The organism is Robiginitalea marina, assembly GCF_024006985.1.
GTDB classification, from domain to species: Bacteria; Bacteroidota; Bacteroidia; order Flavobacteriales; family Flavobacteriaceae; genus Robiginitalea; species Robiginitalea marina.
This window is the reverse complement of the sequence record NZ_JAMXIB010000001.1, coordinates 229469-287139: the sequence shown is the minus strand read 5'-3', so window position 1 is coordinate 287139 and position 57671 is coordinate 229469. Positions and strand designations below refer to the sequence as shown.

Below are 57671 nucleotides of genomic sequence, written 5' to 3'. Positions count from 1 at the left end.
GCCAGCGGAGGAAGGCCCGCCCCCCGGGGAGGAAGGCGGGGCCCTTTTGATGGTACGCGAGGGGGTACTTAAGAACCCCGATGTCGATGCCATTTTCGGGCTTCACATCAATTCGCAGACCCCGGCGGGTGTGATCCGGTATAAGTCAGGAGGTACGATGGCTGCCGCCCAGAGCTTTACCATCCATGTAAAGGGGAAACAAAGCCACGGCTCCCAGCCCTGGTCAGGGGTGGACCCGATCCTGATCAGCGCCAAGATCATCGACGGGCTGCAGACCATCATCAGCCGGGAGGCCAACCTCACCAATGAAGCTGCAGTAATAACGGTTGGCAAGATCAAAAGCGGGGTGCGTTTCAACATTATCCCGGAGAGCGCCGAAATGCTCGGGACCATCCGAACTTTGGATTATGGGATGAAGGACCTGATCAATCGCCGTATGATGGAAATGGTACCTGCTATCGCCAGGGCCTATGGGGGCGAAGCCACCATTGAGATCAACGATGCCACGGACATCACCTTTAACAACCCGGATTTGGTCAGTCAAATGGTCCCCACCCTGAACCGGGTGGCCGGGGACGCCAATATCCAAACACAGAAAGCCGTTACCGGGGCAGAGGATTTCTCCTACTACCAAAGGGAAGTTCCGGGGTTCTTTTTCTTCCTGGGCGGGATGACCCCGGGCAATGAGGAGCCCTTCCCCCACCATACCCCCGATTTCAGGATAGACGAAAGCGGCCTGGTGCTGGGGGTAAAGGCCCTGACCGAACTCAGCCTCGATTACCTGAGCCAGGACCAGTCCCCTGCCGGCTCCAAATAGCGACTGACCCGGCCACCCTGCATTCAGAGGGGCCGGGGCCGTTCAGGGCAGTGGCTATTTATATTGGAAAGGAATGTATCTTTGCCCGAAAATCTTTTGAGGTTTATGAAAAGGAATGCCCCGATCCGCGTTTTATTGCTACTGGCCCCCTGCATGTTTCTTTTGGGGACCTTTACCACCCAGGCACAACGGCGTGCCGATTTGATCCAACAAATTGATACCCTTCAGGCGAAGGTCCGTTCCCTGCAAACCTCGCTCTCCGAGTCACAGGCGAGGGAAAAAGCCAGCCTGGCCAAAGCGGCGTCCTACGAGACGCAGGTCAATGAGCTCAAGGATGCCAACGCAACCCTGCTCCAGAACCTTGGAAATTTTGCCGACGTTTCCAATAAGAATTCCCAGGCCCTCAACCAGGCCCTGGCCTCCCTGAATTCCAGGGAACGACAGCTGAAGGGGATACAGGAAACCATGGGGAAGCACGATTCCACGATTATCGCATTGCTTACAGACGCGAAAAGGCTCCTTGGTGAAAGTGCCCGCCTGAAGGTGGCCTCCGGAAGCCTGGTTATTTCTGCAGGCCTTACCGAACTTTTCGGAAGTGATACGGCCAAACAGCTTACGGAAGGTGGTGGCGCATGGGTGGCCAGGGTGGCGGAACTCGCGCGGTTGCATCCGGAAATGGGCCTGACCGTCGAAGGACTTTCTATGGTAGGTGACCTCGATTTGGCGGCAGAGCAGGCTACCGCAGTAATGAATGCCCTCAACACCTCCCTTGCCCTCCCCGCGACCCCGGTTTTTTCGAGGGGGCGCGACGGGAATTTCAGCGAGGGGGTCGACATCCTGGTCCACCCCAACTACCGGCAATTTTATCAGACGGTGCGGCAGGAGTTGAAGAATTGAGGCAGGTTTGTGGCTGCAGGAATACTTTTTGACGTTTTCCTTCGTTTTTTCCTACAAACCCGATAAATCCCCTTAATGATGAGTGGAGTCGATATCCTTCAACTGTTTGCATACCTCCTCCCGGCCGTGGTTACCGGGGCTGTGGCCTTCTATTTTTTCAGGTTGCACACTAACAATGAAGAAGGCCGACGCAGGTACCTCCTCCATAAAGACAGCCAGAAGAATTCCCTGCCCATTCGCCTTCAGGCTTATGAACGGATGGCCCTTTTCCTGGAACGCATCACCATCCCCAGCCTGGTCGTGAGGGTGGCCCCCAAGACGGCCGATAAAACAGAATATGAGAACCAGTTGATCCGCAACATCGAAAATGAATTTGAGCATAACCTCTCCCAGCAGATTTATATGACTGATGAATGCTGGAACGTGATTAAGGCTGCAAAAAACACTACCATTCAGGTAATCCGAAAAACCGCTATGGGCCAGCAAACCGACAGCGCAGATAAGCTCAGGGAACTATTGCTGAATGAATCCATGGAACGGAATTCCCCTTCGGCCACGGCGCTATCATACGTAAAAAAGGAGATCAGCAATCTCTGGTAGAAGCCCTAAACGGGCCCCACATCGTTACTTTCCTCACTGCGGCCCGAGGCATAGACAAAACCGCTTTTCCACCACTTGCGCATCTGTTCCTGGTCGAAGACCAGGGAATTGGTGGTAAGGATGGTGGGGGTATAATAAAAATTGATCAGGGCGTCGCGGTGGCTGGCCGTAAACTTCCCGATCTTGATATTCTGCTCCTCAATCCTGTCGAGCATAAAGCCGAACATGTTGGTCAACAGTGAGAAGGGGTTCCTCGAAGGCATCCGGTTTAAATGGGTGACCTCCGTATGGAGGATGATGGCGTCCACCACCCTGGCCCCGCGCTGGATGGCTTCCTCTATGGGCACCATACACCCCAGCCCCCCGTCGGCATACTCACAGCCGTACTTGCGCACCAGGCTCATGAACGGGATGTAGTTACAGGAAATCCAGATCCACTCGCAAAACTCCTCATAGTCAAAATCTTTGATGGACTTGTATTCGACCTGGTTCAGGGAAAGGTTCGACACGGTAACCACGATCTCCACGGGCTGCTCCTTCAGGGTTTGGAATTCCGCCGGGGTTAGCGATTTTTTAATTAGTTTCAACAGGTTGTGGCTTTCCCCAAAGGTCTTGCTCCCCTTTGAGAAATTTTTCAAGACGTTCCAGTGGTTAATGCCGATGGTGGCTATTCCGTGTTTCTTTTCAATGGTAAACGGACAGTTGCTGAAAATGCTGTCCTGGTTCACTGAAGTATAAACGCGGTTTATTTTTTCAACCTTGCCAAGGGCGAGATGGGAGATCAGCAAACTCCCGGTGGAGGTGCCCAAAAACAGGTCATAGGTGATTTCCTTTTGCTGGATCAAATATTGGGCCACCCCACCTGCAAAGGCGCCCTTACTTCCTCCTCCCGAGATTACCAGTGCCCTCATAACGAATCAATTTTTTGGTGGACGTAACGATAGCGGTCCCTGGGGAAGGGTTCCGCCAGGTCCCTCCAGAAAGCAGCCTCAGGCCCTTGCTCCAACAGGGCATCCAAAAGGCGTCGCGCAAATTTCCTGAACTGCCAGCTGTGGTGTTCCGTGGCCTCTATGAGATCCCGCAGGTTTTCCCGGTTTAGCGCCCCGACCTCCTGGAGTATTGAAAACGCCTTCTCCCTTGTTTCCCAGGAATAGGCAGGCGAAGTAGTCCCTCTAAGGCTATCCAGATATGCCTCTTTTTCCCCTTTCCCTGCGTATCCTTCCGTAAGTGCCGCCAGGATCCACCAGTATTGCTGTATCCCCTTCTGCGACAGGCTCCCGTTGCCGGAAACCCGGTCCAGGTATTTAATTCTCCTGTCGGGAACTGCCACCCACAGCCGAAACAGGGAAGCTTCCCGGAGCTCATAACTCGGGGCATCCAGCCAACCTTCCACCATTGGGATCATCCAATCCTCAAGGGTTTTTGTCGTCATCAGAAATGCCTTCTGCACCGGCAGGGAGCCCTCCCGGCACACCCTTTCCAGGAAGGCAGGGGTAAGTTCGACCCTGAAGCTGCTGAGTAGTTGCGCCCGGTATTCGGGGACGTTATACTGCTGCCATGCCTCGGCTATTGTGGATTCACGAACAACGTTTCCCGCCTTTTGCGCTTCCAGCAGCCCCAGGTACGCCTTTACCGATGGGGAATGGCGTTTAAGGTAATCCATCGCCGGTCCGGCGGGAAACCCGGTATCCTCCAACCAGGTTTCCCGGAACCCTGCCAGGGAAATCCCGGAGGCATCTTCAACGGCCTTAAGGAAGTCCTCTACCCGGGCATTGGAATAGGCATGGGCCATCAGGAAGTTTTTCACCCCCTGGCGAAAGGCCGCTTCCCCTACCTCTTCCCTGAGCAGGAAGAGGGCCCAGGCACCCTTTTCATAGAAGGTAAGGCTGCTTGCGCCCGGATCCAGCAGGGATTCCCCCCTGCCGGCCTCATCCATGGTTTCCAGGGCCCGGGCCGTGTCAAAAAGTTTCCAGTAAATATGATCCTCCCCGAGCAAATGGCGCTCCGCCTGGTAGGCATAAAAGGTGGCAAAGCCCTCATGGAGCCAGTGCTCTGAGGCATCGGTTTCCGTCACCAGGTTTCCGAACCACTGGTGGGCCAGTTCATGGGCGTTCACAGTTATGTAGTTTTCATCGTTATATCCCAGGGAATCCACCAGGTACCGGTCTGAAAAGAAAGTGGCCCCGGCATTTTCCATCCCGGCATACAGGAAATCGCGTACCGGTACCTGCCGGTAGACGCCCCAGGGGAAGGGGTATCCGATTTCCCGTTCCAGGAAATCGAAGAGTTCGGAGGAATAGCGATACGTGTATTCGGCCCTGTGCACTTCCCCTTCCGGGTAATAGAGCTGCAGGGGGACCCCGGAGGCCGATTGCTGTTCCAGGAAATTGAAACGCCCGATGGCGAATGCCAGCAGGTAACTGCTCATCGGGGCCGTGCCTTGGTAATCCCAGCGGGAGGTTTCCCCGATCTCTGTTTTTGCTGCCAGCAGACCCCCGGCAATGGCGCTGAAATTGGAATCGAACTGAAGGGAAAGGTCGAATTCCACCTTTTCGGAAAGGGCATCCACCACCGGCACCCAGTGGCTGGTATCTTTCCCCTGTCCCTGGGTCCAGATCTGCTCATTTCCCACAACATCGTCCTTCCAGCCAATGAAATAGACCGTTTGCAATGGCCTGGCGGTATATTCGATCTGCAGTTCGTGGTTACCAGGGATATGCGTGCCGGCAATGGCGATTTTACCGGGCAACGCCCTGTAGGCCACTGGCATTCCATCGAGTGCCACCCTGTGAAATACCATGTTATGGGCGTCCAGCACAATAGTGTCTGCAGGTTTTGATACCTGCAGCTGGTAGGTAACCTGGCCCGTAACCGTTTCTTCCATGGGGTCGGGCGCGATGAGGATATGGGCGCTGACCAGGTCCACGGCGGGCTGCTGCGCCAAACCCGGGACCATCATGAGCAGGACCAGCAGAAAGGTCCATCGCGGCACTATGTGGGCTGGTTTCGCCATAAGGTGTTTCAAATTTAGCATTTTGCCGGGTTGCACTTCTATACCGGAAGGCTTAATTTAGACCGATGCATCCCAACCCGCTCCATACCCCTGTGACGTATCTGAAAGGCGTGGGTCCCGGAAGGGCTTCGCTTTTGGGCCGTGAACTGGGGATTGAGACCTATCAGGACCTGCTCTACCTTTTCCCCAACCGGTATATTGACAAAACGCGGTTTCATAAAATCCGGGAATTGCAGCGAAACAGCGCGGACGTTCAGGTGGTGGGCAAGATCATCCACCTGAAGACCGTGGAACAGAAAAGGGGGAAGCGCCTGGTGGCAACCTTTGTGGACGATACCGGGGAAATGGAGCTGGTCTGGTTCAGAAGCCACCAATGGTTCAGGGATCGCCTCAAGCTGAACGCGCCTTATGTTATTTTCGGCCGGGTAAACTGGTTTAATGGCCGGTTTTCCATGCCACACCCTGAAATTACCCCGGTAGAGGTGTTCCGGCAACAGAGAAGGATTGCCATGCAGCCCGTTTATCCCTCCACGGAAAAACTTGGACAGCAGGGCGTCACCAACCGGGTTGTGGCCCAATGGATGCAACAATTGCTGTCGGAGGTCGGGGAAGTCATTCCGGAAACCCTGCCGGCCGGCCTGCGGGAGGAACTTCATCTTCCAATCAAAAAAGAGGCACTGTTGCAGGCACACTTCCCCGATTCGACCGAGCAACTGGCCAGGGCGCAATTCCGCCTGAAGTTTGAAGAGCTTTTTTACATCCAGTTGGCGCTTCTTACCAAGAAGATGCAACGAAAAAGCAGGATCAAGGGCCTTCCCTTCGAAAAGGTAGGGGAAGCCTTTACCGGGTTTTACCAGCACCACCTCCCTTTTGAGCTTACCCAGGCCCAGAAACGGGTGCTCAGGGAAATACGCGCCGACCTGGGCAGTTACGCCCAGATGAACCGCCTGCTCCAGGGGGATGTGGGCTCCGGCAAGACCATTGTGGCTGTTATGGCTATCCTGCTGGCTATCGATAACGGATACCAGGCCTGCCTGATTGCCCCTACCGAAATCCTGGCCCAACAACACTTTCAATCGGTGCGGGAGTTACTGGAACCCATGGGGTTGGAAGTAGCCCTGCTCACCGGGTCGGTAAAGGCCAGGCAGCGCGCCCCTGTGTATGAAAAACTGCGCTCCGGGGAGCTTCCCGTCCTGGTGGGAACCCATGCCGTACTGGAAGACAAGGTGCGTTTTGCCAACCTCGGCCTGGCGATTATCGACGAGCAGCACCGTTTCGGGGTTGCCCAGCGGGCCCGGATGTGGAAAAAAAACCAGACCCCGCCTCATGTGCTGGTGATGACTGCCACCCCCATTCCCCGAACCCTGGCCATGAGCCTGTATGGCGACCTCGACGTAAGCGTCATCGACGAACTCCCCCCCGGTAGAAAGCCCATACGTACCCTTCACCGTACGGATGCTGACCGCCTGAGGGTGTTTGGCTTCCTGAGGGAACAAATTGCCCTTGGACGGCAGGTTTATGTGGTCTACCCCCTGATACAGGAATCTGAAGCTTTGGACTACAAAGACCTGATGGACGGCTATGAGAGCATTACCCGGGAATTCCCTGCCCCCCGGTACCAGGTTTCAATTGTACATGGGAAAATGAAGCCCGAGGCCAAAGATTTCGAAATGCAGCGCTTTGTCGGGGGACAAACCCAGATCATGGTGGCCACCACAGTGATCGAGGTGGGGGTAAATGTGCCCAACGCCACGGTGATGGTCATCGAGAGTGCCGAACGTTTCGGGCTGTCGCAGCTCCATCAACTCAGGGGGCGGGTGGGCCGCGGGGCCGACCAGAGCTATTGCATCCTGATGAGCGGCAACAAGCTTTCCGGGGAAGCGAAAACCCGCCTGCAAACGATGGTGGACACCAATGACGGGTTTGAGATCGCCGAGGCGGACCTGAGGCTCAGGGGCCCCGGGGACCTCATGGGGACCCAGCAAAGCGGATTGTTGGCCCTGAAAATAGCCGATGTGGTCAAAGACCAGGATATCCTGAGGTCGGCGCGCTTTTACGCCCAGCAATTGCTTAGGAAAGACCCGGGCCTGGAATTGGAGGAACACCGCATGGTGCGCGAGAAAATGGCACGGATGGACGTCTTCAGGACGATCTGGGATTACATCAGCTAAAAGCCCGGGGCTTTCTGCCTGTATTGTATGTAATACGCGTACACTCACTGTTTCCAAAGGGATTCTCCGGGATATTTGAACAGGAAATCGGGGTGCCGGTGGGCATCACCCCCTGGATGCACCCCCTTTGGACATCGTAATTTTGAATGGCTTGCATTTCCTCAAAGCCAGCGTGTCCCTATTTTTACCGCCTGAGAATCTGAAATCCTTAAAGCATACCATGCCATGAGCAAAACCCTGTTTGACAAAGTCTGGGATTCCCATGTCGTACACCGGATTGAGAACGGCCCCGACGTATTGTTCATAGACCGCCATCTGGTTCATGAGGTCACCAGTCCGGTTGCATTCCTGGGGTTGAAGAACCGCGGAATCCCCGTACTTTATCCCGAGAGAACCTTTGCCACGGCGGACCACAATACCCCCACCCGCAACCAGCACCTTCCCGTTAAGGACCCCCTTTCGGCCAACCAGTTGAAGGCCCTGGAAGAGAATGCACACCGCCATGGCATCCCCTACTGGGGGCTTGGCCATGAGAAAAACGGCATTGTGCATGTGATCGGGCCCGAAAATGGGATTACGGTGCCCGGGGCCACCATTGTATGCGGCGATTCCCATACCTCCACCCATGGCGCCTTTGGAGCCATAGCCTTTGGCATCGGGACCTCGGAGGTGGAAATGGTGCTTGCCACCCAATGCATTATGCAGCCGAAGCCCAAAAGCATGCGGATCACCATAGACGGCGTCCTTAGCGAAGGGGTCACCCCAAAGGATGTGGCGCTTTTTATCATCTCGCGCCTGTCGACCTCCGGGGCTACTGGGTATTTCGTGGAATACGCCGGGGAGGTCTTCCGGAACATGTCGATGGAAGGGCGGATGACGGTGTGCAACCTGAGCATTGAAATGGGTGCCCGCGGCGGGATGATCGCCCCTGATGACAAGACGTTTGATTATGTTAAGGGCCGGGAATATGCGCCGAAAGGGGCCGCATGGGACCGGGCGATGGCCTACTGGAAAACCCTTCATTCGGAACCGGGGGCCACTTTTGACCGGGAGGTGTCGTTTGACGGGGACGAAATTGAACCGATGATCACCTACGGGACAAACCCCGGGATGGGGATGGGAATTTCCGGGGCTATCCCCAGGGCAGAAAGCCTGGAGGGCGGGGTGGCCACGTACAAAAAATCCCTGGCGTATATGGATTTCCAGGAAGGGGAAGCCATGCTGGGGAAAAAGATCGATTTTGTTTTTTTGGGAAGCTGCACCAATGGGAGGATTGAAGACTTCCGCGCTTTCGCCAGGGTAGTCAAGGGGAGGAAAAAGGCCCCCCATGTAACGGCCTGGCTGGTCCCCGGGTCGCACAAGGTTGAAGCGGCCATCCGGGAGGAAGGAATTCTCGATATCCTGGAAAAGGCGGGGTTTGAACTCCGGGAACCGGGGTGTTCCGCCTGTCTGGCCATGAATGATGACAAGATCCCGGCAGGGAAGTACGCCGTAAGCACTTCGAACCGAAATTTTGAAGGACGGCAGGGCCCGGGCGCCCGTACCCTCCTGGCCAGTCCCCTGGTGGCCGCGGCTGCCGCAGTTACCGGAAAAGTTACCGACCCCAGGGAGCTCCTGGTCTCCGAATTGGTTTAACTCAAGAAATGTCAAAGAAATGGCTTACGATAAATTTACCGTGCTGAAAAGCACTGCCGTCCCGCTTCCGATTGAAAACGTGGATACCGACCAGATTATCCCGGCGAGGTTCCTCAAGGCCACTGAAAGGGAGGGGTTTGGGGAAAACCTCTTTCGCGACTGGAGGTATAACCCCGACGGTAGCCCGAAGGAACACTTTGTTTTAAACAACCCGCGCTACCAGGGGCAAATTTTGGTGGGCGGCAAGAATTTCGGGTCAGGGTCTTCCCGCGAACATGCCGCCTGGGCCATATACGATTATGGTTTCCGGTGTGTGGTCTCCAGTTTTTTTGCGGATATTTTTCGAAACAATTGCCTGAATATCGGGGTTTTGCCCGTACAGGTCAGTGCCGGTTTTTTGGAGAACATTTTCCAGGCGATTGAAGCCGACCCTGGGGCCGTGCTGGAAGTAGACCTGCCTAACCAGCGCATTACCCTTACGGATTCCGGCCTTTCCGAATCCTTTGAGATCAACGGGTACAAAAAGCAAAATATGCTGAACGGCTTCGACGACATCGATTACCTGCTCAATATGAAAGCCGAAATTGAAACCTTTGCCACACGCCTACCCCATTAAGGTGCCTGCACCGTATCCCCCAATCACAAGCCCATGGAACGCAGGCGCATAGAAATCATGGATACCACCCTCAGGGATGGGGAACAAACCTCGGGGGTAACCTTTACCGGTCCTGAAAAACTGACCCTGGCCAGGTTGCTCCTTGAGGAACTGCAGGTGGACCGGATCGAAGTGGCTTCTGCACGGGTGTCGGAAGGGGAATTCGATTCCGTGCGCCAGATTACCCAATGGGCCTCCGAAGCCGGGCTTCTTTCCCGGGTAGAGGTCCTCAGCTTTGTCGACGGAGGGGCTTCCCTGGAATGGATGGAGGCTACCGGCGCCCGGGTGCAAAACCTGCTCACAAAGGGTTCCCTGAACCATTTGACCCACCAGCTCAAAAAAACGCCTGATGCCCATTTCCGTGAGGTGGAAGCCGTGCTCCGGATGGCAGCAAAGGCCGGGATGGAATCGAACGTATACCTTGAAGACTGGAGCAACGGGATGCGGAATTCCAGGGAATATGTTTATGAATTCCTCGAATTCCTTCAGGGCATGCCGGTGAAACGCATCCTGCTTCCCGATACCCTGGGAATCCTTACCCCCTCGGAAACGGGCCGTTTCCTTTCAGAAATCAGGACCCGCTATCCCCTGGCGCATCTCGATTTCCACGGGCATAACGATTACGACCTGAGCGTGGCCAACGTGCTTGAGGCGGTGCGCGCCGGGGTAGACGGCTTACACCTTACGGTCAACGGCATGGGAGAACGGGCAGGGAATGCCCCCCTGGCCAGTGTGGTGGCTGTGATCAACGATTTCCTTCCCGAGGTGGAAATCGGGGTCAGGGAGGCCGCTTTGTATCAGGTGAGCAAACTGGTATCGACCTTTACGGGTATCGGGATCCCCGCGAACAAACCGATTGTGGGCGACAACGTCTTCACCCAAACCGCCGGGATCCATGCCGACGGGGACAACAAAAAGAACCTCTATTTTAACGATTTGCTCCCCGAAAGGTTCGGGCGCAAACGCAAGTATGCCCTGGGTAAGACTTCAGGCAAGGCCAACATCCAGAAAAACCTCCAGGAACTGGGACTGACCCTTACTGAGGAGGAACTGAAAAAAGTCACGGCGCGCATCATCGAACTGGGCGATAAAAAGGAAAAAGTGACCCGGGAAGACCTTCCTTATATCATCTCTGACGTGCTTGGCAGCGGGGCCTTTCCCCAAAAGGTCTTCATCCGTTCTTATGTGCTTACCCATGCCAAGGGCCTGCAACCTTCCACAACGGTGGCCCTGGAGATCGATGGAAAGCATTATGAGGAGAATGCGCGGGGCGACGGGCAGTTCGATGCCTTTATGAATGCGCTCAGGCGGGTATACCAACACCTCAAAAAGCCCCTGCCTTCCCTGGTGGATTACGCAGTGCGCATTCCCCCGGGTTCGAGTTCTGATGCCTTGTGTGAAACCCTGATTACCTGGCGCAGCGGGGAAAAGGAATTCATTACCCGCGGGCTGGATTCCGACCAGACCGTATCTGCCATCAAGGCCACCGAGAAAATGTTGAATATTACCGCTTAGGTTCCCTACAACAGGTAATCGGTGCTGATGAAGTTGGAAAGCTTGGTTTCCAGGAGTTTTTCGACGGTTTCCGTGTTCAGTGGGTTGTCCTTAAAGGCGACAAAGGTCCTGATGGAAAATGACCGCAGGGCGTCGTGTACGCTCAGGGTGGACTGGGCAGAATCTTTGCGCCCCGTAAAGGGATAGACGTCGGGGCCGCGCTGACAGGAGCTGTTCAGGTTTACGCGGCAAACGAGGTTGGCCAGGGTATCGATAAGGGGGGCCAGGGTGTACACATCTTTCCCAAAAAGGCTTACCTGCTGCCCGTAATTGCTGGACGCCATATCATCGAGGGGTTCGTCGATTTCACGGAAAGACACGACCGGGATTACCGGCCCGAACTGTTCTTCCTGGTAGACGCGCATGTCACGGGTGACCGGGTATAGCACGGCCGGCCAAATAAAATTCTCGGTGCGTTGCCCTCCTTTTGCGTTCATGATCTTCGCCCCCCTGGCAAGGGCATCATCTATGAGCTCCTGGATATAGTCGGGCTTTCCGGGTTCCGGCAGGGGGGTTAGTTTTACCCCCTCGTCCCAGGGATTGCCGAATTTAAGAGCGTCCACAGCTTCGCTGAAGGCTGATAGGAATTTCTCCCGCACGTCTTCATGGACGTAGACGATCTTCAGGGCGGTACACCGCTGGCCATTGAAGGAAAGTGTCCCGGCAAGGCACTCCTGAAGGGTCAGGTCAAGGTCTGCATCGGGCATAATAATGGCCGGGTTCTTTGCCTCCAGGCCCAGGACCAACCGCAACCGGTTGCTCTTCGGGTGCTGTTCCTGCAACGCATTGGCGGAAAGGCTGTTGCCAATAAGGGCCAGGACGTCTACTTTTCCGGTTTTCATAATCGGCCCGGCCACGGCCCTCCCCCGTCCGAATAAAATGTTTACCACCCCTTTGGGAAAGCTGTTGCGGAAAGCTTCCAACAAGGGGGTAATCAGTAAAACCCCGTGTTTGGCGGGCTTGAAGATGGTGGTATTCCCCATGATAATAGCCGGGATCAGCAGGGCAAACGTCTCGTTCAGCGGGTAATTGTAAGGCCCAAGGCAAAGCACCACCCCAAGGGGCCCCCGGCGGATATGGGCATACACCCCTTCCGCTTTTTTAAACCGGGCGCAATCGCGGTCGAGTTGCTTGTATTCCTCCAGGGTATCGCGGATGTATTCCACGGTGCGGTCAAACTCCTTCTCGGAATCCGGCAGGGACTTCCCGATTTCCCACATCAGCAGGCGTACCACCGGTTCCCTTTGGGTAATCATCTGTTTCAGGAATTTTTCCATACAGGCGATCCGGTCCCTGACCTTCATCGTGGGCCATACCCCTTTTCCCTTGTCGTAGGCGTTCAGGGCAGCCTCAAGGGCTTCATGGGCCGCTTCTTCCCCCATATCGGGGATACTCCCCAACAGGGTGGGCTGGTACGACGGAGTTGTGGAAATGGAGGAATAGACTTCGGTAACCGGTCCCCCCCAGGATTTGAGGGTTCCCCCAACCAAATAATGACGCTGTGCAACAGGCTCGGGCAACTGGTATTTCTCGGGGACAGGGGGAAGGTTCTTCATGCTTTGCTTCGCTTTAAAACTAGAGTATGGGTTTCATGGCGGTCATGGATGCCCTGAGGCGGGCCCCGACGGTTTCTACCGGATGGTTCCGGATAGCATTGTTTACCGCTATCAGGCGGGCATTGTCCACCCCGGTGCCCCGGCCCTCCCCGTAGACCTTGCCGATGACCTCTGAGCTGACTTCTTTCATAAATCCGGCCAGCAGGGGTTTACAGGCGTGGTCGAAAAGGTAGCAACCATATTCTGCTGTGTCGGAAATGACCCGGTTCATCTCATAAAGCTTTTTCCGGGCAATCGTATTGGCGATCAGGGGTGTTTCGTGGAGGGACTCGTAATAAGCCGACTCCCCGATAATCCCCGATTCGGTCATGGACTCGTAGGCGAGTTCCACCCCGGCCCTGACAAAAGCAACCAGCAGCACCCCGCGGTCATAGTATTCCTGTTCGCTGATCGGGTCGGGGCTGGCCTCTGTCTTTTCAAACCGGGTTTCGGCGGTGGCAGCCCTCCAGCGCAACAGGTCGGCATCCCCGTTGGCCCAGTCTTCCATCATGGTGCCTGAAAAATGTCCGCTCATGATGTCGTCCATATGCTTTCTGAAAAGCGGGCGCATCAGGTCCTTGAGCTGCTCCGAAAGTTCAAAGGCCTTTATTTTAGCCGGGTTTGACAGGCGGTCCATCATATTGGTGATCCCCCCGTATTTCAGGCCCTCCGTGATGGCCTCCCACCCGTACTGGATCAATTTTGCGGCATATCCGGGGGTTATGCCCTCCTCCAACATCTTATCGAAACACAATATGGAACCCGTTTGGAGCAGGCCGCAGAGGATGGTTTGCTCCCCCATCAGGTCCGACTTTACTTCGGCAACAAAGGATGACTCCAGCACCCCGGCCCGGTGCCCGCCGGTGGCGGCTGCGTACGCCTTCGCGAGGGCAAGGCCCTTGCCCTCAGGGTCGTTTTCGGGGTGTACGGCAATCAGGGTCGGCACACCGAAGCCCCGCTTATATTCCTCCCGTACTTCAGACCCGGGGCTTTTGGGAGCCACCATAATTACGGTCAGGTCTTTGCGGATTTGAGTCCCCTCTTCCACGATATTGAAACCATGGGAATAGGAAAGGGTCGCCCCTTTCTTCATAAGGGGCATTACCGCACCGACCACAGCGGTATGCTGTTTGTCGGGAGTGAGGTTAATCACCAGGTCAGCCCGGGGAACCAGGGTTTCATAGGTACCCACCTCGAAACCGTTTTCAGTGGCATTCATAAAGGAGGCCCTTTTCCCACTTATCGCCTCAGGCCGAAGGGCATAGGAAATATCCAGGCCTGAATCCCTCATATTCAACCCCTGGTTCAGGCCCTGGGCCCCACAACCAATAATCACGATCTTCTTGCCCTTCAATGCGGATACCCCGTCTGAAAATTCCGAAGCCTCCATAAAACGGCACTTGCCGAGCTGCTCCAGTTTTTCCCGTAAGGAAAGGGTGTTGAAGTAATTTGCCATGTTCTGAATCTTTTATATTAAGGTTAGTTTTCAGTTTCTGAGTGCTGGAACTTCGCCAGCAGGGGGGTGATCTGCATCTCTGCCTTGCTCACGGCGATCCTTCCGGAACGCACAAATTGCATAATCCCGAAGGGTTCCAATTCGTGGTACATTTCGTCGATTTCGTGGCGGCGCCCGGTTTTGGCCAGTACGAAAAACTCCCTGCTCACGGTAACGATCTGACTATGGCTTTCTTTGATGATGTTCTGAATCTGGCGCTCGTCAAAAAGCAGGTGGGAAGCGATCTTGAACAGTGCTGTTTCCTGGAAGATGGTCTCCTCATCGGTATGGTAAAATGCCTTGATCACCTCGATCTGTTTTTCAATCTGCGTGACGATCTTTCGGGTCCATGATTCCGTAGTGTTAACCACTATAGTGAATTTTGAAACCCCTTCAATTTCTGATTTAGAAACATTTAAGCTCTCTATATTGATGTGTCGCTTCAGGAATATTCCCGAGATGCGGTTCAGCAGCCCCACATTATTTTCGGAATACACCGAGATGGTAAACAATTTATTTTCCATACCTCAAACTGGTATTAGTTTCCCGCTTGAACCGGGTTTTGAATCTATTTATTTCAGGCGGATGTCAGATACGGAAGCCCCCGAGGGAATCATGGGAAACACGTTGTCTTCCTTTTCCACCCGTACCTCCAGGAAATACGCTTCCTTAGAGGAAATCATCTCCTGCACGGCTTCAGCCAGTTCTTCCCGCTTATCGACCCGACGGGCTTTCAGGTAATACCCCTCTGCGATTTTTACAAAATCAGGGTTCACCATTACGGTAGACGCATAGCGGCTATCAAAGAAGAGCTCCTGCCACTGGCGCACCATCCCCAGGAAGTCGTTGTTCAATACCACGATTTTCACGGGTAATTTATTCTGGAAAATAGTGGCCAGTTCCTGAATGGTCATCTGGTAGCCGCCATCTCCGATCACCGCCACCACTTCGCGGTCCATGGCCCCCATTTTAGCGCCTATGGCCGCAGGAAGGGCAAAGCCCATTGTTCCCAGGCCTCCTGAGGTGATATTACTTTTGGTGTCCCGGAATTTGGCATACCGGCAGGTCACCATCTGGTGCTGCCCCACGTCCGTTACGATCACGGCGCGGTGACCTGTGGCCCGGTTGATTTCGGTTACCACTTCGCCCATGGTCAGCCCGGGCTTTGTCGGATGGATATCCCCTTCAATAACCGCCTGGTATTCTTCCTGGTATTTTTTGTGGAACTCCCCCACCCATTCTTCGTGGGAGTTTTCCCGGATCAGGGGCAGCAGCAGGCCGAGCGTTTCCCGGGCATTCCCCAGGACGGCCACGTCGGCATGTACATTTTTGTTTACCTCTGCGGGATCTATTTCAAAGTGGATGACCTTTGCCTGTTTGGCATAGGTTTCGAGGTTGCCGGTTACCCGGTCGTCAAATCGCATCCCGATGGCGACAAGGACATCGCATTCATTGGTCAGCACATTGGGCCCGTAGTTTCCATGCATGCCCACCATGCCCACATTCAGTGGGTGGTCCGAATCCATGGCGGAAAGCCCAAGGATGGTCCATGCCGCAGGGATCCCGGCTTTTTCCACCAGGGCCTTCAATTCTGCCTCAGCCTTCCCCAGGATCACCCCCTGGCCGTACACGATATAAGGCTTTTTGGCCTGGTTGATCAGGGTGGCAGCCGCCCTGATCGCTTCCATATCAGGCTTCGGCACCGGGTTATAGCTCCGGACCCCCCTGCAGGGTTGGTACTGGAAATCCAGCTCATCGAACTGGGCGTTTTTCGTAATGTCAACCAAAACGGGGCCGGGCCTGCCCGAACGGGCAATAAAAAAGGCCTTGGCCATGATTTCGGGGATTTCCGAAGCTTTGGTTATCTGGTAATTCCACTTCGTGATTGGGGTGGAGATCCCAATGATGTCTGTTTCCTGAAAGGCATCCGAACCGAGCAGGTGCCGAGAGACCTGTCCCGTAATGCAGACCACCGGGGTAGAATCGATCTGGGCATCGGCCAGGCCAGTGACCAGGTTTGTCGCCCCCGGCCCGGAGGTTGCCATGGCCACCCCTACCCTGCCACTGACCCGGGCATAGCCCTGGGCAGCATGGGCAGCGGCCTGTTCATGGCGGGTCAGCACGTGGCGCAGGCGGTCCTGAAACTTATAGAGTTCATCATAAACAGGCATTATGGCTCCTCCCGGGTACCCGTAAATCAGGTCAACCCCTTCTGCGAGGAGGCATTGGATTATGGCCTCGGCCCCACTGATCCGCATAGGGGATGCAGCGACCTGTCCTTGTTCTTTGGTTTTTACATGTTCCATGACTGACTGCCTTGCTTGTTGCTTAAAATTCATCCGTAACACATCCCTGTGAAGCGGAAGAGACGGTTTTGGCATATTTATAGAGGGAGCCCCGCCCGACTTTCAGGGCCGGAGGATTCCATTTTTCCCTGCGTTGTTGCAGCGCTTCGGGGGAAAGCGCTACCGAAAGGGTGTTTTTTTCTGCATCGATGGTGATAATATCCCCGTCCTGTACCAGGGCAATAACGCCCCCATCCTGGGCCTCAGGGGTCACATGGCCCACTACAAAGCCATGGGTACCGCCGGAAAACCGGCCATCGGTGATCAGGGCAACCTCCTTGCCCAGGCCAGCCCCCATAATGGCGCTGGTGGGTTTCAACATTTCCGGCATACCGGGCCCGCCTTTCGGGCCTTCATAGCGTATGACCACCACCTCGCCGGGCCGCACTTTTCCTTCCCCGATACCGGTGTTGGCGTCGAATTCACTTTCAAAGACTCGGGCAGGTCCTTCGAACCTCAGGCCTTCCTTCCCGGTGATTTTGGCCACTGCACCTTCTGAAGCCAGGTTTCCATACAGGATCCTCAGGTGGCCCGTGGGTTTAATGGGGGCATCCAACGGGTGGATCACCTTTTGCCCACTGGCCAGGCCAGGCACCGATTTCAGATTTTCTTCCAGGGTCTTGCCGGTTACCGTCATGCAATCGCCGTGGAGCATGTCGTGTTCCAGCATGAATTTCAGCACCGCCGGGATGCCCCCTACCCTGTGGACGTCCTCCATGAGGTATTTCCCGCTGGGTTTTAAATCGGCCAGGAAAGGGGTCTTGTCGCTGATTCGCTGGAAGTCATCGAGGGTAAATTCGATTCCCGCGGTGCGGGCAATGGCGAGAAAATGGAGTACTGCATTGGTGGAACCTCCCAGGAGCACGATCAGGCGCACTGCATTTTCCAGGGATTTGCGGGTGATGATATCCAGGGGTTTCAGGTCCAGTTCCAGAAGGTTGCGCAGGGCCTTTCCGGCTGCGATGGCATCAGCCTGCTTTTCCGGGCCCACCGCCGGGTTCGAGGAACTGTACGGGAGCGACATCCCCAGGGCTTCTATGGAAGAAGCCATAGTATTGGCCGTATACATCCCCCCGCAGGCACCTGCCCCGGGGCAGGCGTTTCGGATGACATCCCTGAACTGCTTTTCATCGATGCTGCCCGCCACTTTCTGACCCCAGGCTTCAAAGGCGGAAACCACATCGAGTTTTTGGTCCTTAAGGCACCCGGAGGCAATGGTGCCCCCGTAGAGCATTACAGACGGCCTGTTCAGCCGGATCATGGCCATCAGGGCGCCCGGCATATTTTTATCACAGCCCACCACGGTTACCAGCCCATCGTAATTCATGGCCTGCACCACAGTTTCCATGGAATCGGCAATAACATCCCTTGATGGCAGGGAGTACCGCATTCCGCTGGTCCCCATGGAAATTCCGTCACTGACGCCTATAGTATTAAAAATAAGGCCTACCAGGCCTTCCTCCAGGGTACCCTGCTTGACGAATTTAGCCAGGTCATTCAGGTGCATGTTACAGGGGTTCCCTTCATACCCTGTGCTGGCGACGCCCACCAGGGGTTTGTCAAAATCTTCCTCCGACATCCCGATGGCATAAAGCATGGCCTGTGCAGCCGGTTGGGTGGGGTCCTGGGTAATGGCTTTACTATACTTGTTAAGAGGCATTCGATTAAGGGTCTTTTTCTGGATTCGTTTTAGTTTGGATGCTACCAAAGATAAGGCTTTGGCAGGGGGAGGGTTTTCGATCAGTAGCCTGAAAAGAGGGTCATTTAAAGGCAAAAAAGACTATCTGTCTGTAATTCAGCCACATGCCTCATTAAAAATACCATATCCAATTCAAGACTTTGCCGGGCGTATCGCACCTTATTTCCGCTTGTCCGAACCGCCCCGGGGGGCATTGACGGGAAGTGTTGCCGGTTATGTATCTTGCAAGTCCAAAAATACCCCTAATGGAAAAAACAGTCAGTGAAGCGATTGCCTACCGCAGGTCGGTTCGGGTGTACCGGGAAGACCCCATTGATGCTGCCGTGGTGCGCAGGTGCCTCGAGAATGCCGTCCTGGCCCCCAACAGCAGCAACCTGCAATTATGGGAATTTGTTCATATTACCTCCACTGAAACGCTTAAATCCGTGGCTTCATGCTGCTTTAACCAAAACGCCGCCAAAACCGCCCGGCAAATCGTAGTGGTGGTGTGCCGCAGGGATCTCTGGAGGCGCAGGGCTGGGGCAAACCTGGAATTCCTGAAAACACAATTTGAAAGCGCGGCGTCAGAGGCGTCTCCACGCCGTAAAGCCTTCGCCCTGAATTATTACCGCAAGCTCATCCCGACGCTATACCTGGAATTTTTCGGGATCCTTGGGGCGATCCGGTACCTTTTTTTCAGCCTGTTGGGGCTCTTTAGGCCGGTTTACAGGCAGGTACGCCTTTCAGACCTGAGGATCGTCGCCCATAAAAGCGCAGCCCTGGCAGCCGAAAACTTCATGATTTCCATGGCTGCCGTTGGGTTCGACACCTGCCCGATGGAAGGCTTTGATTCCCTGCGTCTGCGGAAGCTTCTTGACCTTCCGTCCGGGGCCGAAATCAACATGGTAATCGGTTGCGGGATCCGCGAAGAAAATGGGGTGTATGGCCCCCGATTCCGCCTCCCTTTCGGGGAAGTCTACCGACAGGTCTGAATCAGGCCCAGAGGAACCGTATCGCATCGCCTGATTTCTTTTGCCCCATCAGGTCGAGGGAATCGGGATCGAGTTGCAGAATCCGAGGATACCCGCCCGTAGTCTGCCCATCCCTCAGCAACACCAGTAGTTTGCCTGCAGGGGTCAGTTGTACGGTCCCCGGTAAGGTGGCTGAAGTAATCATGCTGGTGCCTATCCCCTCCATGGCCGGTCCGAGCTGGCAGGCCATCCGGTCGTGTTCTTTGGCCAGGTGGTATTCCGTTTCGAATAAGCAGGCCTTCTGGGAGGGGTTCAACAGGTCAAATTCCGGACCCGGCCAGACCCGCACCTCCTTTTGCCCATAAGAATCCGCAGCATTCAACTTGAGCAGCCTGGGCGTAAAATCTTCACAGGGAGCATAGGGAAGCTCCGAATCCCTGGCCAGGAATTTATGTCGGGTCACCGGAGGAAAGTAAGACCGGCTCCCCAACCTCACTTCGGGGAGGAACCCCCCTTTTACGGCCAGGTACGCCCTGAGGCCGCGCAGTACCGGGCCGCATTTCAGATGGGAACCGGCAGGGACCTGGTAAACCCGGTTCATTTCCACAGGCTCCCCGTTTAATTCGGCTTCGAGGTGGGCGCCACTAACTACCAGGAAGGTAGGGGTGGTAAATTCCACTTCCGGCCCTTTCATGGTCACTTCAAGTGCAGCAGCTCCGGGTTCATTCTCCAACAGGGCATTAGCCCTCCGCAATGCGCCCTGGTCCATGGCACCCGATACCGGAACCCCGTATTGCCGATAGTGGTAGCGCCCCAGGTCCTGGAGGGTGGTATAGAATCCGGGTTGTATGATCTTAAGCATTTCCCTCCCCTTCCCTGAAATTGTAAATCCCTATTTCTCCCTCTATTTTGTGCAGTTCATATTCCGCAGGGCTAACCGCCCGGAAACGCACCTGGTCCCCCGGGGAGATAAAACACGGGGGCTGCGCCTCCGGATTAAAGAGGGGAACCGGGCAATTTCCAATAAGGTGCCAACCCCCCGGGGATTCCTGCGGGTAAATCCCGGTTTGGCGGTCGGCCAGCCCCACCGCGCCGGCCGGTACCCGCAGGCGGGGGTGGTCGCGCCTCGGGAGCCTCAGGGTTTCCGGGACGCCCCCAAGGTAGAGGAACCCGGGGAGGAAGCCAATGCCGAAAACGCGGTAAGGCTGGGCTGTATGGCTGCGTACAAGGTCCGGTTCCGTGGTATTGAGGATGCGGGCAACTTCTTCCAGGTCGGGGGCAAAAGGGGGATCATAGCAAACGGGGAGTTCCCAGCACCGCGCAGATAGGGTACCCGGACCTGGATAGTCATGGTACCAGGCCGGCAGATTTCGGGTTACCCTTTCTAGGTCCTTTTCCTTCCCATAGCTTATCAGGGTAAGGGAATGATACACCGGTATGAATTCCCATTCGGATTCAGGCAGGTGGTTGTCGCGCAGATAGCGCATAAACCCAAGGACATCCATAAGGGTTTCTTCGGACACCCCTGCCGGCCATTCCAGCAAAAGGGCCTCACGGCCAAAGGGTTTGATATGGAAGGGAGCCTCGCTCATCTGCTGACCATTATTTCTGCATCGGGCAGGTTATTTGCGAGAAAGGTAAGGATTTCAACGGCATTCGGGGTATCGCCATGAAGGCAATAGGTGTCGGCCTGCAGGGAGATATACGAACCATCTGCGCAGAGAACCCGGTGGTTGCCCGCCATCTCCTTCAACCGGGAAAATATTTGCCGGGGGTCGCCGAGCACAGCCCCTTCCCTATTTCGGGCCACCAGGCTCCCATCGGCCTCGTAGGCGCGGTCGAGAAAGGCTTCTTCCCACACCCGGAACCCATGGCCCCGGGCCAGGGTAGCCAGGGTGGCGTTACAGGGCACAAAGAGAATGGCCTTTTCCCTGTACCCCTCCAGGGCCTCCAGATAGCTTTCGGCCAGGCTTCCCCCCGGGGCCAGGTCGTTATACAGGGCGCCGTGGGCCTTAATGTGGTGTAGTCGGGTATTCAGGGTCCCAAGGACATCCGCCAGGGAAGCTACCTGCGCCCGGATGCTTTCCCGAAACTCGATGTCGGCCATTTTCACGGAACGCCGCCCAAAATGCTCCCGGTCGGGATAAGACGGATGGGCCCCGATCCGGACCCCGTGGGCAAGGGCCAGGCGCGCCGTATCTTTCATACTGCGATGGTCCCCGGCATGACCCCCGCAGGCGATGTTGCAGGAAGATATCAGGGGAAACAGGAGGGGTTCATTTCCCACCCCCTCCCCTACGTCACAATTCAGGTCAATGGTTGTCATGATCGGGCTTAAAAGAGTATGATTTTAAGGATGCTCCAGATGCCGAGTCCCGTTACGAGCACCAGGATGGCCAGGGCCGCGGCATTTTGCAGGAGGTTGTTCCTCAGGTCCCCCATAAGGACCACCCGGTTTACGGCCCACCAAAGGAAAATAGCGATAACGGGCAACAGGATTCCGTTGGCAACCTGCGCAAAAAAGATTACCTCGAGGGGTCTGAAATCCCAGCTGAGCGCCAGGATGCCGCTCAGCAGGACGAAAATCCAGACGGCCCGGAACCGGGCCTGCTTCCTGCCTTCGGGCCATCCGAAACACTGACGTGCGACATAGGCAGCCGCCAGGGGGGCCGTTATGGCAGAGGTAATCCCCGCCGCAAAAAGGCCGATGCCGAGGCCAAAGCGCGCTGTGGCCCCGTAAAGGGGTTCGAGTCCCCTGGAGAGGTCTTCCAGGGTTTGGACCCCGGGAGCTCCGCTCCCGGCTGCCGTTACCACTATCGCCATCGAGACCAGCCCCCCGGCTGCAACGGAAAGGAGGATATCGCGTCGCATGGTACCCATCTCCCGGGTTGATTTCCATTTTTCACTCACCAGGGAGGTATAAAGAAACAAGTTGTACGGGACTACCGTGGTGCCAATTAGGGCCACCACGGTCAGGAGGTTCCCTGAGTCCGCCCGCGGCAGGAAGAGGCCGCTCAGCAGTTCGGTCAGATCCGGTCGGGTCAGTATGGCCGTTACCAGGAAGGAAAGGCTCATCAGGAGTACAAGGATCGTAAAGACCCGTTCCAGCAGGCGCGAATTCCCGTACCAAAGCAGTCCGAAGGCCAGCAGGCCCGAAAGCCACGGGTAAAGGCCCTGTCCGTCATGGCCCGTAAGGCCCTGCAAGCCCAGGACGGCCCCGGAAATATTCCCCGCTTCATAGGCGGCATTTCCCACCACAATAGCCGAGAGGATTACCCCCAGCATTGCAGCCTTCAGCCAGCGGTTCGGGAGGCTCTGCCTGATGACCCCCGGGATTCCATCCCCGGTGGTCAGCCCCAGCCTTCCTGCCATTTCCTGAAGCACCCAGGTGGCAAAGACGGAAAGCAGCAGCGCCCACAACAACCCGTACCGCCAGTCTACCCCGGCCCTGATACAGGTGGTGACCGTACCGGGGCCTACGAAGGCCGCTGCTATGAGCATCCCCGGTCCTGTTTTTTTGAACATGGATATCCCAGCGTAATCGGTGAAGGGTAAAGATACGCATTCCGGCTGCTTTTGTGAAGGCGCCCTTCGCGATCACAGGAAGGCATTTCATCTAAAATATCGGGTTTCCTGACCGCTGAGGGTGCCATACGTCGAAAACTTCAAAATAAAATACGGGCTGTACGGTTATTATTTTTCCCGAAACCTAAATTCTTACCCGGACTATGACATGCCTGGAGTGCAATAAAAAACTCAGTTACCTTGACCATCGCGCGTCGATGGACCTTTTTCAGGCTGAATTGTGTGCCGCGCACCGAAGCCGCCTGGAACTCCTCATCCGCAAGGGACAAATCCCCGCCGAAGCCGTAATGCTTTACTATGGACTCAGGGAAGCAGGGATACGACCCATGCTGGCCTGGTGGGATGGTAAAAAAACTGTGGACCTCGCCCTTTCCAGGGTGAAACTCAACATTGAAATAGACCGGGGGCTAGAAGCCATGACCCATGAACAGGCCATGCACGAACTCGAACAGACCATGCATTCGTTCCGAAACGGGTTTACCACCATCCGGATCCCGCATTTTTTGATCCGCAACCACCTTCGGGAGACCGTGGTCAACGTCCTGGGAATCATGGAAGGGTTGAAAGCCAACATTAAGGTGGTCTGACCCCAAAACAATACCTATGGCTGCTGAACTTGAATATACCAATCGCTCGTACCAGTTGTGCCGCTGGATTTTACTGCTCCTGGCATTGTCCGGGGCAATGGCCCTTCTGAACCTGGGACCCTTTCTCTACCGGTGGCTTTTGGGCCTGCCCATAGTGCTTTCCGGGATGCTTGGGTTGGCCGGCACCTATTATGTTTTAAAGGGCATTCACGAGCCCCTGACCGAACGGAAGGTCATTGCCCTGACGGTTAACCTGGCCATGGCTGTTCTGGTGATCGCGATCCTGGTCAGCAATACGGCCTATGGCTGAAGGGCAACATACCGCGTGACCTCCCCCTGACATTTTCCGGATAGCCTTCTGATATGAGATTAATTCGTACCTTTTGAGCCAAAGGACACGGATTATGAACACTACTGACCGACGCCACTGGCTGAAAACCATCGCCCTTGGGGGCGGCTTTACGTTAATGGGCGGTATGCCCGGCCTGGCACAAATGGCAGCGCCCAAAAGGCCCCTCGCCGAAGGCCCCGTAAAGCTAAATTCAAATGAGAACCCGTTTGGGCCCTCTGAAAGCGTCCGCAGGGTCCTCCAGGAAAACTTTCACCTCGGGTGTCGGTACCCTTTCCAGTACATCAAAGCCCTGGTGAGCGATATTGCCAGGAAAGAGGAGGTCCCGGAAGACCACGTGGTAATAACCGGAGGGTCCACGGAAGGCCTTAATGCGGCAGGCCTGGTCTATGGCCTCGGGGGCGGGGAAATAATCGCTGCCGACCCGACGTTTCAGGCCCTTTTGAGTTATGCGGAATATTTTGGCGGGTATGTACACAGGGTCCCCCTCGACGAAGGACTTTCCCATGATTTAAACGCTATGGAACAAAGGATCACCGGTAAGACCCGCCTGGTTTTCCTTTGCAATCCCAATAACCCTTCCGGTACCCTGCTGGACCCCGGGCAGTTGAAAGATTTTTGCGCTTCCACGGCCTCCCGGGCTGTGGTTTTCAGCGATGAGGCGTATTATGATTACATCACGGAACCCGATTACCCCTCTATGGTGGGCCTGGTGCGGCAGGGCTACAATGTGATTGTGTCCAAAACCTTTTCCAAAGTTTACGGCCTGGCCGGGATGCGCATCGGATATCTTATCGCCAGACCCGATATCGCCCTGCGCCTGCGGGAAGCCCTGATGGCCAACACCAACGTCCTGGCCATCCTCGCCGCCCGGGAAGCCCTTAAAGACACCGATTTTTACAAGTTCAGCCTTACCCAGAATGAAAAATGCAAACAGTGGATATATAACGAACTGGATGCCATGGGCATTCCCTATCTCCGCTCGCACACCAATTTTGTGTTCTTCAAAAGCGGGATGCCTATAGGCACCCTGCTGGAAAGGATGGGTGCCGAAGGGGTTCAGATTGGCCGCCCCTTCCCTCCCCTGCTCGATTGGGCCCGTATCAGCACCGGTACTCTCGAAGAAGTACAGGCCTTTACCGGCGCCCTGAAAAAAGTACTGGCCTAAATTGTTATCACAGAAGTAGCAGGGAACATTTCCCTTCACACGACCGATTCCCTATGAAAAAAATCCTTTCTGCCCTGTTGCTCGTGGCTGTTGTTGTTGCAGGCATCCTGGTGTTCAACACCCTTACCCTGTTTTCCCGTCAGGTGGAACCGGAAACCTTGCAGGCTGTGTCAATCCCCGATAGGGTCTATGAAAACCTTTCGGGGGCTATTCAGTTTCCAACCGTATCCATAAGTGAAGACGCCATCCCCGATTCTGCTGCTTTCCATGGGTTCCATGAGTTCCTCCGGAAGACCTTCCCCCTGGTGCATGAGAAACTCACCCTTGAAAAAATCAATGAATACAGCCTGTTGTATACATGGAACGGGACGGATGCTTCCCAAAAGCCCGTCATCCTGATGTCGCACCAGGATGTGGTCCCGGTAGACGGGCCCACCCTGGCGGAATGGGAGGCGGGCCCTTTCGAAGGTAAAATTACCGATACCCACATTATAGGGCGTGGCACCCTGGATGACAAGGGGTCTTTAATGGCCGTGCTGGAGAGTGTGGAAATGCTCCTCCGGGAAAACCATACCCCGACCCGGACGCTGTATCTGGCCTTTGGCCATGATGAAGAAGTAGGGGGCAGCAATGGGGCGGGGGCGATTGCAGCCCATCTAAAGGCCAAAGGGGTAGATGCCGCAATGGCTTTGGATGAAGGTGGATTCCTGGCTGAGGGGATGATTCCTGGCATTGAGAAACCCGTGGCCATGGTGAACCTGGCGGAAAAAGGGTTTGCCTCTTTCCGGCTGATCGTTCGCACCAACGGAGGGCACAGTTCCCAGCCGCCCAAAGAAAATACAATTGGCATGCTCGCCCGGGCGATTGTGGATTTGGAAAACAACCAGCTTCCCTATAAGCTGGTGGAGCCCATCAACTACCAGTTTGAGTATATGGGGGCGGAACTCCCCTTTTTCAAAAAAATGGCCTTTGCGAATCCTTGGCTCTTTAAAAAGCCCATATTGGAAGCCCTGAATGCACACACCACTACCGCCCCCACCATTATCGAAGGGGGGGTGAAGAATAATGTGATCCCTACGATGGCAGAAGCCACGATCAATTTCCGGATCCTGCCAGGGGAAACGATTGAATCTGTTCAGGAACATATCCAGGCCACGGTAGGCAGCAAAATACAGGTGGAACCCGTCGGGTTCCTGGCCAATCCTTCACAGGTTTCCGGGATCGATTCCGAAGCCTTCAAAAACCTTGAACTTACCATCCGGTCTGTCTTCCCCGATGCCATCGTGGTTCCCGGGCTGGTTGGGGGCGGCACCGATGCGCGCTACTTCTATGACCTGGCCGATGAAGTGTACCGGTTTTACCCCATCCGGATCAACCAGGAGAGCTTTACCCGCTTTCATGGGATTGACGAAAAAATCAGCAAGGAAAACTACAGGGAGCTTATTGAATTTACCTATCACCTGATCCGGAAATTCAGCTGACCTTTGCCTGCCCGGGAGCAATGGCACCCCTTTTTGGGCACGTGATGTAGCTTCCTGTGGATTTCAGGGCCGAAAGAATAAATCCATGAAGACTCCTGAGGGTTCCCCCCCACCGCTTTCCCATCCCGGCCACTCGGCCAAGCCCCCCTGGTACTTCCTGGTTTTGCTTATCCTGGCCGGGGAATCGGCATTCATCCTGCCTTTTGTGCTCTCGCGCGTCTTCAGGCCAACGGTACTGGACACTTTCGGGCTCGACAACACCCAATTGGGCCTATGCTTTTCTGTATATGGGGTCGTAGCCCTGGTTTCTTATTTTTTCGGGGGACCCCTGGCTGACAAATACCCCCCCAGGAAGTTAATCGCAGTAGCCCTTTGGATGACCGCCCTGGGGGGACTGGCCTATGCGACCTTCCCGGCGTATCCGGTATTAAGAGTGCTCTATGGCTACTGGGGGTTTACGACCATTTTCATTTTCTGGGCCCCTATGATCAAAGCCACCCGGGTATGGGGAGGCGCCACATCCCAGGGAAAGGCCTTCGGCTTTTTGGATGGTGGGCGCGGGCTGGTGGGGGCACTCTTTGGCACCCTGGGAGTCCTGGTCTTCTCATGGTTCCTGGGCAGTGAAACAACAGCCACCCTGGTGGCGGAACGCAGGGAGGCCTTCCGGTATGTGATTTTGGTCAGCGCTGCCCTGGTGGCCCTTGTGGGCGTGTTGGTCTGGTTGTTTATGAAAATGGACCGCAACCTGGAGCGGGAAATCATCCTGGAACGCATCAGCATGGCGCAGATCAGGGATGTTGCGCGTTTGCCCGCGGTTTGGTTGCTGATGATCATAATCCTGTGCGCTTATGTGGGCTATAAAATCACCGATGTGTTTTCGCTCTATGCCCAGGATGTGATGCGCTACGACCAGGTCCAGTCGGCCCAGGTGGGAACCTTCCTGCTTTTCATGCGCCCCGTGGTGGGGGTTTTGATCGGGGTTGTCGCCGATCGCTCAAGGACCACCTTCTGGCTGGTAGTGAGCTTTCTGGTTTCCATCCTCGGGGCCCTGCTTTTTGCCACGGGAATCATCACGGATTCGGCTACGGTACTGTTCTTCCTTTCCATCCTTATCGTGGCCACGGGGGTTTATGCGGCCCGCGCCCTGTACTTTGCCGTGATGGAACGGGGAAAGATCCCCCTGGTCCTCACCGGTACGGCGGTTGGCCTGATTTCACTGATCGGATATACCCCGGATATCTTTGCCGGGCCAGCCATGGGGTTCCTGCTGGACCAATCCCCCGGCGAAACTGGTCACCAGCATGTTTTTTGGATGCTGGCCGCTTTTTCCTGCATCGGGTGCCTTGCGGCCTGGCGGTACTTCAAGCTTTATGGCCGCCCGCGATGACTTTTTATTGAAAAAAATGTACGCGCGGCCCGCTTTCCCTATGGATCCAAAGTGCTGATCTCCGCCATAAGGTGCTCACTAAAGGCTTTTGGGGATTCGGAGTAGATTTCCCCGACAATCTCATATAAATCGGGAATGACGGTCGTGGAGCGTTTGGAATTCGAATTCAGTAGCACACAGATCCCAAGGTCGGCCTCCGGGAAAATCGCAATTTCATTTCTGAAACTGTTCACGCTCCCCCCATGGTGCCAGATCGTTTTTTCCAGCTCTGAAGCCCCTTCCTTAAATTTGTGGATCCTCCAGCCAAAACCGTAGTGCGAAGATAGGTGCCCGGGCCAGCGTTGGTAATATTTGCCCTTTCCGGGAATTTCAACAACAGGGGTGAAAGCTTCCTCAATGGCCCTCCGCGGCATCACCTCGGGATTATATCCGAGTAAAAACCGCATCCACCGGGCCATATCGGCTGCGCTGGCATTAATACCCCCGGCTGGAATGGCATTGTAATAATTGTCTACCAGTTTTTTGGGCTTCCAGCCGCGCCCGCTCCGGTAATGGGGAAGGGCCACATTCTCCTGCGCCAACAGGGCCTCGTGGTCCATGTTGGTGGCGCACATCTCCAGGGGGTAAAACAACCTGCTTTTGAACGCTTCGGCCACATCTTGCCCGGAAACCTTTTGGATAATCGCCCCCGATAATGCAAACAGGGCATTCTGGTAGCTGTACAGTTCCCCGGGAGCACTTATGGGTTGGACCTCCTTAAACCGGGAGGCAATTTCCGTTATCGAAAGGCCGGCCTCCACCAGATTTGTGTAGCTATGGTACGGGGCGCCTGCGGTATGCGAGAGCAGATGGGCCAGGGTGATCCGATGGCTATTGCCCCGGTCCCCCAATGTGAACCCGGGGATATAGTCCGTAACCTTGTCCTCCCAGTCGAAGCCCCCTTCATACTTTATGCTGGCTGCCAAAATCCCGGTAAACCCCTTTGAAAGGGACCCGAGCCTGAAAATGGTTTCTCCATCCACTGGATCGGCCTTCCGGGCATTTCGCCTGCCAAACCCATCGGAGACCAGGATTTCCCCTTCTTTGACAATGCTTACCCCTGCGCCCACGATATCGCCGGTGGCAATGGCTTTTTCAAAATAGGCCTCCAGGGATTTGCGCAGGGTTTCTTTCCTGAGTGCGGCGGTCTTGGATGCCTCCCGTACACGGACCTGCCTGCCGGGCTGGTCTGTTGCGACTTCCCATGGCGAATCTTCGGGTGACACCGCATGGTTCGTCCCCAGGGCTAGCGCAAAAAGCGCGGCAATCAGAAGTGTAAGGGTAATGAATATCCTGAAACGCTGCATAGGTCTTGAACGGCTTGCCCACTATGCGGACAACCTGGTAAGTTTTGGGAATTACTACATTGTATAACACCATAAAGCTACAATTATTATATGCCTTACCGTGACAGGACGTGTTAAAATGAACCCGGGGTGCCTGTTCCTGTGCCCCTTTGCCCATAGTGAGTAATTGATGTCCGGGAAAATACCCTGGCAACGGGAAACGCTTTGAATTCATGTATACCGGACTGCCCGTTTGTTATAAGCAGGTTTAAGGGGCCCCATAGGGCCTCATTGCCCCAGCCACCCTTCCCGGTCCAGGGACCGGTACTGGATGGCCTCCGACAGGTGTGCCTCCCGGATTTCGGCACTGCCTTCGAGGTCGGCAATGGTGCGGGCCAGTTTCAGTATCCGGTCGTAAGCCCGGGCCGAGAGGTCCAGACGGTCCATGGCCTCCTTCAGGAGCTTTAGCGGCCCGGCTTCCAGGCGGCAATACCTGCGGATCAGGCGGGTTCCCATCTGTGCATTGCAATGCAGCTCGGGGTAGGCCCGAAAGCGGTTTAACTGGCGGTTCCTGGCTTCCACCACCCGTTGCCTGATGTCTGAGCTCTTTTCCCCTTTGTGGTGTGAGGCTATCTGCTCAAAGGGCACCGGGCTTACCTCCATGTGGATGTCAATCCGGTCCAGTAAGGGGCCGGAAATGCGGTTCAGGTATCGCTGCATTTCCAATGGGGTATTGGTAAACCCCTTTTCCCCCGGGGAATTGAAGTACCCGGACGGGCTTGGGTTCATGCTGGCGACCAACATAAAACTGCTGGGGTAGGTAATCGTAAAGCGGGCTCTGGAAATAGTGACCTGCCGGTCTTCCAAAGGTTGGCGCATGACTTCCAGGACATGCCTTTTGAATTCGGGAAGCTCGTCCAGGAATAAAATGCCGTTATGAGCCAGGGAAATTTCCCCGGGCTGGGGATAGGAACCCCCTCCGACCAGGGCAACATCTGAAATCGTATGGTGCGGGCTGCGAAAGGGACGTTGCCTGATCAGTCCCGTTTTGGTATCCCCGCCGACAACACTGTGGATTTTGGTGGTTTCGAGGGATTCCTCGAGGGTCATGGGCGGAAGGATTCCGGGAAGCCGCTTCGCCAGCATGGTTTTTCCCGAGCCCGGGGGGCCGATAAGGATAATGTTGTGGCCTCCGGAGGCTGCGATCTCCATGCACCGCTTAACGGTTTCCTGGCCCCTGACTTCGCTGAAATCGGGCAGGTCTGCTTCGGGGATCCCAGCGGATTCCCCCATTGTAAAATGGGCCAGGGGCAGGTCCCCGAGGCCGGAAAAAAACAATATAACCTCTGCCAGGCTGCTTGCCGCCCGCACTTCGATCCCCTCGACCACGGCGGCTTCCTCCGCATTTTCCATTGGAAGTATCATCCCTTTAAACCCCGATCCCCGTGCGCAGAGGGCAATCGGCAGTGCCCCTTTAATTGGATGCAGGGTCCCATCCAGTGATAATTCGCCCATAATGAGGAAATCCGAAAGCGCCCCGGCCTTAAGCTGCCCGGAGGCCACCAGGATTCCGAGGGCCAGCGGGAGGTCATAGGCCGTGCCCTCCTTGCGCAGGTCGGCCGGGGCCATATTGATGGTGATTTTCTTGCCGGGAATGTGGTGTCCGTTGTTCAGCAGGGCGGCAGCGATACGGTAATTGCTTTCCCTTATGGCATTATCGGGCAGGCCTACCAGGTGGTACCCCACCCCTTTATCGATGTTTACCTCCAGGGTTACCAGGATAGCCTCGATGCCAAAAACAGCTCCCCCAAAGACTTTTGCGAGCATTGTCCATAGAATTTACCGCCCGAAAATACACCCAGGCCCTGAAGGGGCCTTGCAGGGGAAGGCGGTTTGCGGAGACGAATCGGTGCGCAGGGGGCTTCCTGCCTCGAAATGCCTATTCCCCCGGGCGGAAAACAAGTATGGATTTGGCCTGGGCCTCAATCTCCGCTTTTTCCAGGAGCATCTTCCGGAATTTGCCTTGCAGGTACATCTCTGCCTGGTCGTTGTAATGCGGGCTGAAGGGGTTTCCCGACTGGCCTGTGGGGAGGATGCTCATGCTTTCCCCTATGTTGGAAAAATCGATGATCCTGCGGGTCGACGGCCCGGCACTTACCTTGTAGTATCCGGTGGAGTCATAGGGGAACATCAGGTTGTTGATGACTTCCCTGGTCCCGTTTACCGGAAACGGCCCCACATTGAAATAGGACCTCAGGGACTCCACCCTCCCGAAGGGATGGTTGAATTCCAAAGTGTGAACGTCCTTCCAGCCCCAATCGCCTTCATAGCCACCAAAGTCCGATTGTATTGAAGCCACGGCCTTCTGAAAAGCCTGCCTGACGATGCGTTGCTTGTCTTCCACCACTTCGGGCGTCCCGATATCGTCCCACCAAACCGATTCGGCCTTTCGGGCCATAGGGGAAATCAGGCGCTTGACCAGGTGCGTGCTCAGCAGGGATTCAAACCCGTCCGCGCCCAGTTCATCGCGGAAGGTTCCCCTTAGGAATTCATACACCCACCTGTGGAAAAGTACGCTTTCCTTACTGTCCAGGTCCGCTGTACCATCCCATTGGCCCAGGGCTTCGAGCATGCGTTTGGCCTCCCCGTCAAGGTCAGCTTCAGGTATTTCCGCAGCCAGTTCCCTCACAATTTCCGGATTCACGGGCGAAGTGACGTCCGTGATCATTTCCATGGCAGCTTTGAGGTCCCAGTCATTCCTGGGTTCGAGCAACGCCTCGATTCGCCTCGCCCGGTTCTCCGGCAGGTAGTACCCGGGAATGTTCCCGTACTGTATGGTATCTGCCTGGTTGTTGGCCGAATATACGTACCCCCAGGGAGGGTTAATGGCGCGCGGGTTATTTCGGAAGGGCACCGGTGCAGGGGGCTCCACCGTGGCGCCATCGAGGAACAACTTGGTCGACAGGCTGTCCGGATGCATGGAAATCCGGGCAGCGCCCCACCAGGCTACATTGCCCTCGGCATCCCCGTACATGACATTCAGCCCGGGGGCATGGATCTTTTCAACCGCCTTTTCAAAATCGCCTATTTCCCGGGAGTGGCTAATTCCGTAGAGGGCTTCCAGGACTTCGTTCTCGCCTTGGGTATAGACCCAGGACATACTAACCGGCCCGGTTTCCTTTATTGTTTTCAGGGCATCGTTGAGTACGGGCCCCCGGTCGGTTTTCCGGTACCGGAACCTTACCGGGTTTGCATCTTTTACGACAATCTTTTTTTCGATTTCCTCAAAGGTGCCCCAACCCCCGGGCCTGCGGTAACGGGAACTGTCCTGCGGATCAGTGGTTTCGGTATAAAAATCGATATCGTCATTCTCAAACATGGTAAGCCCATAGGCGATATTGCGGTCATGTCCCAACAGCGGATACGGGACCCCTGCCAGGTAGTACCCGTATTTCTCATACCCAGGGGTGACGATATGGGCCTCGTACCATACGGAAGGCTGTGCAAATCCGATATGGGGGTCGTTGGCCAAAATGACCTTGCCGCTTTTGGTTTTAGACGGGCCAAGCACCCAGGAGTTGCTGCCCTCGAGGGCCGGAACGGGGGTCTTACGGAGAAGCTCCCTGATTTCAGCGGTTAGCCGATGGGAAGAATCCGCAGGGAAACGGGAGTCGAAAGTGCGAATCATCGTCGTGTTGGAAGGCGAGTTCCCAAGCAGTTCCGCTACGTATTCCATGCCCAACCGATCGTGTACCTCCATAAGGAATGGGTCTGTTTTATGGGCCATGGCAAAGCTGAACGCCATGTACCCCACCGTATTGTACACGTCTTCCAGCGAAAAAGGGGTTTTGTCAATCCCGGTAAAATAAAACTCTATCGGGGTCGATCCCTCCTCGATGTATTGGTTGATCCCATCCAGGTACGCCTGGGCAAGTGCCACTGCAGGTGAAGCCGGATTTATTTTTGCCAGGATATCCCGGGTAGCCTCGTCAATCCCCAGGCCAAGAAACAATTTGTCATTCTCCACCGCATCGGGCCCGAAAACCTCTGACAACCTGCCAGGCGCGATCCGCCGAAGCAATTCCATCTGCCAGAGCCGGTCCTGGGCGTGCACGTACCCCAGGGCCTTGAAGGCGTCCGCTTCGTTTTCGGCATAAATATGGGGGATGCCATAGGAATCGAAATAGACCGTCACCGAATCTTTCAACTCCGGCATCGGCCTTTCCCCTTCATACTCGGGCTTAAGGTGTTGTACAAAGAAAAACCCGGCCACGAAAACCAGGAACAGGAGCAGGGCCAGGACGGCCAGGATGCGTTTGAGTCGTTTCAAGGGTGTCGGTATCTGGAAATGCCCCTAAAGATAATCCCTTTATCGAATAGAAAACAACCCGTGTACTCAGAATACGGAGCGGACCATTTTCAGCCCATCGGATTCGACCAGCCCGGGATTCGATTTAAAACGTTCAAGGCCTTTGAGAAGCCAGGATTCATAGGTGGCGGCATCTGTGTTTTGTATGGCAGGCCCAAGGACTTCCAGGCCGGGCGACAACAACACGTAATAAGGTTGGGAAACCGCGCTGAAATTGGCATTCTGGAAGGTACTCCAGAAATCCCCGGTGGTTTCGATCCGTTTTCGCTTTCCTGAAGGGAATTCAAAGGTAAACTGTTCCCCTTCGGGGAGCGGGGTGCGGTCATCTACATAGAGCGAGATAAGCACAAATTCGTCGCGCAGCAGGCGGAAGATTTCAGGGTCGCTCCAGACCTGTTCTTCCATTTTCCGGCAATTCACGCAGGCCCACCCGGTGAAATCGAGCAGGATGGGTTTTCCGGTCGACCGGGCAAGTTGCAGCCCCTGCTCGAAATCCTTCTGGCAATCGAGGCCCAGGGGGCAGTCCACATCGTTTTGCCCCAGGCTGTAAAAGTCCGGGGGTGGGAACCCGCTGAGGAGTTTGAGGGGTGCCCCGGTAACCATCCCGTAAGCAAGATAGGCTGAAAAGGCCAAGAGCAGCACACTCCCCCCGACCCTCCAGGGGGTGATTTTCGTCCTGGCCCCGGAGGGCTTAAAGCGGAACCGCCCCAGCAGGTAGGCCGTCAGCAAAAGGGCGAGAACAATCCAGAGGCCGAGGAAGACCTCCCGTTTGAGCAGGCCCCAGTTTCCGACCAGGTCGGCATTGGAGAGGAACTTCAGGGCCAGGGCCAGTTCCAGGAAGCCCAGGACGACCTTTACGGTTTCCATCCACCCCCCCGAACTCGGCAATTTTTGCAGCCATGAGGGAAACAGGGCGAACAGGGCAAAGGGCAGCGCCAGGGCAAGCCCGAAACCCAACATCCCATAAGTGAGGTTATAGGCCACATCCCCCTCAGCCAGGGCAGTGCTTCCCAATAGCCCCCCAAGGATTGGCCCCGTGCAGGAAAAGGAGACGATAGCCAGGGTCAGGGCCATAAAGAAAATGCCAATGCCCCCTCCTATCCGGCTCGAAGCCGAGTCGGCCCCGGAAGCCCATGAAGACGGGAGGGTTAGCTCGTAGTAGCCGAAAAAAGAAAAGGCAAACACTGCGAAAACCAAAAAGAAAAACAAATTCAGCCAGATGTTGGTGGCCATGGAATTCAGCAGCTGGGAATCTACCGAATCAAAAAGGTGGAACGGGAGGCTGAGCAGGAAATAGATCAGTACGATGGAAAACCCATAGAACATGGCATTGCCTATACCCCGTGAACGGCTTCCCGACTGTTTGGTAAAAAAGGAAACAGTGAGCGGGATCATCGGAAAAACACAGGGGGTGAGCAGGGCTACCAGCCCACCGAGAAAGCCCAGTCCGAAAATCACCCACCCCCCCCGGGGTTCCTGCATTGAAGCGGCATTCCCCTCCCCGTCCAGCCTTTCGGGGTTCCTCAGGTCCAGGACCAGGCCTTGCCCCAGGGTGACGGACCGCTCATCCACTTCCAGCTGCTCCCCGAGGAAGGGCGTTCCGGCAAGGGAAAAAAGGAAGGTGTGTTCCCCTCCGATGCAAACTTCCTCACAGACCTGGTAGAACACATCGACCTGTATGCCGGCCAGGTTCGGGTTCAGAACCAGGACCTCCTGGGTAAAGCGGGCATTCCCGGTGAAAAAGGTTTCCTCCACCTCGAAAATATCGCTGTAGGCTGTTTGGGAGGCACTTTCGGAAACCGGCCCCAGGACCTCATATCCCTCTCCGGCACCGACAAACAGGAACTCGGTAGGTAATGCTCCCCCGTCGGCGGTATGCTGGGAATACAGGTGCCACCCCTCGGCAATGGAAGCTTCCATTACAAGGGTATAAGTACTGTCGGAAACCCGAATCAGGTCCTGCGACCAGGTGACCACCGGGGTATTGCCTACCTGGCCCGACACGGGCAGGCAAATCAAAATAGAACTTATGACTAAGAGAAGTCTTGCGAATCGAGCCACTGGATCTTTAGAATTTCTGTTGTTGTTTCCCTGACTTTAAACCGGTCGTCGGCACGCCTTCCAACGATCCAAACCACTTCATCGCCGCTGCAAAGGAGCCATTGCGCCTCCTTTTCGTAGCGGTTGAACTTATGGTCTTTGAAGTATTTGGAGATTTTCTGTTTCCCTTTCATGCCGAGGGGATAAAAATAGTCTCCCTTCTTCCACCTGCGCAGGTGCAATCCATTGTTTAACGCATTTTTATCTAAATATAGTACGTTGGAAGCGGGTTCCCCCATTTCCCCGACCACCGAAATCTTTAGCGGTACCTGTTCATGCACGCCCGCGCCCCCATGGTCCAACATAATGGGCCCATGCACATCCTCCCCGAGCGGCCGGAGCAAAAATGCGTCCCGGTCTTTCAACAGCCCATGGGTCGGGGAAAGGATTTCCCTGCCACTGGCGGAATGCAGCAGTCGCTCCAGGGCTTCCCAGTCCGTAAAGCCAAACGGCTGAAAAAGCTCATGCAGGTAAGCCCGCCTCGGATGGAGGGCTCTCAGTTCCTCCAGGGCGATGCGCACCAGATTTCCCTCGTTTCGGAAAAGCCGTTCGCGCACCTCCCCGATATGGTTGTCGACAAGGGCCTTACTCCCTTTCAGGAAATCGAGGGACCTGCTGAAATTTTCAGCAAAGCGTGAATCCGCTTCCCTTAGGGCCGGGATCACCCTGTGGCGCAGGCGGTTTCGAAGGTAATAGTCCTGTAAATTGGAGCTATCCTCCCGCCAGGCGATCTGGTTCTTTGTGGCATAAGACCGGATGGAGTCCCTTGGAAAGGCCAGAAGCGGCCTCCGTAGCCCGGGGGCAGTATCCGGGATCCCGCTAAGTCCCCTCAGTCCGCTGCCCCTGGTGAGGTTGATCAAAAAAGTTTCCAGCTGGTCGTCGGCCTGGTGTGCGGTCACGGTAAAAGCCAGTTGCCGTTCGCGGAGAAGGTCCCGGAACCACCCATAGCGGAGGTCCCTGGCCGCCTGTTGAACATTTAGTTTATTTTGGGTAAGGTATGCATTTGTATCAAAGCATTTTACGTGAACCCTACGGTGGATATTTTTTCCCAGATCTTCTACGAATTCCTGGTCCAGGTCACTCTCTTTACCCCTGAGCTGAAAATTGGCGTGGGCCAGTTCGAACCGGAGCTCCAGGGAAGCGCAAAGGTGCGAGAGGACCACGCTATCCAACCCTCCGCTACAAGCCAGCAGGAAGGGGTTTTCCCGTAGTTCGGGAAAGTATTTGGCAATATGGGTCTCAAACTGCTGGTACACCCCGCAAAGGTAGGTACAAAATTGTTTACGGGCCCGGTTCAGGGGCTGGCCACCCCATCGGGAACCGGGGGAAACTGCATCCTCATCCACTCTCCGATCGCCTCAAAATACACCTTGCGGTCAGGGTCGTGGTGGAGTTCATGGTACCCGCCTTCAATAAGCACCAGACTGGCCATGGCCGATTGTCCCTGAAATGCCCGGCTTCCCTCCGGGTCGATAATGGGGTCGGCCGTGCCATGAAGCAGCAGGGCAGGCACCGAAAGGGCTGCCGCATGGTCCAGGGCCCACTCCCCTGCGGCGATCACCGGAAAGGAGTACCTGGGGCTAACGCGGTCATGGACCAAAGGGTCTTCCCGATATGTCTTTACTTCAGACGGGTCGCGTGAAATGCCTGCCGGATCCAGGCCCGCAGCCACCGTAACCCCTGGCGCCACTTTTTCCAGGAGCTTTCCCAGTTGCCATTTCCAGGCCGGCGGCTGGAAAGCCAGCCTGAGGTATGGGCTGCTGGCGATGATCCCCCCGGGGTCAACCAGCTCTCGGAGTACAGTATTCAGGACCAGGTTCCCTCCCATGCTGTGGCCGAAAAGGACCACAGGCAAGCCGGGCATCCGTGCCCGGACGGTTTGAAAACCCCGGGTGACCAACGCCAGCAACTGTTCATACCCCTGGCAATGTCCCCTGCGCCCCCCGGATTTCCCGTGTCCGACCAGGTCAAAGGCGAAAACGCCCCAGTTGAGATCATTAAAAAAGGGTACGACCCCGTCCAGGTAACGGCCCGAATGTTCCCCGAATCCATGGACCAGGACAATCATTCCATTCGGGGCCGGAGGCAGGGCCCAAAACCCATGGATGGGAACCCCCTCCCATACCCCTGTAAAATCTTCTTTGGCAACCTTATCCATTGGTATTCTGGCTTTAAAACCGTTCGCGGGCAGGTGTAGGCCCTAGTCCAGCGCTGAAAGGAAAGCGTTTAGGGCACTTTGGTGCTTTTGGCGCAATTCCGGGCCGGTTATCCCGGATTCCGGGTCAAAATTTTCATAGTACGAGGGCAGGGAGAAGGTCGAAACAATAGTTGCCCCGAATCTCGGCAACATTTGCTCCACCACCGCCAGGGAACCTGAGGCACCCCGTTTCCCTCCTGAGGCGGACATCAGCAAAACCGGGGTATCTGCCATGAAATTGCGATCGGCCCTCGACAACCAGTCGAGGATGTTCTTGAAGAAGGCCGAGGGGTTTCCATTGTGTTCGTTCACGGAAAGGATCAGGCCCCTGCATTCCCGAAGGTCCTCAAGGAGTTCCTTTATGGCCCCGGGAATACCCTGCTCCTTCTCAAGGTCCTCGCTGTACATGGGATAGGAATGGCGGGCGAGTTCCATCAGTTTTACAGTTCCCTCCGGGGCGAGGCCGGCTGTATACTTCACCAGTTGGTAATTGATGGACGTGGAGGAATTGCTTCCTGCCGTTGCGAGAATAGGAGACATAAGCATTCGGTTTCCTGCGAAAATACCGGATTTACGTATCTCCTGATCATTTTTTGTCTAATTTTGCGCCCTGAAACATCCAAACACCCTGTTTTCGAAGTATATAGGGCATGCATAATATGGGAACCCGGGAAAAACGCCTTTTTTTTATAGATGCCATGAGGGCATGGGCCATCCTGATGATGCTCCAGGGTCACTTCATTGACGCCCTGCTCGACCCCGTTTTCAGTGACCCGGCCAATGGCGCCTTTGCCCTTTGGAGCTATTTCCGCGGGATTACCGCCCCGGTTTTCTTCACGGTTTCCGGGTTTATATTTACCTACCTTCTCCTTGGGTCCCCGAACCAGGGGCTCGATAACCCACGGATCCGAAAAGGGATCAAACGGGGGTTGCAACTCATCCTGATCGGATACCTGTTGCGGACCAACCTCTTCGGCCTGTTCAAAGGGGAATTCTATCCCACTTCTTACCAGGTGGATGTATTACACTGCATAGGAATTTCCCTCCTGTTTATCGTAGGGGTTTATGCCCTTACCAAAGCGAGGGGATACAGGGGTATGGGTGGCCTCCTCCTGGGCTTTGGGGTACTCCTTTTCCTGTTTGAACCCCTTTACAAATCCTGGGACTATTCGATGCTGCCCCTCCCCCTGGCCAACTATTTCACCCGGGCCAATGGCTCGGTGTTTACGATATTTCCGTGGGTGGGTTATGCATTCATAGGCGGGTTTCTCTCCATGGCCTTCCGCGCGTTAAGGGAAGACCGGTATCGCTACCTCAAAAGCATCGGGGCCTCCCTGGCGGCAGGCGCCCTGCTCGTCTGGGCCTCCTCTCCCGTATTCATTTGGGCAGGTTCCCTTTCCGGGATACCCCTGTTTGACCAGGTCGCCTCAAACAACTACCTTTTTATCCGCCTGGGGAATGTTTTTGTGGTCTTTGCCGTATTTATGGCGCTCAGGGGGCTGTTGCAGCGGGAAGTATTCCTTAAGATCGGGCAAAATACCCTGGCCATTTACGTGATCCATTTTATGGTGCTCTATGGCAGCCTTTTGGGGATTGGCCTGTACAGGTTCCTCCACCACAGCCTTTCCCCGTCCAGTGCCATTCCCGGTGCCCTGGCCTTTATGGCGATAAGCACTATGCTGGCCCTTTGGTACGATCGGAACGAAGGCCTGATAAAGGCCAAAGCTACCGGGGTGGCCCTCTTATTGAAAACTACGGGAGAACAGGCCCTGTTACAGGCCTTCCGCCTGGTAAGGGTACAGGTGTTGCGCCTGTTGCGTTTCCTGAAAGGGGCCCAGGAACGGATTTAACCCGGAAGCCAACAGCTATTCCTTAACGCGATTCAGGTGTGCAGGGGCCGGTCACCGGTGGCTGCCAATGCCGCTTCTTTCACCGCCTCCGCATAGGTGGGGTGGGCATGGCTCATGCGGGCAATATCTTCCGCAGAAGCACGGAACTCCATAGCCGTTACGGCTTCGGCGATCAGGTCCGCCACCCGGGCGCCAATCATATGGACCCCAAGTACTTCGTCGGTTTGCTGGTCAGCCAGGATCTTTACAAAACCATCCGTATCCATACTGGCGCGGGAGCGCCCCAGGGCACGCATGGGAAATTGGCCTGTTTTATAGGCGACCCCTTCTTCCCTGAGCTGTTCTTCGGTTTTTCCCACTGAGGCCACTTCGGGCCAGGTATAGACTACCCCCGGGATCAGGTTGTAGTCGAGGTGGGGCTTTTGGCCTGCCAGAATCTCGGCCACCATCACGCCTTCCTCTTCGGCCTTATGCGCCAGCATCTGGCCCCGGACCACATCGCCGATAGCATAGATGTTGGGGATGCTGGTCTGCAAGTGGTCATTGACCACTACCTGTCCACGGTCATTAAGGGTCACTCCCGCGGCTTCCGCGTTGAGCCCTTCCGTATAAGGCCGCCTTCCCACGGAAACCAGGCAATAATCCCCTTCCAGGGAAACTTCCGCCTCTTTCTTGTCCAGGGCTTTCACGGTGACTTTCCTGCCCTTGCGGGTTACGGCGGTTACCTTGTGTGAGAGGTAAAACTTCATGCCCTGCTTTTTCAAAACCTTCATGAGTTCACGCGAGAGGCCGGCATCCATGCCCGGGATGATGCGGTCCATGTATTCCACCACGCTTACCTCCGCGCCCAGGCGCAGGTATACCTGGCCAAGCTCCAGCCCTATGACCCCTCCGCCTATGATGACCATGTGCTTCGGGACCTTCCCCAGGCTGAGGGCCTCCGTGGAAGTAATCACCCGCTCTTTGTCGAGGGAGATAAAGGGCAGGGAAGCGGGTTTAGACCCCGTGGCAATAATGGTGTTTTTGGCTTCGATTTCGGTTTCGGTTTCCCCCTTTATCACAAGGTGGGTGGCATCCCTGAAACTTCCAAGGCCGTGGTAGACATCTACCTTGTTTTTTTCCATCAAAAAATCGATTCCCCTGGTGGTTTGGTCCACTACCCCCTGCTTGCGCTCAATCATCTTTTTCAGGTTCACCTTTATCTCCCCGGGGATATCGATACCATGGGCTTCAAAATGGGTTATGGCATCGTGGTAATGGTGGCTGGAATCCAGCAGGGCTTTGGAGGGGATACAGCCTACATTGAGGCAGGTCCCGCCCAGGGAGCTGTATTTTTCAATCAATGCAGTTTTCATCCCCAACTGGGCGCAGCGAATGGCAGCTACATATCCTCCAGGACCAGAGCCAATGATGGCTACATCATATGTTTTCATAAGGTGGGTTTAAGGGTTGGGCAATTATCATCATTCCCGCGGGTAAAAGTACGAATGTTTTTTCTTTGGCCGCACTGGTCGCCCCGGGCGACCCCGGGTATTCTCCTTACAGGGGCAGGCGCGTGGTGTGCTTTACCGTATTGATCACAAAGGAGCTCTGGGTACTCCCGATATACGGGATCGCCGTTAGCTTCGCCACCATGAATTCGCGGTATTCCTGCATGTCCCTCACACAAATCTCCAGCAGGTAGTCAAATTCCCCCCCCAGGTGGTGGGCGGTAACCACCTCGTCCAGTTTTTGTACTTCCTTTTCAAAGGACAGCACATGGGGTTTGATATGCTGGTTGAGTTTTACCTGGCAGAAAACCCGGAAATTCCTGTGCACTTTTCCGGGATCCAGCAAGGCTACATACCTGGAAATGAACCCTGTTCGCTCAAGCCTCCTGATGCGTTCGTATACGGCGGTCGGGGAAAGCCCAAGTTTAACGGAAAGGGCCTTGGTCGTCAGCTTCGCGTTTTCCTGGAGGAAGTTCAGCAGCTGTTTGTCTGTCGCGTCCATAGCATTGCAATATTATCGTGTTAAGCCCGATTTGATATACCTGTTTAGATATTTCATCTAAATATATAGTATATATAGATATTTTTTCTATATTATCGTTATATGATTGACATTTTGTAATGTTTCTGATAGTTTTACAGATAAAACAACCTTAATCATGGACTATAACGCATCCGATGCCATCCAGGACCTTCAATACTTCGGGGAATTTGGCGGGGTAAACCCCTCGATCTCCGACTCCTCTACCTACACCTTCCTTTCGGCAAAGACCATGTTTGACACCTTTGAGGGAAATACGGAGGGCTGCTACCTGTACAGCCGGCACTCCTCCCCTTCTAACCTCTACCTCGGGGAAGCCCTTGCTGCGCTTGAAGGGACGGAGGCAGCCAACGTTACCGCAAGTGGCATGGGCGCCATCACGGCGGTGATCCTGCAACTTTGTTCCAGCGGGGACCACCTGATCAGCAGCCGGACCATATACGGAGGCACCTATGCCTTCCTTAAAAACTTCCTGAAGCGCTTCCGCATTGAGGTCAGTTTTGTGGACATCACTAACCTGGAAGCTGTCAGGGCCGCCCTCCGGCCAAATACCAAAATGATATACTGCGAGGCCGTCAGCAACCCGCTGCTGGAAGTGGCCGATATCGGGGGCCTCGCGCAGATTGCCAACAGCCGCCAGATCCCCCTGGCAGTCGACAATACTTTCACCCCCCTTTCCATTGCCCCAGCCCGGCTCGGGGCGCATATCGTGATCCACAGCCTCACCAAATTCATCAATGGGACCAGCGATACTGTGGCCGGGGCCATTTGCGGCAGCAGGGATTTTTGCCTGGCCCTGAAAGATGTGAACGATGGCGCAGGCATACTCCTGGGGAGCACCCTGGACAGCCTTCGCGCCGCGTCCATCCTTAAGAATATGAGGACCCTACACCTGAGAATGTCAAAGCACAGTGAGAATGCGCACTACCTGGCCGAGCGGTTTGAAGCCGACGGGCTTCGGGTAGTCTACCCCGGGCTGGCCTCACACCCGGGCCATGCATTGATGACCAGACAGATGGTCAGTCAGTATGGCTACGGGGGCATCCTTACCCTCGACGCGCATTCCCTGGAGAAGGCCAATTCCCTGATGGAACAGATGCAAAAGGAAAACCTGGGGTATCTGGCCGTGAGTTTAGGGTTTTACAAAACCCTGTTCAGTGCTCCCGGGACCTCTACGTCATCGGAAATCCCTGAAACTGAACAAAAGGCCATGGGCCTGAGCGACGGGTTGATCCGTTTTTCCATAGGGCTCGACCACGATATTGAACGCACCTACCTGCGCATGAAATCGTGTATGGAGCGCCTTGATATCGTGCCGGTTAAGGAAATGAGGGCCTGATCCCCCACTTCCGGAAGGGTTGCATGGGAGCGATCATTGTTGTATTATTACCCGCTAAAGCGACCAATCGACACCCTACCAACCTATGGCAAAATCCACCAAACAGCATTACCGGGAAAACGAACATATTGTAGAAAACAAAGAACTTTCCCTTTGGGAAGCCCTGATCCCCGTGATCGCCCTGGTGGGGATGCTCGCCTATAATGTGTATGTCTTCGGAGACGATGCCATAAGCGGGTCCAACCAGTTCATCCTCCTGATGGGGGGGGCAGTGGCCGCGGTGGTTGGGTTCTACAATAAGGTAAGTTTCAAGCAGATGCTGGCTGAGGTGGCCGAAAACATAAAATCCACCACGGGAGCCCTGCTGATCCTTCTCATGGTGGGTGCCCTGGCCGGGACCTGGCTGATCAGCGGGATCATCCCGGCGATGATTTATTACGGGCTGCAAATCCTGAACCCAACTATTTTTCTGGCGGCCTGTGTGGTGATCAGCGCCATTATCTCCATAGCCACGGGAAGCAGCTGGACCACGTCAGCCACTGTGGGCATTGCCCTGGTCGGCATTGGGGATGCCCTCGACATTTCCCTGGGGATGACGGCAGGGGCAATCCTCTCCGGCGCCTATTTTGGCGATAAGATGTCCCCCCTGAGCGACACCACCAACCTGGCCCCTGCCATGGCCGGGGGCGAACTCTTCAGCCACATCCGGTACATGGCCCTCACCACCACCCCGACCATTTTAATAACCCTTGTGGTCTTTGTTATTCTCGGGTTTTCGATCGATACCTCAGGGGAGGCCGATACCCAGGGTATCCTGGATTCCATCAAAAGCGCCTTCAACATCAGCGGCTGGCTGTTCATCGTGCCCCTGGTGGTCATCCTCATGATCGTCAGAAAAACGCCACCCCTGGTGGCGCTGTTGGTGGGCACCCTGCTCGGCGGGGTTTTTGCCCTGATCTTCCAGCCCGGGGTAGTTGCCGGCATTACGGGGGCTTCCCAGCTCGATTTCCAGTCGGGATATAAAGGCATCCTGAATGCCATCACCGTGAATACTTCCATTGAAACCGACAACCCTGCCCTGAATGAACTGTTTACCGCCAAGGGGATGAAGGGGATGCTGGGGACCATCTGGCTGATTGTCTGTGCCATGGTCTTCGGGGGAATTATGGACGGCATCGGGGCCCTTTCGCGCATTACCCAGGGGCTACTCTCCATGGCCAGGTCCACCTTCAGCCTTTTTGCCAGCACCGTGGGCAGCTGTGTGGCCCTTAACATCACCGCTTCTGACCAGTACCTGGCCATTGTAGTCCCTGGAAAAATGTTTGCCAAGGCCTATGAAGACCGCGGGCTTGCCCCTGAAAACCTCAGCCGGACCCTCGAAGATTCCGGAACGGTTACCTCGGTGCTGATCCCCTGGAATACCTGCGGGGCCTACCATAGCGGCGTACTTGGCGTGCCCGTGGCGGAATACTTTTTCTTTGCCATTTTTAACTGGCTGAGCCCGATGACGACCCTTTTCTTCGCCGCCCTGGGGATAAAAATCAAGAAGCTGGCTGCAAAAGCCGGGGCATAATCCCGACCTGTCGGAACCCGGAAGGGGTTACTGTGTTGCTCTTCCGGCCAGAAGGGCAAAGGACGCTTACCACCTCCGGATAGCCACCTTAATGATGCTTTTTTACTACCTTCGCGAAAAAAATAATATGGCTACAGTTACTTTAAAGGGGAATGAACTCCACACAGTCGGACAACTTCCCGCAGTGGGAAGCCTTGCCCCGGATTTTGCACTAACCCGCGGGGACCTTTCCACGGCAAACCTGCATGATTTCAAGGGGAAAAAGGTGGTTTTCAATATCTTTCCCAGCGTGGATACGGGTACTTGCGCGCAGTCGGTCCGCGCCTTCAACAAGGAGGCTGCGGCCCTGGATAATACCGTGGTGCTTTGTGTCTCTAAGGACCTTCCCTTTGCCCAGGCCCGGTTTTGCGGGGCCGAAGGGATTGACAATGTTCAAATGCTCTCCGATTTCAGGGACGGCAATTTTGGGGAGGCCTATGGGCTTAGTTTTGCTGACGGGCCTCTGGCGCCCCTGCATTCCAGGGCAGTAGTTGTTCTGGATACCCAGGGCAGGGTGGTCTACACGGAACAGGTTCCGGAAATCGTGGACGAGCCCAGTTACCAGGCTGCCCTGGAAGCCGTAACCCATGCCTGAACGCCATTTTATCAGGGACCGCATCAGGAGTGTGGGGTATGCCTTTAAAGGCGCCTGGCTGTTGCTTTCCACAGAAGGAAGCATTCAGGTCCAGGCCGGCATCGCAGTGGCTGTAACCGTTGCCGGCTGGTACTTCCGGATTTCCCCAACGGAATGGATGGTTCAGCTTTTGGCAATCGGAATGGTCATGGGCATCGAGGGGGTGAACACCGCGGTGGAAAAACTGGCAGATTATATACAGCCCGGACACGATGAGCGGATCGGGAAAGTGAAGGACATCTCGGCGGGGGCTGTCCTTCTGGCCTCTATTATGGCCAGTATTGCCGGCCTGATCATTTACCTCCCCCGGATTTTTTAGGGCAGCGACACCATCCCCCTTCCTCCTTAAATTTGTATTTTAGCCCTGTTTCCCCAACAAAATGATATGGCCAAGAAGAAACGGAAAACCACCCCGACCCAAAAGCGAGCGCACAAGGGGTTGTCCAGGCAAAATAAGGTAATCCTGGGCAGCCTCCTGATCCTTTTGAGCCTGGCCCTTTTCTTCAGTTTTGTATCCTTTTACTTCACCTGGCAGGACGACCAAAGCCTACTCACCGAATTTGCAGACAGGAACCGTTCGGCCCGGAACCTGCTTAACAAATTTGGGGCGGGGGTAAGCCATTTCTTTATGTACAGGGGGTTTGGCCTGGCTTCCTTTGCCTTTCCCATCCTGCTCGGCCTGACCGGGCTTTACCTTTTCCTGGGGATGCCCTTGCGCGGCCTTGTCGGGAAATGGGTCTGGGGCCTTGTCCTGCTGATCTGGACTTCGGTAACCCTGGGGTTCTTCGGGGCCGCCCAGCCCCTGCTTGGAGGCCTTGTGGGGTATGAGATAAACGACTTCCTTCAGGATTATACCGGAAAGATCGGGGTCTTCCTTTTGGTGTTGTTTGGATTGACCATTATCCTGGTGCGCTTGTTTAAACTTACCCCGGAGGGGGTTACGGGCAACCTGAAGCGCCTGAAGGATAAACTCGGCGGCCCCACCCCGGCTACAGCAGCCGTTCCGGAATCCATCACGGATTTGCCCTCTGGAAGTGACCCGGATGAAGACCCGGAGTTCGAAAGCCCCGATCCCTACACCCACAAAAAGGATATCCCGCCCCTTGAAGGGGAACAGGAAACCGTCCCTGCGGAAGTTGCCGCACCCGAAGAAGAGCTCCAAATCGAGGTATCCAGTGGCCCGGAGGAATCTGAGGAAACCGAGCTCCTGGCCCGGAAGCTGGTCGAGGACTTCGGGGAATTTGACCCTACCCTGGAGCTTTCCAACTACAAATTTCCGCACCTCGACCTGCTCGATTCACACGGGGCCGGGGGTGGCATTACCATCAACCAGGAAGAACTGGAAGAGAACAAGAACAAGATTGTCGATACGCTGAGGAATTATAAAATCGGCATTGCCCAGATCAAAGCGACCATAGGGCCCACGGTGACCCTTTATGAAATTGTCCCGGACGCGGGCATCCGCATTTCAAAAATCAAAAACCTGGAAGACGATATCGCCCTTTCCCTGGCAGCCCTTGGGATCCGGATCATCGCCCCGATCCCCGGAAAGGGAACCATCGGCATCGAGGTGCCCAACAAAAACCCGACGGTGGTTTCCATGAGGACGGTGATCGCCTCCAAAAAATTCCAGAATGCCGAGATGCAGCTTCCCATTGCCTTCGGCAAGACGATTAGTAACGAGACCTTTGTGGTGGACCTCGCCAAGATGCCCCACCTCCTCATGGCGGGAGCCACAGGCCAGGGTAAGTCGGTGGGCCTGAACGCCATCCTTACCTCCCTGTTGTATAAAAAACACCCGGCTGAGGTCAAATTCGTATTGGTAGACCCCAAGAAGGTGGAACTCACCCTTTACAACAAAATTGAACGGCACTTCCTGGCCAAGCTCCCCAACAGCGAGGACGCGATCATTACCGACAACACCAAAGTTATCCATACGCTGAATTCGCTCTGCATTGAAATGGACCACCGCTATGAACTGCTCAAGGCGGCACTGGTGAGGAACATCAAGGAATACAACGTTAAATTCAGGGCCCGAAAGCTAAACCCGAATGACGGGCACCGGTACCTGCCCTATATCGTGCTGGTGATTGACGAGTTCGCAGACCTGATAATGTCTGCGGGAAAGGAAGTGGAAACCCCCATCGCCCGGCTTGCCCAGCTGGCCCGTGCGATAGGCATCCACCTTGTGATTGCCACCCAGCGGCCTTCGGTCAATGTGATTACCGGGTTGATAAAGGCAAACTTCCCGGCACGGATTGCCTTCAGGGTTACCTCCAAGATCGACTCCCGCACCATCCTGGATACGCAGGGGGCAGACCAGCTAATTGGTCGGGGCGACATGCTTTTCACCCAGGGCAATGAACTGATCCGACTACAGTGCGCCTTTGTTGACACCCCGGAAGTGGCCAAAATTACAGAGTACATCGGTTCCCAAAGGGGGTACCCCGATGCCCACCTGCTTCCGGAATACGAGGATGAGGACTCTGGCACAGGGATTGATTACAGCATTGAGGAGCGCGATGCCATGTTCCGCGAGGCTGCCGAAGTGATTGTTGCGGCCCAACAGGGGTCCGCTTCCCTGATCCAAAGGAAGCTAAAACTTGGTTACAACCGCGCCGGCCGTATCATCGACCAGCTGGAGGCGGCAGGGATCGTGGGACCTTTTGAGGGCAGCAAAGCCCGACAGGTCATGATCCCGGACCTTACCACACTCCATGAATTCTTAAAAAATGAAACCCAATAGCGACCATGAAACCTAAACACCTGTTGCGCGTATTGACTGTATTGTTCTGTTTTTCCCTCCATGTTGGAAATGCCCAGGAAGCCGCAAAGGCCAGGGCCCTGTTGGATGAAGTTTACGAGAAAGTCAGGGGATATGATAATATCGTGGTAGACTTTAAATTCGACCTGTATAACAGCGAGGCCAATGTGCGGCAGGAAACCCGCGGGAACGTAACCCTCAAAGGAGATTTGTATTACCTGAATTATATGGGGGCAGAACAGCTGTATGATGGCAAAAAGGTGTATACCATCGTCCCGGAAAATGAGGAGGTCACCATCGAGGATAAGTCCGAAGACAGCGGTTCGGTGAGCCCCTCGCGGATGCTGACATTCTACCGGCAGGGCCATAACTATGCCTGGGACATCCTGCAGAACGTCCAGGGCCGTAAAATCCAGTACGTGCGGTTGACCCCCATCGATTCCAATTCAGAAGTGGCCAGCATCCTTCTGGGCATTGACGCGGAAACCCGGCACATCTACAAACTTATCGAGACCGGTAAAAACGGGACCAAAACCACCATCACTGTTAATTCTTTTAAAACCAACCAGCCCCTGTCGAAAACCTTATTTACCTTTGATGAGAAGAAGTACAGGGAAGAAGGGTACTATATCATAAGAAACTAGGGCTTGCGAATCCTCGACCAATACATCCTGAAGAGGTTCCTGTTGAATTTTTTCAGTTCGTTTGTGATCCTGATGTTCATTTTCATCTTCCAGACGATCTGGCTCTTCATTGACGACCTTGCGGGAAAGGGCCTGGACCTGGTGATAATCGCCAAGTTCCTTTTTTACCTGATGCCCAACCTAACCGAAAAAGTCCTGCCCCTTACGGTGCTGCTCTCCTCTATCCTGACCTTCGGGGCATTTGCTGAAAACTATGAATTTGCGGCCATGAAAGCCTGCGGGATTTCCCTGCAGCGTTCCATGCTTTCCCTGATCGTTTTTGTGGTCTTCCTGGGAGGGGTGACCTTTTATTTTGCCAATACGGTCATCCCTATTTCGGAACAGAAAATATACAACCTGAGGCGCAATATCGCCACCCTGAAACCCGCTGCGGTAATTGTCGAAGGGGTCTTCAGCGATTTTGAAGGGCGCAACATCAAGGTAGACCGCAAATACGGGGAGAACGACCGTTTTCTGGAAAATGTGATCATCCACATGAAGTCGAACCTGCAGCGGAATACAACCGTGATCAAGGCCCGCAAGGGCGAACTGGTCAGTGGCGAGGGCTCCGACATCATACAACTGGTGCTGAAGGACGGTCACTACTACGAGGAACTCATCGCCAAATCGGGCGTTGAAGGCAAACAGCACCCCTTTACCAGGGCCGATTTCGATACCTACGTGATGAACATCGAACTGCCCGACAATATGGAAGACCTGGAAGCGGACCGAAACGTGGAGACCGATAAGATGAAAAATGTTTCCCGCCTGATCATCGATATCGATTCCATTGAGGACCACAACAAAAAACTGGTTAGCGCATTTTCCAAAAACATCACCACGCGGATGGGGGCTTTCCCGGTAAGGGACCAGGATACCCTGCCCCGGGTGGAACCCGTTGAAAGGGATTCGTCTTCAGCCCCTGCGGTTTCATCCCCTGTTTCCGTTGAGACCCAGCCGCCAGCCAGTTTTACCCGGATTCCGGCCCGGGACAGTACCTCGCCGGCCGTACCCCAAAAACCCAAGCGGGAAATAACGGGGGGGGACCTCCTGAGTGGCTTTAAACCCTTTGAAGTCGGGCAGATCCTTGATGCTTCCTCAAATTCGGTTAAAAATATCCTCAATTCGGTACGGGGGAAACGGGAAGAACTCGAAATGAGTTACAAGCGCTATAACATGCATATCCTGAGCCTGCATAAGAAGTTCGCCCTGGCTTTTTCCTGTATCATCCTCTTCTTTGTCGGTGCCCCCCTGGGGGCGATTATCCGAAAAGGAGGCCTGGGACTGCCCATGGTAATCGCCATCGTTTTGTTCCTGGCGTATTACTTTTTTGGCGTCTTTGCCAGCAACTATGCCAAGGAGGGCAACATCCATCCCATTTTAGGGGCCTGGCTCCCCACCCTTATCATGCTTCCTATGGGCATCTCGCTGACGCGGAGGGCCACTGCCGACCGGGGGCTGATGAGCTTCGGGCATTTTATAGACATCTGGAAGGAGCGGCTTTCCCGTTTCCGGAAAAAAAAGGCAACAGCCTAATGCACTGATGAAAGAAAAGATTCAACTGGATTCGATTGAAGCGGCCATAGCCGATATCCGGGAAGGCAGGGTGATCATTGTGGTGGATGATGAAAACCGCGAGAATGAAGGGGATTTCATTGCCGCTGCGGAAAAGGTTACCCCTGAGATGATCAATTTCATGGCCACCCATGGTAGGGGCCTGATCTGCGCCCCACTCACAGAAGCGCGCTGCAAGGAACTGGACCTGAATATGATGGTAGAAAACAATACCGTGCTGCACCATACCCAATTCACCGTGTCGGTGGACCTGCTCGGGCACGGCTGCACCACGGGGATCTCTGTCCACGACCGGGCCAGTACCATTAAATCCCTGGTAGACCCTGCAACCCGACCCTCGGACCTGGGCAGGCCGGGGCACATCTTCCCGCTGCGGGCAAAGAATGGAGGGGTGTTGCGCCGCACCGGCCACACCGAAGCCGCTGTCGATTTTGCCCGGCTTGCCGGATTCGCCCCGGCGGGTATCCTGGTGGAAATCCTCAATGAAGACGGGACCATGGCGCGTTTGCCGCAATTGGTGCAGGTGGCAAGGCGATTCGGGTTAAAGCTGGTTTCCATCGAGGACCTGGTCGCCTACCGGATGGAACACGACAGCCTGATACGGAAAAAGGAATCCTTCGACGTAAAAACCCGTTTCGGGGACTTCCACCTGCACGCCTACCAGCAAACCACCAACGACCAGGTACACCTGGCCCTGACCAAAGGAAGCTGGAAAACGGGAGACCCGGTGCTTACCCGCATCAATTCCACCCTGGTGAACAACGACATCCTGGGGACCCTCACCACCGACGCAGACAAGAAACTGGACGACATGTTCCGGCTACTGAATGAGGAAGGCCAGGGGGCCATCCTCTTTATCAACCAGCAAAGCGAGTCGTACAACCTGCTACAGCGCCTTAAGGGGCTGAAGGAAAACCAGCAGAAAGGCCTGTGGAAAGCCCCTGGCATCCCCATGGACCACAAGGATTTCGGCATAGGGGCACAAATCCTGCATGATCTGCGCATCCGTAAGCTGCGGCTGATGACCAACAGCCAGCAAGCCAAAAGGGTGGGGATTGTGGGGTACGGCCTGGAAATACTCGAATATGTACCCTACTAAACCCTACCCGGACTAAAGGGAAGAAAGTGCCCGGGCCATCGCCTGGGCACGGGCCTCCAGCTCCTGCCCGTCCCACCCCAACTTGACCAGTAGGGAAAGGTTACGGCCCATCCAGTGGTCCGAGGCGGCAAAGTCCCTGCCATTAATGCTGACCAGTCGCTCCCGAATCAGTTCTGGAAAACGGTAAAGGGAGCGGAGTTCTTTGAAGTGGTCCCACCGCCTGTGGTAATGCCAGTTGTTATCATACCAGTAAAACACCCCGTCAACCCCGGCTGCTAAAAGTGCCTGCCTGGCTCTCCTGGCTGTGGTTTCATCGGACAGGAAAAAATTCAGGAACGAATAGTTTTCCACCCCGCCTTCCGGGACGCGTCGGAATTCCACTCCGGGCAATCCGGAAATCGCCTGGCGCAGGCGGGCATAATGCGCCTTTTGTTTGTCCAGGAATTCATCCAGGCGCGCCAATTGCGCAAGCCCAACCGCGGCATTCAATTCCGAAATCCGGAAATTAAACCCCAGATGCGGATGCCCTTCGGCCCCCCGGTCTGAGCCAATGTGGTCGTGCCCGTGGTCGCTGAAGGCCTGGGCTTTTTCATAGAGGTCCCTGGAACGGGTAACCAGGGCGCCGCCTTCCCCGCAGGTAATGGTCTTGACATAGTCGAAGGAAAAGCATCCCACCTCGCCGATCGTTCCAAGGGGCTGGCCGTTATAGGTGCCCCCAATGGCCTGGCAGGCATCTTCCAGCAGCAGGAGTCCATACTCGTCCGCTATGGTTTTGAGCGCGCCAAGGTCGGCCATCGACCCGCACATGTGTACCGGCATAATGACTTTGGTGCGCGCGGTAATGGCGCGCCTTACCGCCTCCGGGTCAAGGGTTAGCGTATCGTCGATATCGCAAAGGACCGGGATGGCACCCAGGGCCAGGACGGCTTCAAAACTGGCCACAAAGGTAAAGGTGGGCACGATGACTTCATCCCCGGCCCCTACCCCGGCACTGGCCAGGGCAACGGTAAGTGCAGCAGTGCCACTGCTCACCAGGTGGGCGTATTCGGTGTTCATCCTTTTGGCCAGGGCGCTTTCCAGGTCACTTGCCATCCATCGACCCCCGCGCATAGCGTCAAAGCCATATCGCATCAATACCCCGGTTTCCAGGGCCTTTTGAACGGACTCCCGTTCCTTGTCTCCAAACAATTCAAATCCAGGCATGCGTTTTATTATTCTGTCGTGTCTCCTAAAGTTATTACCGATTCTGCCGCTGGCCTCCGCACTTTTCGGAAGCCCGAAAACGGATCATCTGCGGCCCGGAACCCTACGGGGAGCACCAGTACCGGGGTGAGTCCCTTGTCGGAAAGCCCGAGGACCTCCCCATAGGCCCGGGAAACAAAGCCTTCCATCGGGCAGGAATCGATGCGTTCCACGGCACAGGCCGTAAGTAAATTTCCCAGTGCCAGATAGGCCTGTTGGGTAGCCCAAGCCCGGATTTCCTCCGGGGTTTTCCGCCGGAAGCTTTCGATCATCGACTTGCGGTAGGGTTCCAGGATTTCCTCCGAAGTGCCGCGGGTATCCCGTACCCGGTCAAAATACCCCTCGATATACTCCCGGTCGATGCGGTCTTCGGTGCAAATAATAAACACATGGGAGGCATCGGCCACCTGTCGCTGCCCGTAGGAATGTGCCACCAGGGATTCCTGTGTGGCCCGGTTGCAGAGGACTGCCATGCGGATGGGCTGGAGCCCGTAGGAAGTAGCCGTCAGGTTGAAGGCTTCCTTCAGTTTTTCGACCTGAGCCTGAGGCAACCGGCGATTGCGATCGAATTTTTTAACGGCGTAACGCCAGTGCAACGATTCAATGAGGTCTGCCATAAGGAAAAGGTCTAGGTGAAAAACCAAAGTTTAATACCCATAACGATGACCATGCCCACCAGGAAAACCTTGATGTACCCGTCTCCCTTGTTCACCGAAATCCGGCTTGAAAACCAGGCCCCCAGGCCATTGCCCACTGCCAGGACAAGCCCGACCTTCCAGATAACCTTATCGTTGAGGACAAAAACCACCAGGGCGGCCAGGGTATACAGGAAGACCACCGCAACCTTGGTGGCATTGGCCTTCACCAGGGAAAGCCTGTGGAAATAGTGCAGGAACAGGATGATGACAAAGCCGATCCCCGCATTGATGAACCCCCCGTAGATCCCGATAAAGAAGAAAGCCAGCATCCCTAACCACCGGTATTTCCCATTGAGGCGTTCCTCCAGCTCTGAAATGTTCACCTTCGGCTTGAACACAATAATAAGTACCACGACCACCATGATGATGGCCAGGATACGATTAAAGGTTTCCCCCTTGATGTCGACGGCAATGTATGCCCCCAGCACTGAGCCCAACAGGGCGGACACCCCCAGATATATGTTGAAGGGAAAGGTGCTTACCCCCTTGCTGCGAAAGCCTGCCACGGCTATGGCGTTCTGCAGCACGATGGCGACCCGGTTCGTACCGTTTGCCACGGCAGGGGGTAGGCCCAGGAAAATGAGTATGGGCAGGGAGATCAGGGAAGCCCCCCCGGCCACTGTGTTGATAAACCCCACTATAAAGCCGATCCCGACCAGCAGCAGGTAATGGTACCAGGCATCCATAGGCGCAAAAGTAAGGCTTATTTCATATCTTTAGAAAAACCGTAATGCTTTCCGATGAAACACCGACCTGTATCCCGCATGCTGCTTTCCATCCTGTTGATGGCAGCCCTTTCCCTTGCCGCACAGCAGAAATCACCCCTGGAGCTAAGCGACATCTTTAACCTGGAATTCGTCTCTGAGCCCCGGGTCTCCCCGGATGGGACCCGGGTGCTGTATGTCCGCAACTTCAAGGACATCATGACCGACCGCAACCTTTCCAACCTCTGGATCGTCAATTCCGACGGCAGCAACAACAGGCCCCTTACCACGGGGAACCACAACGTGGCAAGCCCGAGATGGTCGCACGATGGCAGCAAGGTCGCCTTCCTGTCGAACCAGGGCGACAACACCATGATATTGTACCTGATGTGGCCCGATACAGGGCAGCTGGCCGCCCTGACCAACACCCCTCAGAGCCCGGGAACGCCAGTCTGGTCCCCGGATGACAGGCACCTGGCCTTTTCGATGTTTGTGCCTGAGAGCGCTGCTTCCCCCATCCCATTGCCAAAAAAGCCCGAGGGGGCAAAATGGAACGACCCTCCCACCTACATAGACCAGATGAACTACCGCAGGGACGGGAGGGGATATTTAAAAGCCGGGTACCGGCAGCTTTTTGTGCTTTCAACCGATGGGGGGACCCCCAGGCAGGTGACCTCCTCCCCCCACGACCATGGATCCCCGGACTGGGGAAAGGATGGCAGGACCCTTTATTTCAGTGCAAACTTACGGGAAGATTCCGAGTACCACCCCAGGAATACCGAGGTATACCGGGTAGACCTCAACGGGGGGGAGCCGGTACCCCTGACAGACCGGCTTGGCCCTGACAACCAGCCAACGATATCGCCCAATGGAAAACTGGTAGCCTACTTCGGATCCGATGAACGCTATCTGGGATACCAGATTGACCGTGTCTATATCATGGACCCGGACGGCAGGAATGTAAAACTGGTATCCGGGGATTTCGACCGTTCCGTGCAAAGCATACAATGGTCCGGCGACAGCAAGTCCCTTTACCTGCAGTACGACGACCACGGGGCCACGAAAATCAGCAGGCTCGATATCGGCTCGGGAAAACTGAGCCCCGTGGCCGAGGGCCTTGGTGGGCTTTCCCTGGGCAGGCCCTACAATGCCGCGGATTTTTCGGTGAGTGGGGATGGGGTTCTGGCCTGTACCCTGGGAACCCCGGAACACCCGGCCGACCTGGGGGTTTTAAATCGCGGGAAGCTCAGCCGGATTACCCGGGTAAACGAAGACCTCTTTTCCTTCCGGGCCCTGGGCCAGGTGGAAGAGATCCGGTGGCCGTCTTCCTACGACCAGCGGGAAATACAGGGTTGGATCGTGAAACCCCCGAACTTTGACCCGGATAAAAAATACCCCATGATCCTTGAGATCCACGGGGGGCCCTTTGCCAGTTATGGCGCCGTCTTTTCTGCTGAAATACAATTGTATGCTGCTGCCGGCTATGTGGTCCTCTACACCAATCCCCGCGGGAGCAGCGGCTATGGGGAGGATTTCGGGAATTTGATCCACCATGATTATCCCAACCACGACTATGAGGACCTGATGTCAGGGGTCGACGCCCTTTTGGCCAAAGGCTATGTAGATTCCAATAACTTATTTGTAACCGGGGGTAGCGGAGGCGGCGTCCTCACGGCCTGGATCGTAGGCAAAACAGACCGGTTCAGGGCTGCCGTGGTGGCAAAACCCGTCATCAACTGGTACAGTTTTGTCCTGTATGCCGATAACCCCGCCTTTTTCTATCGGTACTGGTTCCCGGCAAAGCCCTGGGAGGATCCGGAAAATTACCTACGCCGGTCTCCCCTAAGCTACGTGGGCAATATAACCACCCCTACCATGCTCCTGACCGGGGAGGAAGATTACCGGACACCCATCGCAGAATCGGAGCAGTTCTATGCAGCGCTTAAAATACAGAAGATGGAATCGGCCCTGGTCCGCATCCCGGGGGCTTCCCACGGCATTGCCGACAAGCCGAGCAACCTGGTCGCTAAAGTAGCCAGCGTACTGATGTGGTTTGACAAATACCGGAAGTAGGCTACCGCCTTGCTTCGGCGGTATTGTGAGGTTAGAAAAGAATGTAATAGGATTTATACGCGAAGGAGTAAAAAAAAACACCGGCGGCAAGCTCGGGCCTCAACCCCCTCGCCTGCCATCCGGTGTCCATAGCAGCAATTCCCACAAAGCAACTATTAATGACCCCCCGCAAGGCGGGTGGCCATGGGAAGGGTCTCCCCTTCCCATTCCTTACGCATAATCCAGGGTACGCAGCTTTTGCAGCGCTTCGGATTTGGAATTCACATCCAGCTTCAGGTAAATGTTCTGAATATGAAAATTGATCGTACTTGGGGAGACATATAATTTCTCCGCAATCGTTTTATAGGTGTCGCCCTGGCTCAGGCATTCGATAATCTCGTTTTCGCGATCGGAAAAGCAATCGTATGATTTGCGGCGGAAGGCCTGGATGATTTTCCTGGCAATATCATTGCTGAGGGCCGCTCCTTCATAGCGAATGGAATTCAGGGCATCTTTGAGGCGTTTCTTTGTGATCGGTTTGGTGAGGTACCCTGAGGCTCCGTTTTTAAACGCTTTCTTGATTACCTCGAAATCATTTTCCCCGCTGACCATAATAATTTTCACCTCGGGGTTCTGCTTGCGGAATTCCCCGATTTGCTCCAGGCCCGGGGTCTTTGGGAACCGGGCTTCACAGAGTATGATTTCCGGCCGCACCGCGGCATAATCCGACAAGGCTTCCTCCACCGACCGGTAGATCCCTTTCAGGGTATATTCCGGGTAGGTACTGAAGTAGTAGGCATAGGCCTCATGTAGCCTTGCATCAGGATCTATAATAATGGTATTCAGAGTAATAGTGTTTTGCATAGTCATGGAAGTTTGGGTTGTTACCAGGGAGGTTTACCCCCGTTCCTAAGGGTATTTCCGACATGAGGTCCCCTGGCCCCACACGGCTCAGGGCCGTGGGAATCCGAAGTATTTCGTAATGCCTGGGGTGGTCATGCCCGCAAACCGGCAGGCCTGCGGAACCGTTTCGGGTTACCTGTTTGGTTCGTAAACCGGGTTTTCGTCAGGAGGGCAGGAACTCCGTTCCCTTTTCCGCTCTTTTGGGTTAGGCTTCGTTTTCATAGGGTTCGATTTGGGTTGTAGGTTTCTGAAAATGAAATTAGCGAATTCACCCTACCTCACCTAAGAATTGTCCGATTTTTCGATCAAATGCAAGGCCTTTCCCACCCTGTTGAAGGCGATCCCCGGCCTTACAACATCTTGTATTCCTGATACTTGATAAAAATGAAAGAGCCATCGGTTAGGGCAGGACCAATGGCTCTTTCGGGGCGGGAGACCGGACTTCCGGAGCGTTATTCCTGATAGGTCACTTCTGCAGTGGCTACAGGATTATATACCTCCATGATCCATT

At 55.2% G+C, this 57671-nt stretch carries 48 protein-coding genes (2 of these 48 running past the window's edge); 23 read left to right on the top strand and 25 right to left on the bottom strand.

The features are described from left to right. The 3 genes from NG653_RS01210 to NG653_RS01200 all read left to right on the top strand — a co-directional run. Nucleotides 1-817, top strand: the 3' portion of a protein-coding gene (locus NG653_RS01210) for an amidohydrolase (protein WP_252739830.1). It extends 482 nt beyond the left edge of the window; 817 of the gene's 1299 nt are visible here — the last part of the coding sequence; its start codon lies off the left edge, out of view; the stop codon is at nucleotides 815-817. A gap of 105 nt (nucleotides 818-922) precedes the next feature. Continuing rightward, nucleotides 923-1714: a hypothetical protein gene (locus NG653_RS01205; RefSeq protein WP_252739829.1), complete on the top strand. Its 792-nt coding sequence runs from the start codon at nucleotides 923-925 to the stop codon at nucleotides 1712-1714. Nucleotides 1715-1792: 78 nt separating this feature from the next. Beyond that, a complete protein-coding gene (locus tag NG653_RS01200) occupies nucleotides 1793-2314 on the top strand; it encodes a DUF7935 family protein (RefSeq protein ID WP_252739828.1) in 522 nt (173 codons plus the stop codon). A gap of 5 nt (nucleotides 2315-2319) precedes the next feature. Here NG653_RS01200 and NG653_RS01195 read toward each other — a convergent pair whose 3' ends face one another. Beyond that, complete coding sequence (locus NG653_RS01195) at nucleotides 2320-3225, bottom strand: patatin-like phospholipase family protein (protein WP_252739827.1); 906 nt, start codon at nucleotides 3223-3225, stop codon at nucleotides 2320-2322. Beyond that, nucleotides 3222-5327, bottom strand: coding sequence for a M1 family metallopeptidase (locus tag NG653_RS01190; RefSeq protein WP_252739826.1), 2106 nt, complete (start codon nucleotides 5325-5327; stop codon nucleotides 3222-3224). Before NG653_RS01190 ends, NG653_RS01195 begins: the two co-directional genes overlap by 4 nt. 65 nt (nucleotides 5328-5392) lie before the next feature. Here NG653_RS01190 and recG point away from each other — a divergent pair, with 65 nt between their 5' ends. The 4 genes from recG to NG653_RS01170 all read left to right on the top strand — a co-directional run bounded on the left by recG (nucleotide 5393) and on the right by NG653_RS01170 (nucleotide 11303). Continuing rightward, nucleotides 5393-7498 (top strand): ATP-dependent DNA helicase RecG, encoded by a 2106-nt coding sequence (gene recG, locus NG653_RS01185; protein WP_252739825.1) that lies wholly within the window; start codon nucleotides 5393-5395, stop codon nucleotides 7496-7498. Between the two features lie 225 nt (nucleotides 7499-7723). Next, nucleotides 7724-9133, top strand: coding sequence for a 3-isopropylmalate dehydratase large subunit (gene leuC, locus NG653_RS01180; protein WP_252739824.1), 1410 nt, complete (start codon nucleotides 7724-7726; stop codon nucleotides 9131-9133). A gap of 19 nt (nucleotides 9134-9152) precedes the next feature. After that, complete coding sequence (gene leuD / locus NG653_RS01175; protein WP_252739823.1) at nucleotides 9153-9749, top strand: 3-isopropylmalate dehydratase small subunit; 597 nt, start codon at nucleotides 9153-9155, stop codon at nucleotides 9747-9749. Nucleotides 9750-9782: 33 nt separating this feature from the next. Further along, the gene (locus NG653_RS01170) at nucleotides 9783-11303 is read left to right on the top strand and encodes a hydroxymethylglutaryl-CoA lyase-like TIM-barrel protein (protein ID WP_252739822.1); all 1521 of its coding nucleotides are present in this window, start codon (nucleotides 9783-9785) and stop codon (nucleotides 11301-11303) included. Between the two features lie 5 nt (nucleotides 11304-11308). On the opposite strand, the gene NG653_RS01165 is transcribed toward NG653_RS01170, so the two are convergent. The 5 genes from NG653_RS01165 to ilvD are packed head-to-tail and all read right to left on the bottom strand — an operon-like array spanning nucleotide 11309 to nucleotide 18437. After that, nucleotides 11309-12898 carry an NADP-dependent glyceraldehyde-3-phosphate dehydrogenase gene (locus NG653_RS01165; protein WP_252739821.1) on the bottom strand — a complete coding sequence of 530 codons (1590 nt, stop codon included), beginning with the start codon at nucleotides 12896-12898 and terminating at the stop codon, nucleotides 11309-11311. A 19-nt stretch (nucleotides 12899-12917) separates the two neighbouring features. Then, nucleotides 12918-14393 carry a ketol-acid reductoisomerase gene (gene ilvC, locus NG653_RS01160; RefSeq protein ID WP_252739820.1) on the bottom strand — a complete coding sequence of 492 codons (1476 nt, stop codon included), beginning with the start codon at nucleotides 14391-14393 and terminating at the stop codon, nucleotides 12918-12920. Nucleotides 14394-14416: 23 nt separating this feature from the next. After that, entirely contained in the window at nucleotides 14417-14956 is a 540-nt protein-coding gene (ilvN, locus tag NG653_RS01155; RefSeq protein ID WP_252739819.1) for an acetolactate synthase small subunit, read from the bottom strand. 48 nt (nucleotides 14957-15004) lie between these two features. Then, nucleotides 15005-16738, bottom strand: a complete 1734-nt coding sequence (ilvB, locus tag NG653_RS01150; RefSeq protein WP_252739818.1) for a biosynthetic-type acetolactate synthase large subunit — start codon at nucleotides 16736-16738, stop codon at nucleotides 15005-15007. Between the two features lie 22 nt (nucleotides 16739-16760). Next, entirely contained in the window at nucleotides 16761-18437 is a 1677-nt protein-coding gene (gene ilvD, locus NG653_RS01145; protein ID WP_252739817.1) for a dihydroxy-acid dehydratase, read from the bottom strand. Between the two features lie 284 nt (nucleotides 18438-18721). Between ilvD and NG653_RS01140 the strand changes: the two genes are divergently transcribed. Then, entirely contained in the window at nucleotides 18722-19447 is a 726-nt protein-coding gene (locus tag NG653_RS01140) for a nitroreductase family protein (protein ID WP_252739816.1), read from the top strand. Nucleotide 19448: 1 nt separating this feature from the next. Here NG653_RS01140 and NG653_RS01135 read toward each other — a convergent pair whose 3' ends face one another. From NG653_RS01135 to NG653_RS01120, 4 genes are read right to left on the bottom strand one after another with little or no spacing between them, the layout of a single operon-like run. Continuing rightward, nucleotides 19449-20288, bottom strand: a complete 840-nt coding sequence (locus NG653_RS01135; RefSeq protein WP_252739815.1) for a 5-oxoprolinase subunit C family protein — start codon at nucleotides 20286-20288, stop codon at nucleotides 19449-19451. After that, a complete protein-coding gene (gene pxpB, locus NG653_RS01130; RefSeq protein WP_252739814.1) occupies nucleotides 20281-21018 on the bottom strand; it encodes a 5-oxoprolinase subunit PxpB in 738 nt (245 codons plus the stop codon). Before pxpB ends, NG653_RS01135 begins: the two co-directional genes overlap by 8 nt. Then, complete coding sequence (gene pxpA / locus NG653_RS01125; protein ID WP_252739813.1) at nucleotides 21015-21752, bottom strand: 5-oxoprolinase subunit PxpA; 738 nt, start codon at nucleotides 21750-21752, stop codon at nucleotides 21015-21017. Before pxpA ends, pxpB begins: the two co-directional genes overlap by 4 nt. An 8-nt stretch (nucleotides 21753-21760) precedes the next feature. After that, nucleotides 21761-22927 (bottom strand): Nramp family divalent metal transporter, encoded by a 1167-nt coding sequence (locus NG653_RS01120; protein ID WP_252739812.1) that lies wholly within the window; start codon nucleotides 22925-22927, stop codon nucleotides 21761-21763. A gap of 227 nt (nucleotides 22928-23154) precedes the next feature. On the opposite strand from NG653_RS01120, the gene NG653_RS01115 reads away from it, so the two are divergent. The 5 genes from NG653_RS01115 (at nucleotide 23155) to NG653_RS01095 (ending at nucleotide 27983) form a co-directional block, all read left to right on the top strand. Further along, on the top strand, nucleotides 23155-23598 hold the full coding sequence (locus NG653_RS01115; protein WP_252739811.1) for a hypothetical protein: 444 nt from the start codon (nucleotides 23155-23157) through the stop codon (nucleotides 23596-23598). 16 nt (nucleotides 23599-23614) lie between these two features. Continuing rightward, nucleotides 23615-23908, top strand: a complete 294-nt coding sequence (locus NG653_RS01110) for a hypothetical protein (RefSeq protein WP_252739810.1) — start codon at nucleotides 23615-23617, stop codon at nucleotides 23906-23908. A 94-nt stretch (nucleotides 23909-24002) separates the two neighbouring features. Beyond that, entirely contained in the window at nucleotides 24003-25115 is a 1113-nt protein-coding gene (locus tag NG653_RS01105; protein ID WP_252739809.1) for a pyridoxal phosphate-dependent aminotransferase, read from the top strand. A gap of 53 nt (nucleotides 25116-25168) precedes the next feature. Continuing rightward, the gene (locus NG653_RS01100; protein ID WP_252739808.1) at nucleotides 25169-26596 is read left to right on the top strand and encodes a M20 family peptidase; all 1428 of its coding nucleotides are present in this window, start codon (nucleotides 25169-25171) and stop codon (nucleotides 26594-26596) included. 85 nt (nucleotides 26597-26681) lie between these two features. After that, nucleotides 26682-27983, top strand: coding sequence for an MFS transporter (locus NG653_RS01095; protein WP_252739807.1), 1302 nt, complete (start codon nucleotides 26682-26684; stop codon nucleotides 27981-27983). 38 nt (nucleotides 27984-28021) lie between these two features. On the opposite strand, the gene NG653_RS01090 is transcribed toward NG653_RS01095, so the two are convergent. The 7 genes from NG653_RS01090 to NG653_RS01060 form a co-directional block, all read right to left on the bottom strand. After that, nucleotides 28022-29329 (bottom strand): serine hydrolase domain-containing protein, encoded by a 1308-nt coding sequence (locus NG653_RS01090; RefSeq protein ID WP_252739806.1) that lies wholly within the window; start codon nucleotides 29327-29329, stop codon nucleotides 28022-28024. A 267-nt stretch (nucleotides 29330-29596) separates the two neighbouring features. Then, nucleotides 29597-31135 (bottom strand): YifB family Mg chelatase-like AAA ATPase, encoded by a 1539-nt coding sequence (locus NG653_RS01085; protein WP_252739805.1) that lies wholly within the window; start codon nucleotides 31133-31135, stop codon nucleotides 29597-29599. A gap of 112 nt (nucleotides 31136-31247) precedes the next feature. Continuing rightward, on the bottom strand, nucleotides 31248-33638 hold the full coding sequence (locus NG653_RS01080) for a penicillin acylase family protein (RefSeq protein ID WP_252739804.1): 2391 nt from the start codon (nucleotides 33636-33638) through the stop codon (nucleotides 31248-31250). A 66-nt stretch (nucleotides 33639-33704) separates the two neighbouring features. After that, nucleotides 33705-35696 carry a protein-disulfide reductase DsbD family protein gene (locus NG653_RS01075; RefSeq protein ID WP_252739803.1) on the bottom strand — a complete coding sequence of 664 codons (1992 nt, stop codon included), beginning with the start codon at nucleotides 35694-35696 and terminating at the stop codon, nucleotides 33705-33707. 14 nt (nucleotides 35697-35710) lie between these two features. After that, nucleotides 35711-37123: a tRNA lysidine(34) synthetase TilS gene (gene tilS, locus NG653_RS01070; protein ID WP_252739802.1), complete on the bottom strand. Its 1413-nt coding sequence runs from the start codon at nucleotides 37121-37123 to the stop codon at nucleotides 35711-35713. Then, nucleotides 37072-37935 carry an alpha/beta hydrolase gene (locus tag NG653_RS01065; protein WP_252739801.1) on the bottom strand — a complete coding sequence of 288 codons (864 nt, stop codon included), beginning with the start codon at nucleotides 37933-37935 and terminating at the stop codon, nucleotides 37072-37074. The genes tilS and NG653_RS01065 overlap by 52 nt, the downstream gene beginning before the upstream one ends. A 42-nt stretch (nucleotides 37936-37977) precedes the next feature. Next, a complete protein-coding gene (locus NG653_RS01060; RefSeq protein WP_252739800.1) occupies nucleotides 37978-38514 on the bottom strand; it encodes an NADPH-dependent FMN reductase in 537 nt (178 codons plus the stop codon). A gap of 110 nt (nucleotides 38515-38624) precedes the next feature. Here NG653_RS01060 and NG653_RS01055 point away from each other — a divergent pair, with 110 nt between their 5' ends. Then, complete coding sequence (locus NG653_RS01055; RefSeq protein ID WP_252739799.1) at nucleotides 38625-39824, top strand: acyltransferase family protein; 1200 nt, start codon at nucleotides 38625-38627, stop codon at nucleotides 39822-39824. Between the two features lie 32 nt (nucleotides 39825-39856). On the opposite strand, the gene lpdA is transcribed toward NG653_RS01055, so the two are convergent. Beyond that, a complete protein-coding gene (gene lpdA / locus NG653_RS01050; protein ID WP_252739798.1) occupies nucleotides 39857-41257 on the bottom strand; it encodes a dihydrolipoyl dehydrogenase in 1401 nt (466 codons plus the stop codon). Nucleotides 41258-41363: 106 nt separating this feature from the next. Next, nucleotides 41364-41816: an Lrp/AsnC family transcriptional regulator gene (locus NG653_RS01045; protein ID WP_252739797.1), complete on the bottom strand. Its 453-nt coding sequence runs from the start codon at nucleotides 41814-41816 to the stop codon at nucleotides 41364-41366. A gap of 157 nt (nucleotides 41817-41973) precedes the next feature. Between NG653_RS01045 and NG653_RS01040 the strand changes: the two genes are divergently transcribed. From NG653_RS01040 to ribB, 8 genes are all read left to right on the top strand, one after another. Beyond that, nucleotides 41974-43194: a PLP-dependent transferase gene (locus NG653_RS01040; protein WP_252739796.1), complete on the top strand. Its 1221-nt coding sequence runs from the start codon at nucleotides 41974-41976 to the stop codon at nucleotides 43192-43194. A gap of 85 nt (nucleotides 43195-43279) precedes the next feature. After that, a complete protein-coding gene (nhaC, locus tag NG653_RS01035; RefSeq protein WP_252739795.1) occupies nucleotides 43280-44767 on the top strand; it encodes a Na+/H+ antiporter NhaC in 1488 nt (495 codons plus the stop codon). Nucleotides 44768-44894: 127 nt separating this feature from the next. Next, a complete protein-coding gene (gene tpx, locus NG653_RS01030; RefSeq protein ID WP_252739794.1) occupies nucleotides 44895-45401 on the top strand; it encodes a thiol peroxidase in 507 nt (168 codons plus the stop codon). Then, nucleotides 45394-45759 (top strand): diacylglycerol kinase family protein, encoded by a 366-nt coding sequence (locus NG653_RS01025; RefSeq protein WP_252739793.1) that lies wholly within the window; start codon nucleotides 45394-45396, stop codon nucleotides 45757-45759. The genes tpx and NG653_RS01025 overlap by 8 nt, the downstream gene beginning before the upstream one ends. Nucleotides 45760-45825: 66 nt before the next feature. Next, a complete protein-coding gene (locus NG653_RS01020) occupies nucleotides 45826-48186 on the top strand; it encodes an FtsK/SpoIIIE family DNA translocase (protein WP_252739792.1) in 2361 nt (786 codons plus the stop codon). Between the two features lie 5 nt (nucleotides 48187-48191). Continuing rightward, a complete protein-coding gene (gene lolA1 / locus NG653_RS01015; RefSeq protein ID WP_252739791.1) occupies nucleotides 48192-48848 on the top strand; it encodes an outer membrane lipoprotein periplasmic chaperone LolA1 in 657 nt (218 codons plus the stop codon). Nucleotides 48849-48851: 3 nt separating this feature from the next. Further along, nucleotides 48852-50423, top strand: a complete 1572-nt coding sequence (locus tag NG653_RS01010) for an LptF/LptG family permease (protein WP_256470374.1) — start codon at nucleotides 48852-48854, stop codon at nucleotides 50421-50423. Between the two features lie 7 nt (nucleotides 50424-50430). Beyond that, nucleotides 50431-51561, top strand: a complete 1131-nt coding sequence (ribB, locus tag NG653_RS01005; RefSeq protein WP_252739790.1) for a 3,4-dihydroxy-2-butanone-4-phosphate synthase — start codon at nucleotides 50431-50433, stop codon at nucleotides 51559-51561. Nucleotides 51562-51573: 12 nt separating this feature from the next. Here ribB and NG653_RS01000 read toward each other — a convergent pair whose 3' ends face one another. Genes NG653_RS01000 through NG653_RS00990 form a run of 3 tightly spaced genes read right to left on the bottom strand, consistent with a single transcriptional unit; the run spans nucleotide 51574 to nucleotide 54187 of the window. Next, nucleotides 51574-52764 carry a DegT/DnrJ/EryC1/StrS family aminotransferase gene (locus NG653_RS01000; RefSeq protein ID WP_252739789.1) on the bottom strand — a complete coding sequence of 397 codons (1191 nt, stop codon included), beginning with the start codon at nucleotides 52762-52764 and terminating at the stop codon, nucleotides 51574-51576. Between the two features lie 8 nt (nucleotides 52765-52772). Then, a complete protein-coding gene (locus NG653_RS00995; protein ID WP_252739788.1) occupies nucleotides 52773-53420 on the bottom strand; it encodes a nitroreductase family protein in 648 nt (215 codons plus the stop codon). Nucleotides 53421-53431: 11 nt separating this feature from the next. Continuing rightward, nucleotides 53432-54187, bottom strand: a complete 756-nt coding sequence (locus tag NG653_RS00990) for a sulfite exporter TauE/SafE family protein (RefSeq protein WP_252739787.1) — start codon at nucleotides 54185-54187, stop codon at nucleotides 53432-53434. A gap of 54 nt (nucleotides 54188-54241) precedes the next feature. On the opposite strand from NG653_RS00990, the gene NG653_RS00985 reads away from it, so the two are divergent. After that, nucleotides 54242-56278 (top strand): S9 family peptidase, encoded by a 2037-nt coding sequence (locus NG653_RS00985; RefSeq protein ID WP_252739786.1) that lies wholly within the window; start codon nucleotides 54242-54244, stop codon nucleotides 56276-56278. A gap of 210 nt (nucleotides 56279-56488) precedes the next feature. On the opposite strand, the gene NG653_RS00980 is transcribed toward NG653_RS00985, so the two are convergent. Both NG653_RS00980 and NG653_RS00975 read right to left on the bottom strand, forming a co-directional pair. Further along, the gene (locus NG653_RS00980) at nucleotides 56489-57127 is read right to left on the bottom strand and encodes a response regulator transcription factor (protein ID WP_252739785.1); all 639 of its coding nucleotides are present in this window, start codon (nucleotides 57125-57127) and stop codon (nucleotides 56489-56491) included. 485 nt (nucleotides 57128-57612) lie between these two features. Next, nucleotides 57613-57671, bottom strand: partial view of a PorP/SprF family type IX secretion system membrane protein gene (locus NG653_RS00975; protein WP_252739784.1) — the 3' portion only. It continues 1588 nt past the right edge of the window; 59 of the gene's 1647 nt are visible here — the last part of the coding sequence; its start codon lies beyond the right edge, outside the window — the gene reads right to left on this strand; its stop codon occupies nucleotides 57613-57615.

Coding starts and splice junctions, on each gene's coding strand:
- NG653_RS01135 (WP_252739815.1), bottom strand. CDS start 20,288: ATGCTTAAGATCATACAACCCGGATTCTATACCACCCTCCAGGACCTG.
- recG (WP_252739825.1), top strand. CDS start 5,393: ATGCATCCCAACCCGCTCCATACCCCTGTGACGTATCTGAAAGGCGTG.
- ribB (WP_252739790.1), top strand. CDS start 50,431: ATGAAAGAAAAGATTCAACTGGATTCGATTGAAGCGGCCATAGCCGAT.
- NG653_RS01170 (WP_252739822.1), top strand. CDS start 9,783: ATGGAACGCAGGCGCATAGAAATCATGGATACCACCCTCAGGGATGGG.
- NG653_RS01000 (WP_252739789.1), bottom strand. CDS start 52,764: ATGCCTGGATTTGAATTGTTTGGAGACAAGGAACGGGAGTCCGTTCAA.
- NG653_RS01200 (WP_252739828.1), top strand. CDS start 1,793: ATGAGTGGAGTCGATATCCTTCAACTGTTTGCATACCTCCTCCCGGCC.
- NG653_RS01040 (WP_252739796.1), top strand. CDS start 41,974: ATGGACTATAACGCATCCGATGCCATCCAGGACCTTCAATACTTCGGG.
- leuC (WP_252739824.1), top strand. CDS start 7,724: ATGAGCAAAACCCTGTTTGACAAAGTCTGGGATTCCCATGTCGTACAC.
- pxpA (WP_252739813.1), bottom strand. CDS start 21,752: ATGACAACCATTGACCTGAATTGTGACGTAGGGGAGGGGGTGGGAAAT.
- pxpB (WP_252739814.1), bottom strand. CDS start 21,018: ATGAGCGAGGCTCCCTTCCATATCAAACCCTTTGGCCGTGAGGCCCTT.
- NG653_RS01100 (WP_252739808.1), top strand. CDS start 25,169: ATGAAAAAAATCCTTTCTGCCCTGTTGCTCGTGGCTGTTGTTGTTGCA.
- NG653_RS01140 (WP_252739816.1), top strand. CDS start 18,722: ATGGAAAAAACAGTCAGTGAAGCGATTGCCTACCGCAGGTCGGTTCGG.
- ilvD (WP_252739817.1), bottom strand. CDS start 18,437: ATGCCTCTTAACAAGTATAGTAAAGCCATTACCCAGGACCCCACCCAA.
- NG653_RS01065 (WP_252739801.1), bottom strand. CDS start 37,935: ATGGATAAGGTTGCCAAAGAAGATTTTACAGGGGTATGGGAGGGGGTT.
- NG653_RS01195 (WP_252739827.1), bottom strand. CDS start 3,225: ATGAGGGCACTGGTAATCTCGGGAGGAGGAAGTAAGGGCGCCTTTGCA.
- NG653_RS01025 (WP_252739793.1), top strand. CDS start 45,394: ATGCCTGAACGCCATTTTATCAGGGACCGCATCAGGAGTGTGGGGTAT.
- NG653_RS00985 (WP_252739786.1), top strand. CDS start 54,242: ATGAAACACCGACCTGTATCCCGCATGCTGCTTTCCATCCTGTTGATG.
- NG653_RS00980 (WP_252739785.1), bottom strand. CDS start 57,127: ATGACTATGCAAAACACTATTACTCTGAATACCATTATTATAGATCCT.
- ilvB (WP_252739818.1), bottom strand. CDS start 16,738: ATGGAACATGTAAAAACCAAAGAACAAGGACAGGTCGCTGCATCCCCT.
- NG653_RS00995 (WP_252739788.1), bottom strand. CDS start 53,420: ATGGCAGACCTCATTGAATCGTTGCACTGGCGTTACGCCGTTAAAAAA.
- NG653_RS01165 (WP_252739821.1), bottom strand. CDS start 12,898: ATGAAGAACCTTCCCCCTGTCCCCGAGAAATACCAGTTGCCCGAGCCT.
- NG653_RS00990 (WP_252739787.1), bottom strand. CDS start 54,187: ATGGATGCCTGGTACCATTACCTGCTGCTGGTCGGGATCGGCTTTATA.
- nhaC (WP_252739795.1), top strand. CDS start 43,280: ATGGCAAAATCCACCAAACAGCATTACCGGGAAAACGAACATATTGTA.
- NG653_RS01095 (WP_252739807.1), top strand. CDS start 26,682: ATGAAGACTCCTGAGGGTTCCCCCCCACCGCTTTCCCATCCCGGCCAC.
- ilvN (WP_252739819.1), bottom strand. CDS start 14,956: ATGGAAAATAAATTGTTTACCATCTCGGTGTATTCCGAAAATAATGTG.
- NG653_RS01120 (WP_252739812.1), bottom strand. CDS start 22,927: ATGCTCATAGCAGCGGCCTTCGTAGGCCCCGGTACGGTCACCACCTGT.
- NG653_RS01090 (WP_252739806.1), bottom strand. CDS start 29,329: ATGCAGCGTTTCAGGATATTCATTACCCTTACACTTCTGATTGCCGCG.
- NG653_RS01105 (WP_252739809.1), top strand. CDS start 24,003: ATGAACACTACTGACCGACGCCACTGGCTGAAAACCATCGCCCTTGGG.
- NG653_RS01205 (WP_252739829.1), top strand. CDS start 923: ATGAAAAGGAATGCCCCGATCCGCGTTTTATTGCTACTGGCCCCCTGC.
- NG653_RS01045 (WP_252739797.1), bottom strand. CDS start 41,816: ATGGACGCGACAGACAAACAGCTGCTGAACTTCCTCCAGGAAAACGCG.
- lolA1 (WP_252739791.1), top strand. CDS start 48,192: ATGAAACCTAAACACCTGTTGCGCGTATTGACTGTATTGTTCTGTTTT.
- lpdA (WP_252739798.1), bottom strand. CDS start 41,257: ATGAAAACATATGATGTAGCCATCATTGGCTCTGGTCCTGGAGGATAT.
- leuD (WP_252739823.1), top strand. CDS start 9,153: ATGGCTTACGATAAATTTACCGTGCTGAAAAGCACTGCCGTCCCGCTT.
- NG653_RS01190 (WP_252739826.1), bottom strand. CDS start 5,327: ATGGCGAAACCAGCCCACATAGTGCCGCGATGGACCTTTCTGCTGGTC.
- tpx (WP_252739794.1), top strand. CDS start 44,895: ATGGCTACAGTTACTTTAAAGGGGAATGAACTCCACACAGTCGGACAA.
- ilvC (WP_252739820.1), bottom strand. CDS start 14,393: ATGGCAAATTACTTCAACACCCTTTCCTTACGGGAAAAACTGGAGCAG.
- NG653_RS01055 (WP_252739799.1), top strand. CDS start 38,625: ATGCATAATATGGGAACCCGGGAAAAACGCCTTTTTTTTATAGATGCC.
- NG653_RS01110 (WP_252739810.1), top strand. CDS start 23,615: ATGGCTGCTGAACTTGAATATACCAATCGCTCGTACCAGTTGTGCCGC.
- NG653_RS01060 (WP_252739800.1), bottom strand. CDS start 38,514: ATGTCTCCTATTCTCGCAACGGCAGGAAGCAATTCCTCCACGTCCATC.
- NG653_RS01115 (WP_252739811.1), top strand. CDS start 23,155: ATGACATGCCTGGAGTGCAATAAAAAACTCAGTTACCTTGACCATCGC.
- NG653_RS01085 (WP_252739805.1), bottom strand. CDS start 31,135: ATGCTCGCAAAAGTCTTTGGGGGAGCTGTTTTTGGCATCGAGGCTATC.
- NG653_RS01020 (WP_252739792.1), top strand. CDS start 45,826: ATGGCCAAGAAGAAACGGAAAACCACCCCGACCCAAAAGCGAGCGCAC.